The organism is Halomonas litopenaei (genome assembly GCF_017303055.1).
In the GTDB taxonomy this organism is placed as follows: domain Bacteria; phylum Pseudomonadota; class Gammaproteobacteria; order Pseudomonadales; family Halomonadaceae; genus Halomonas; species Halomonas litopenaei_A.
The window spans coordinates 1-52,711 of record NZ_JAEKJT010000013.1 but is presented as its reverse complement, the minus strand read 5'-3'; the positions used below and the strand labels follow the sequence as shown (position 1 = coordinate 52,711).

42 protein-coding genes are annotated in these 52,711 nt (G+C 61.3%); 27 read left to right on the top strand and 15 right to left on the bottom strand.

Annotated elements, in window-relative coordinates; genetic code table 11:
- On the top strand, nt 1–4,155 hold a 4,155-nt coding region (locus tag JF545_RS19735), incomplete at its 5' end, for a beta strand repeat-containing protein (RefSeq protein ID WP_206944862.1).
- 246 nt (nt 4,156–4,401) lie between these two features.
- Here JF545_RS19735 and cobO read toward each other — a convergent pair.
- A complete protein-coding gene (gene cobO, locus JF545_RS19730; RefSeq protein WP_206944861.1) occupies nt 4,402–5,007 on the bottom strand; it encodes a cob(I)yrinic acid a,c-diamide adenosyltransferase in 606 nt (201 codons plus the stop codon).
- A 104-nt stretch (nt 5,008–5,111) separates the two neighbouring features.
- A complete protein-coding gene (locus tag JF545_RS19725; RefSeq protein WP_308126724.1) occupies nt 5,112–6,596 on the bottom strand; it encodes a RimK family protein in 1,485 nt (494 codons plus the stop codon).
- Nucleotides 6,597–6,840: 244 nt separating this feature from the next.
- On the opposite strand from JF545_RS19725, the gene JF545_RS19720 reads away from it, so the two are divergent.
- From JF545_RS19720 to pepN, 4 genes are all read left to right on the top strand, one after another.
- On the top strand, nt 6,841–7,548 hold the full coding sequence (locus JF545_RS19720; protein WP_206944860.1) for a GNAT family N-acetyltransferase: 708 nt from the start codon (nt 6,841–6,843) through the stop codon (nt 7,546–7,548).
- 23 nt (nt 7,549–7,571) lie between these two features.
- Nucleotides 7,572–8,057: a YajQ family cyclic di-GMP-binding protein gene (locus JF545_RS19715; RefSeq protein WP_206944859.1), complete on the top strand. Its 486-nt coding sequence runs from the start codon at nt 7,572–7,574 to the stop codon at nt 8,055–8,057.
- 240 nt (nt 8,058–8,297) lie between these two features.
- Nucleotides 8,298–8,678, top strand: a complete 381-nt coding sequence (locus JF545_RS19710) for a YbaN family protein (protein ID WP_224852175.1) — start codon at nt 8,298–8,300, stop codon at nt 8,676–8,678.
- Nucleotides 8,679–8,763: 85 nt separating this feature from the next.
- Nucleotides 8,764–11,397 (top strand): aminopeptidase N, encoded by a 2,634-nt coding sequence (gene pepN / locus JF545_RS19705; protein WP_206944858.1) that lies wholly within the window; start codon nt 8,764–8,766, stop codon nt 11,395–11,397.
- 82 nt (nt 11,398–11,479) lie between these two features.
- Here the strand turns inward: pepN and JF545_RS19700 are convergent, their stop codons facing one another.
- Nucleotides 11,480–11,767 (bottom strand): hypothetical protein, encoded by a 288-nt coding sequence (locus JF545_RS19700; RefSeq protein WP_224852176.1) that lies wholly within the window; start codon nt 11,765–11,767, stop codon nt 11,480–11,482.
- 136 nt (nt 11,768–11,903) lie between these two features.
- Complete coding sequence (locus JF545_RS19695) at nt 11,904–13,526, bottom strand: cation:proton antiporter family protein (RefSeq protein WP_206944856.1); 1,623 nt, start codon at nt 13,524–13,526, stop codon at nt 11,904–11,906.
- 243 nt (nt 13,527–13,769) lie between these two features.
- Between JF545_RS19695 and yegS the strand changes: the two genes are divergently transcribed.
- The 3 genes from yegS to JF545_RS19680 all read left to right on the top strand — a co-directional run bounded on the left by yegS (nt 13,770) and on the right by JF545_RS19680 (nt 15,795).
- The gene (gene yegS, locus JF545_RS19690) at nt 13,770–14,699 is read left to right on the top strand and encodes a lipid kinase YegS (protein WP_206944855.1); all 930 of its coding nucleotides are present in this window, start codon (nt 13,770–13,772) and stop codon (nt 14,697–14,699) included.
- Nucleotides 14,689–14,829, top strand: a complete 141-nt coding sequence (locus JF545_RS19685) for a hypothetical protein (protein ID WP_206944854.1) — start codon at nt 14,689–14,691, stop codon at nt 14,827–14,829. The genes yegS and JF545_RS19685 overlap by 11 nt, the downstream gene beginning before the upstream one ends.
- Nucleotides 14,830–14,985: 156 nt before the next feature.
- Nucleotides 14,986–15,795, top strand: coding sequence for a hypothetical protein (locus JF545_RS19680; protein ID WP_206944853.1), 810 nt, complete (start codon nt 14,986–14,988; stop codon nt 15,793–15,795).
- 172 nt (nt 15,796–15,967) lie between these two features.
- Here the strand turns inward: JF545_RS19680 and JF545_RS19675 are convergent, their stop codons facing one another.
- Nucleotides 15,968–16,174, bottom strand: coding sequence for a cold-shock protein (locus JF545_RS19675; RefSeq protein WP_206944852.1), 207 nt, complete (start codon nt 16,172–16,174; stop codon nt 15,968–15,970).
- 368 nt (nt 16,175–16,542) lie between these two features.
- Between JF545_RS19675 and JF545_RS19670 the strand changes: the two genes are divergently transcribed.
- Both JF545_RS19670 and JF545_RS19665 read left to right on the top strand, forming a co-directional pair.
- Nucleotides 16,543–16,965 carry an NINE protein gene (locus JF545_RS19670; RefSeq protein ID WP_224852177.1) on the top strand — a complete coding sequence of 141 codons (423 nt, stop codon included), beginning with the start codon at nt 16,543–16,545 and terminating at the stop codon, nt 16,963–16,965.
- On the top strand, nt 16,962–17,621 hold the full coding sequence (locus tag JF545_RS19665) for a LysE family translocator (protein WP_431606270.1): 660 nt from the start codon (nt 16,962–16,964) through the stop codon (nt 17,619–17,621). Before JF545_RS19670 ends, JF545_RS19665 begins: the two co-directional genes overlap by 4 nt.
- A gap of 173 nt (nt 17,622–17,794) precedes the next feature.
- Here the strand turns inward: JF545_RS19665 and JF545_RS19660 are convergent, their stop codons facing one another.
- Entirely contained in the window at nt 17,795–19,738 is a 1,944-nt protein-coding gene (locus tag JF545_RS19660) for a transglycosylase SLT domain-containing protein (protein WP_206944850.1), read from the bottom strand.
- A 68-nt stretch (nt 19,739–19,806) separates the two neighbouring features.
- Here JF545_RS19660 and JF545_RS19655 point away from each other — a divergent pair, with 68 nt between their 5' ends.
- The 5 genes from JF545_RS19655 (at nt 19,807) to pflA (ending at nt 27,204) form a co-directional block, all read left to right on the top strand.
- Nucleotides 19,807–20,343, top strand: a complete 537-nt coding sequence (locus tag JF545_RS19655; RefSeq protein WP_315900009.1) for a YkvA family protein — start codon at nt 19,807–19,809, stop codon at nt 20,341–20,343.
- A gap of 212 nt (nt 20,344–20,555) precedes the next feature.
- Entirely contained in the window at nt 20,556–21,554 is a 999-nt protein-coding gene (locus JF545_RS20030; protein WP_242520979.1) for a PaaI family thioesterase, read from the top strand.
- A gap of 231 nt (nt 21,555–21,785) precedes the next feature.
- Nucleotides 21,786–23,690, top strand: a complete 1,905-nt coding sequence (gene htpG / locus JF545_RS19640) for a molecular chaperone HtpG (protein ID WP_206944849.1) — start codon at nt 21,786–21,788, stop codon at nt 23,688–23,690.
- A 398-nt stretch (nt 23,691–24,088) separates the two neighbouring features.
- Nucleotides 24,089–26,365: a formate C-acetyltransferase gene (gene pflB, locus JF545_RS19635; RefSeq protein ID WP_206944848.1), complete on the top strand. Its 2,277-nt coding sequence runs from the start codon at nt 24,089–24,091 to the stop codon at nt 26,363–26,365.
- 95 nt (nt 26,366–26,460) lie between these two features.
- Nucleotides 26,461–27,204 carry a pyruvate formate-lyase-activating protein gene (pflA, locus tag JF545_RS19630; RefSeq protein ID WP_206944847.1) on the top strand — a complete coding sequence of 248 codons (744 nt, stop codon included), beginning with the start codon at nt 26,461–26,463 and terminating at the stop codon, nt 27,202–27,204.
- 133 nt (nt 27,205–27,337) lie between these two features.
- Here the strand turns inward: pflA and sstT are convergent, their stop codons facing one another.
- The 3 genes from sstT to trpB all read right to left on the bottom strand — a co-directional run bounded on the left by sstT (nt 27,338) and on the right by trpB (nt 30,986).
- The gene (gene sstT, locus JF545_RS19625; protein WP_206944865.1) at nt 27,338–28,567 is read right to left on the bottom strand and encodes a serine/threonine transporter SstT; all 1,230 of its coding nucleotides are present in this window, start codon (nt 28,565–28,567) and stop codon (nt 27,338–27,340) included.
- A gap of 298 nt (nt 28,568–28,865) precedes the next feature.
- Complete coding sequence (gene trpA, locus JF545_RS19620) at nt 28,866–29,711, bottom strand: tryptophan synthase subunit alpha (protein ID WP_242520978.1); 846 nt, start codon at nt 29,709–29,711, stop codon at nt 28,866–28,868.
- A gap of 27 nt (nt 29,712–29,738) precedes the next feature.
- On the bottom strand, nt 29,739–30,986 hold the full coding sequence (gene trpB, locus JF545_RS19615; protein ID WP_206944846.1) for a tryptophan synthase subunit beta: 1,248 nt from the start codon (nt 30,984–30,986) through the stop codon (nt 29,739–29,741).
- Between the two features lie 144 nt (nt 30,987–31,130).
- Here trpB and JF545_RS19610 point away from each other — a divergent pair, with 144 nt between their 5' ends.
- The 5 genes from JF545_RS19610 to JF545_RS19590 all read left to right on the top strand — a co-directional run bounded on the left by JF545_RS19610 (nt 31,131) and on the right by JF545_RS19590 (nt 38,274).
- A complete protein-coding gene (locus tag JF545_RS19610) occupies nt 31,131–32,078 on the top strand; it encodes a LysR family transcriptional regulator (RefSeq protein ID WP_206944845.1) in 948 nt (315 codons plus the stop codon).
- A gap of 211 nt (nt 32,079–32,289) precedes the next feature.
- Entirely contained in the window at nt 32,290–32,787 is a 498-nt protein-coding gene (locus tag JF545_RS19605) for a hypothetical protein (RefSeq protein ID WP_206944844.1), read from the top strand.
- 24 nt (nt 32,788–32,811) lie between these two features.
- Nucleotides 32,812–35,214, top strand: coding sequence for an ATP-binding protein (locus tag JF545_RS19600; RefSeq protein WP_206944843.1), 2,403 nt, complete (start codon nt 32,812–32,814; stop codon nt 35,212–35,214).
- 336 nt (nt 35,215–35,550) lie between these two features.
- Nucleotides 35,551–36,030: a molybdopterin-dependent oxidoreductase gene (locus tag JF545_RS19595; RefSeq protein WP_206944842.1), complete on the top strand. Its 480-nt coding sequence runs from the start codon at nt 35,551–35,553 to the stop codon at nt 36,028–36,030.
- A 6-nt stretch (nt 36,031–36,036) separates the two neighbouring features.
- Complete coding sequence (locus tag JF545_RS19590; protein WP_206944841.1) at nt 36,037–38,274, top strand: ATP-binding protein; 2,238 nt, start codon at nt 36,037–36,039, stop codon at nt 38,272–38,274.
- A 108-nt stretch (nt 38,275–38,382) separates the two neighbouring features.
- Here the strand turns inward: JF545_RS19590 and JF545_RS19585 are convergent, their stop codons facing one another.
- Complete coding sequence (locus JF545_RS19585; RefSeq protein WP_206944840.1) at nt 38,383–39,651, bottom strand: threonine ammonia-lyase; 1,269 nt, start codon at nt 39,649–39,651, stop codon at nt 38,383–38,385.
- 278 nt (nt 39,652–39,929) lie between these two features.
- Nucleotides 39,930–40,616 (bottom strand): gamma-glutamylcyclotransferase, encoded by a 687-nt coding sequence (locus JF545_RS19580; RefSeq protein ID WP_242520977.1) that lies wholly within the window; start codon nt 40,614–40,616, stop codon nt 39,930–39,932.
- 268 nt (nt 40,617–40,884) lie between these two features.
- Between JF545_RS19580 and JF545_RS19575 the strand changes: the two genes are divergently transcribed.
- Complete coding sequence (locus JF545_RS19575; protein WP_206944839.1) at nt 40,885–41,325, top strand: YtoQ family protein; 441 nt, start codon at nt 40,885–40,887, stop codon at nt 41,323–41,325.
- Nucleotides 41,326–41,471: 146 nt separating this feature from the next.
- Here the strand turns inward: JF545_RS19575 and trxA are convergent, their stop codons facing one another.
- Nucleotides 41,472–41,795 carry a thioredoxin gene (gene trxA, locus JF545_RS19570; RefSeq protein WP_206944838.1) on the bottom strand — a complete coding sequence of 108 codons (324 nt, stop codon included), beginning with the start codon at nt 41,793–41,795 and terminating at the stop codon, nt 41,472–41,474.
- A gap of 365 nt (nt 41,796–42,160) precedes the next feature.
- Here trxA and cysB point away from each other — a divergent pair, with 365 nt between their 5' ends.
- On the top strand, nt 42,161–43,132 hold the full coding sequence (gene cysB, locus JF545_RS19565; RefSeq protein WP_206944837.1) for an HTH-type transcriptional regulator CysB: 972 nt from the start codon (nt 42,161–42,163) through the stop codon (nt 43,130–43,132).
- Between the two features lie 91 nt (nt 43,133–43,223).
- On the opposite strand, the gene JF545_RS19560 is transcribed toward cysB, so the two are convergent.
- Both JF545_RS19560 and pabB read right to left on the bottom strand, forming a co-directional pair.
- On the bottom strand, nt 43,224–43,967 hold the full coding sequence (locus tag JF545_RS19560; RefSeq protein ID WP_206944836.1) for a phosphoadenylyl-sulfate reductase: 744 nt from the start codon (nt 43,965–43,967) through the stop codon (nt 43,224–43,226).
- Nucleotides 43,968–44,101: 134 nt separating this feature from the next.
- The gene (gene pabB / locus JF545_RS19555) at nt 44,102–45,472 is read right to left on the bottom strand and encodes an aminodeoxychorismate synthase component I (RefSeq protein ID WP_206944835.1); all 1,371 of its coding nucleotides are present in this window, start codon (nt 45,470–45,472) and stop codon (nt 44,102–44,104) included.
- 220 nt (nt 45,473–45,692) lie between these two features.
- Between pabB and JF545_RS19550 the strand changes: the two genes are divergently transcribed.
- The 5 genes from JF545_RS19550 (at nt 45,693) to prpF (ending at nt 52,495) form a co-directional block, all read left to right on the top strand.
- Entirely contained in the window at nt 45,693–46,430 is a 738-nt protein-coding gene (locus JF545_RS19550; protein ID WP_206944834.1) for a GntR family transcriptional regulator, read from the top strand.
- Between the two features lie 38 nt (nt 46,431–46,468).
- The gene (gene prpB / locus JF545_RS19545; RefSeq protein WP_206944833.1) at nt 46,469–47,362 is read left to right on the top strand and encodes a methylisocitrate lyase; all 894 of its coding nucleotides are present in this window, start codon (nt 46,469–46,471) and stop codon (nt 47,360–47,362) included.
- A 103-nt stretch (nt 47,363–47,465) separates the two neighbouring features.
- Nucleotides 47,466–48,593, top strand: a complete 1,128-nt coding sequence (gene prpC, locus JF545_RS19540) for a bifunctional 2-methylcitrate synthase/citrate synthase (protein WP_206944832.1) — start codon at nt 47,466–47,468, stop codon at nt 48,591–48,593.
- A 111-nt stretch (nt 48,594–48,704) separates the two neighbouring features.
- On the top strand, nt 48,705–51,296 hold the full coding sequence (gene acnD, locus JF545_RS19535; RefSeq protein ID WP_206944831.1) for a Fe/S-dependent 2-methylisocitrate dehydratase AcnD: 2,592 nt from the start codon (nt 48,705–48,707) through the stop codon (nt 51,294–51,296).
- 2 nt (nt 51,297–51,298) lie between these two features.
- Nucleotides 51,299–52,495, top strand: coding sequence for a 2-methylaconitate cis-trans isomerase PrpF (gene prpF / locus JF545_RS19530; protein WP_206944830.1), 1,197 nt, complete (start codon nt 51,299–51,301; stop codon nt 52,493–52,495).
- Between the two features lie 27 nt (nt 52,496–52,522).
- Here the strand turns inward: prpF and JF545_RS19525 are convergent.
- The coding region (locus JF545_RS19525) for a hypothetical protein (protein ID WP_206944829.1) at nt 52,523–52,711 on the bottom strand (189 nt) is incomplete at its 5' end.

Below are 52,711 nucleotides of genomic sequence, written 5' to 3'. Positions count from 1 at the left end.
TACAGCTACACCCTGGACGACAACACCACCGACCATAGCAGCCAGGGCACCGGCAGCGACGGCATCCAGGACGTGTTCAGCCTGGTGGTGACCGACTCCGACGGCGACGTCAGCGATCCGGCCAATCTGACCATCGATATCAAGGATGACGTGCCCGAGGCCACCGACGACGCGGCCGAGACCGACGAGAACGTGGCGATCACCGTCAACGTGCTGGACGGCAGTGCGGGCGGTACCGACGTGGCCGGTGCCGATGGTCCGGTGACCCTGACCAACGCCGCGCTGCAGGATCCGAGCCAGGGCAGCGTGAGCTTCAATGGTGACGGCAGTGTGACCTTCACCCCGGCGACGGGCTTTGAAGGCGACGTGCTGATCGACTACACCATCACCGATGCGGATGGGGATACCGCTAACGCGACCCTGACCATCACCGTGGACGCTACCCCGGTGGTAGAGGTGAACCCCGAGTCGCCCAATGCGTCTGGCAATAACGAGGTGGATGAGGCCGGTCTGGACGACGGCGGCAGCCAGTCGGCCACCGACCTGGAGACCACCAGCGGCACCATCGCCATCGATACCGGCTCCGACAGCGTGGGCTCGGTGGTGATCAGTGGCGTGGACGTGACCAATGGCGGCACCGTGCAGGGCACCTACGGCACCCTGGTCGTCAGCGTGGTGAATGGGGACTACAGCTATACCTATACCCTGGACGACAACACCACCGACCATAGCAGCCAGGGCACCGGCAGCGACGGCATCCAGGACGTGTTCAGCCTGGTGGTGACCGATTCCGACGGCGACGTCAGCGATCCCGCGGCCCTGACCATCGACATCAAGGATGACGTGCCCGAGGCCACCAACGACGCGGCCGAGACCGACGAGAACGTGGCGATCACCGTCAACGTGCTGGACGGCAGTGCCGGAGGCCTGGACGTGGCCGGCGCCGATGGTCCGGTGACCCTGACCAATGCCGCGCTGCAGGACCCGAGCCAGGGCAGCGTGAGCTTCAATGGTGACGGCAGCGTGACCTTTACTCCGGCGACGGGTTTTGAAGGCGACGTGCTGATCGACTACACCATCACCGATGCCGACGGGGATACCGCGAACGCGACCCTGACCATCACCGTGGACGCTACCCCGGTGGTGGAGGTGAACCCCGAGTCGCCCAATGCGTCTGGCAATAACGAGGTGGACGAAGCCGGTCTGGACGACGGCGGCAGTCAGGCAGGCACCGACCTGGAGACCACCAGCGGCACCATCGCCATCGATACCGGCTCCGACAGCGTGGGCTCGGTGGTGATCAGTGGCGTGGACGTGACCAATGGCGGCACCGTGCAGGGCACCTACGGCACCCTGGTCGTCAGCGTGGTGAATGGGGACTACAGCTATACCTACACTCTGGACGACAACACCACCGACCATAGCAGCCAGGGCACCGGCAGCGACGGCATCCAGGACGTGTTCAGCCTGGTGGTGACCGATTCCGACGGCGACGTCAGCGATCCGGCCAACCTGACCATCGATATCAAGGATGACGTACCACAACAGTTCTCGCCGGCGGAGCACGCGCTGGAGGACGGAAGCGGCACCCTAGACTTCGGACCCAATGCAGGGGCAGACGGGGTCAAGGAGATGGTGTTCGACGCCAGTCTGGACGGCCAGCCGGCGACGGATAGCGCAGGCAACGCTCTGAGAGTCGACGGCAAGCCGCTGACCTATCGACTCAGTGCCGATGGCACCACACTTTATGCCGAGTCTGCGAATGGGGCTGAAGATGGCTTTAGCGTGACCCTGGCGCAGACCGGAGATGGCTATACCATCGATGTGGTCGGTGACGTTAGTAATGGCGTCGATGTCGCTGCCGAACTCGAGGACGGTGAGAGCGTGACAGGTGGCTATCTCGCACTGAATCACCTGGACAATGCCAGTGATAACGACCTGCTGGTGTCCAGCAGCAGCGGAGCCGTGGTCGTCGACGATGGCAAGATCGCCGTCGCCACGGGTGCCAGCGTGCGCTTCGATGCCCTGAAGGACCTTGACGCGGGAACTGGCGGCCCGAGCTGGACCGACCATCAAGGCATGGTCAGTTTCTCCCAGCGGGTGCAGGTGGCAGGCGGCGAAGGTGCCACCACGGCACTGGTCATTGCGGCATTGCTCTACTCGCCCGATGGCAGCGCCGGCAGTGGCGATCCCAGCACCGGATCCAGCGGCTATCTTGCCGTGACGCCCGCCGACATCAAGGTCTTCAACGCCATTGGGGTGGATGTGACCAGCCAGGTCAGCGTGACCGCTGACGGCAACGGCCTGCGCGTAACCGGGTTGAAGGACGGCTGGCAGGTGACGCTAGAAACCGCGAGCGACCGGCCCTTTGAAGCGGTGGAAATCACCGCGGCGGATAGCGGCAGCACCAGCAACGATGACCTGCTGCTTGAGGATGCGTCCTATCGTCTGGGCGGCCCCAGCGACGACTTCGATGTCCAGCTTGGACTGATTGGTCGCGATGGTGATGACGACGAGCTATCCGCTAGCCTGACCTTGCACGGAGATGCCAAGGACAAGCTGCTGGTGGGCGGCAACGGAGAGCAGACCCTGACGGGCGGTGGTGGTGACGATGTGATCATCGGCGATGCGGGTGGCACGCTCAATGAGCCCGCTGGCAACTACAACATCACCCTGATCGTCGACAGCTCTGGCAGTATGGGCAACAGCTCTGGGGTCAACGGCAAGTCTCGCATGCAGCTGGCCAAGGAGGCCCTGCAGAACCTGGTCACCCAGCTCAGCGGCCACGAGGGCACCATCAACCTTCAGATTGTCGACTTCGATAGCGCGGTGGGCAACGGCGACACCATCACCTTCACCAATTTCAGCGCGGCAGACCTGCCAGCAGCGATCGCCTTTATCAATGCCATGATCGCGGGAGGGGGGACCAACTATGAGGATGGCTTCGATGCGGCACGGGACTGGTTTGCCAGTCAAGGCAATGGTTTCACCAATATCGGCTTCTTCCTGACCGATGGTGTGCCGACCTACTACCGTGGCTCCAGTGGTGGCCTCGGCGGCAACGGCAGCACCTTTAGCCAGACAGTGATGAACGAGTCGGTCAACGCCTTTGGCGAGTTGGCCTCAGTGGCCCAGGTGGCCGCCATTGGGATCGGCGAGGGCATCAATTCCAATGTGCTGCGCTTCTTTGATAACACCAATACAGTCGGTACGGCATCTACCAACCTTAGCGGCGGTACGAATGATGCCTTTGATGCGCCGGTGGGGCAGCCTCAGATCGTATTGAGTGGTGGCGATCTTGATGCGGCGCTGCAGGAAGCCGCCGCCAGCCTGCTGCCGGTCGGTGCCGATACCCTCAGTGGTGGCGGTGGGAACGACATTCTGGTCGCCGACACCTTGAACAGTGATCATCTCGAATGGGTCAACGCGGCCACCGGCGAAACCTTCACCGCGGGCGACCACGACGGCCTGGGTTATGCAGGCCTGTACGCCTACCTGACCTGGACACAGGAGAACCCAGGCGGCAGCGGTGTGGCGGATCGCATTGCCGATGCGACTGGATCGGCCCCCAGCGATGAGGAGATTCGTGCCTACATTCGTGCCGAGATCGACAATCTTGGGGATGGTCGCGACGACGGTGCGGCCAATACCCTGGACGGTGGAGAAGGTGATGATCTGCTGATCGGAGGTGCGGGAGCCGATACGCTGATTGGCGGTGTCGGCAACGATACGCTGATCGGTGGCAAGGGCAACGACACTTTGCAGGGCGGCAAGGGCAACGACATCATCGACCTGGGAAGCGGCGCCGATATCCTGGCCTGGAGCCAGGGTGATGCCGGCACCAACGGCGCCCCGGCCGTCGACACCGTCACTGGTTTCACCGTGGGTGGCTACGGGGTGGACCCAGAAGCGGATCGTCTGGAAGTGGCGGACCTGCTGGATGGTGCCACTGACGCCAGCGTCAACGACTATCTCTTTGCTCAGGAAGATGGCAACGGGAATACGGTGCTGCACGTCAAGAGCAGTGGAGGCATTGCCGCTAATGGCCACGATGCCGATCAGACCATCGTGCTCAATGGCGTCACTATGGGAGGGCAGGACTCCGCCACCTTCCTGCAGCAGATGATCGCCAACGACCAGCTGCAAGTAGAGTGATGCGAGCCGAGGGACGCGTGGCGACAAGACGTCGCCGAGCCGTCAGTCCTCGTCGTTGCAGCGGCACTTGGTTTCAGCGACGCATAGGTTTCAGCGACGCATAGGTTTCAGCGGCACGTCGTCTCAGAGGTAGGTAGTAGCTTGAGACAACCGGCCCGGGAGCATGCTCCCGGGCCGGTTGTTTTGCTGCGTGACAGGGAATGCGGTCGGTCTGTCGGCAACAGGGCTACACGATCGGCAGCAGGATCAGAAGTCGATCCCGCGGCGTGCCTTGAGGCCTGCCGCAAAGCCGTGCTTGACTTCCTGCATCTCGGTGACGGTATCGGCCATGGCCACCAGCTCCCGATGGGCGTTGCGCCCGGTGATGATCACGGTCTGTTCTGGCGGGCGGTTGGTAATCGCGGTGCGCACCGTATCGATATCCAGGTAGCCAAACTTGAGCATATAGGTGATCTCGTCGAGCACGACCAGATAGACCTCAGGGTCCGCCAGCATGCGACTGGCCTGTTGCCATACCTCCTGACAGGCCTGGGTGTCCGACTCGCGGTTCTGGGTGTCCCAGGTAAAGCCGGTCGCCATGATAGCCACTTCGAGATTGGCATCCTGCTCAAGCCGTTCGCGTTCGCCACACTCCCAAAGACCCTTGATGAACTGGACGACGCCCACCCGATAGCCGTAGCCCAGCGCGCGAGTCACCGTGCCCCAGGCCGCCGTCGTCTTGCCTTTGCCATTGCCCGTGAAAACCAGCATCAGTCCGCGCTCTTCCTCTGCCGCGGCGACCTTGGCATCGACGTGGCTCTTGAGCTTTTCCATGGCCTTCTTGTGGCGCTCGTTGCGTTGCTGATCGCTCATGCTGGCTCCGATTTTCTGGTCGTGAACGCGCAGGGTAGCCGAGTCGCTCGCTGGCGTCAGCCCGAAGGCCGTCACGCTGGGCCATCACGGCGCCATCGTGACGGTCACGGATCCTGCTTGCCAGCTTCCATACGCCGGGCAAACACGTCCAGCAGGCGATCGTAGAGGGCGTCCCCCAGCACGTTGTCCTCGATACCCGCATCAATATTGGGGTTGTCGTTGACCTCGATGACCAGAACTCGCTCGCCGACTTGCTTGAGGTCAACGCCGTAGAGACCGTTGCCGATCAGTCGGCATGCCTTGAGGGCAGTGCGCAGTACCGCCGCAGGCACATCACTGATCGGATGGCTGGTGAAGCCGCCGCTGCGGGTCCGCGGGCCGGAGTGGTCGTAGATCTGCCAATGTCCACGGGCCATGTAGTAGCGACTGGCAAACAGTGGCTGACCATCGAGCACGCCGATGCGCCAGTCGTAGTCGGTGGGAAGCCATTCCTGCAGCAGCAACAGGTCCGAGCTTTCGAACAGAATACTGGCCTCCCGGGCCAGGGCCTCCGCCGACGCCACCTTCACCACGCCCTTGGAGAACGCGCCATCGGGAACCTTCAGCACCCTTGGAAAACTGAGCTCGCGAGCCTGTTCGATCAGCCGCTCAGCACTGGAGCGGCGCAGCAAAAGCCCTTCGGGCGCTGGCACATTGCGAGTGCGCAGCAGCTCATGCAGGTAGACCTTGTTGGTGCAACGCAGAATATCCTGAGGTGCGTCGATTACCACCAGCCCTTCATGTTCTGCACGCCGGGCCATGCGCCAGGTCGGGTGGTCAAGCGACGTGGTTTCGCGCAGGAACAGCCCGTCGAATTCCGCCAGGCGTGCGCTGTCGCGATGGGTGATCAGCGATACATTGATTCCCTGGCGGCGCCCGGCGCGAATGAAGCGCTTGAGCGCACCCTTGTTGCTGGGTGGCAGTCGCTCTTCCGGGTTGACCAGCATGGCCAGGTCAAAACGATAGCGACGCCTGGCCCGTGGGGTGCGCCAGACCTTCAGTGAGTGACGATTCAGGGCGCGGGCAAAGGTGTCCTGCTCGTGCTCCTTGAGTCGCGACAGCGCCAGGGGGCGAAGGCGTGCCAGCCGGTAGCTGTGGCCCTGACGTGTCAGGCGCGCTTCCAGCAGCGGGCAGGGCAGGCGCTCGAAAAGTCGCCTGGCGATCTTTGCCAGCGGGGCGGCATCACACTCGCCAAAAAAGATGGTGACGTCGATCGTGTCGCCAAGCTGCTGGCTGGCTGCCACCTTGCCCAGATCCTCCAGCAGCGGCGCCAGGCCTTCAAGCTGCATGTCGGTGGTGGACTTGCGACGCAGCGTGTTGAGGGTATCTACCGTGGGGATCACCCTCGCTCCACGCGCCTGAGCAAGCAACGAGACATAGTAGCCAGTCCCCAGGTAGCCGAGATCCGCGCACAGGTTGATGACCTGTTCGCTGCCGGACGTTGCCGCCGATGCAAGATAGGTCTCGGCATCGATCACATCGTCGCTGGGGTGATAGGGCTGCCAGTCGCGCTGGCGGTCAACCACGATACGCAGTGCGCACATCGTCATGGGTCCTCGGGCAGGGGGGAAGGGGCGGGGCTCGATCGTTCTGGCAGCCGGCGAGGGAGCAGGAGGAGTGTCTGGTCGAGTGGCGCAAGAATGCACCTGAGCCAGCCGCAAAGCAATATGCTATCTGGGTGAAAAAAATTCATTCATCGACGGCTGACAGCGGGCCTCGGGAGCGACAGAATCGAGCGATATACTCCGTCGTCGCCGACACGGAATTCGTGGCCTTGCATGGAAGTCTTTCTCGATGTCTGTTGTCCTGCGCCCGGCGGTCCCAGCCGATCTCGATGCTCTCGAGTCGCTGGAACGTCGTGGCTTCAGCGGTGATCGTTTCAATCGTCGTCAGCTCAGGTACCTGCTGACCCGCGCCAGGGCAATCACCCTGCTTGCTGTCCCGGCGGAGGCCGGCGACGCTGATGGGGCGGTTCCGCCCGAGGGGAGGTTGCTCGGATACGGCACCCTGTTGCTGCGTAAGGGCAGTCAGACAGCGCGGCTTTACTCGCTTTGCGTGGCGCCAGAGGCCCGCGGTGATGGCGTAGGTCGGGCGCTGCTGCTGGCCTTGCAGCAGCAGGCCCGGGCGTCAGGCTGCTCGGGCATGAGCCTAGAGGTGCGTGCCGATAACCGCGTGGCTCTCGGGCTGTATCGACGTGCCGGGTTCCGCCTGGATGCCTGGCTGGACGAGTACTACGAGGATGGCTGCGCCGCCTGGAAAATGATCCTGACGCTGGGCGAACCGACAGGCGCCCCCACACAGGAGGGGGGAGCAGAAGGGGGACCGGTGGTGAGGCAAAGGACGCCTCGAGCCTTGGCGGCTGCCTCGGCGACGGACTCGGCGACGGACTCGGCGAGCGTCTCTTCACAAGAGCAGACGCAGGATCCGACGGACCCTCAGCACGACGCTGAAGAGGTTGGTCCGCGAGGTGCCTCGCAGGCACCGCTTCCAGTGGTAGACTAGCGCTTTTACCCCTTGGAGTGAGCATGCCCTCTTTCGATATTGTTTCCGAATTTGATCGCCACGAGGCACAGAACGCCGTGGATCAGGCCAACCGAGAGGTCCAGGGGCGCTTCGATTTCCGTGGCGTCGACGCCGGGTTCGAGCTGTCCGACGAGACCGTTGCACTGCATGCCGAGGTGGACTTCCAGCTCCAGCAGATGCTCGACGTTCTGCGCAACAAGCTGATTGCTCGTAGCATCGATCCGCGCACCATGGACGTGCAGGATGCCGAGCTGTCCGGGGTGAAGGCTCGCCAGAACGTCTTGCTCAAGCAAGGCCTGGAGCAGAAGGAAGCCAAGGATATCGTCAAGCGGATCAAGGACTCCAAGCTCAAGGTGCAGGCGCAGATTCAGGGCGACAAGGTGCGCGTCACTGGCAAGAAACGGGATGACCTGCAGAGCGTCATGGCGCTGCTGCGTGGTGATGATGGGCCTGATCTCGCCCTGCAGTTCGATAACTTCCGAGATTGAGCGTAACACCATGGCGAGCAGGGGCGACGGCCTGAGGTCGGCATCCAGGGCATCGGTAGCCTGTCGGGTGTCGATAGCCGCTCAGATGTCGAGAGGCTCTAAGATGTCGATAGCCTCGTGCAATTGGCCCCTGCTCGACCGTTGCGGTTCAATGGGAGTCTCAGCGATCAACGGCCGTGTGCGCGGGGCGGTCAACCGCTTTTTCCATCGCACCCTGTGCCGCACCATCGGAGCTTACCCTTGATAACCACCACGCGCCGTGTGGCGTGGCAAATGCTTGCCTGGATCAGCTTCGCCCTTGGCGTCATCGGGGCCTTCGTCCCCCTTATGCCCAGCACCTGCTTCTTGCTGGTGGCGGTGTGGGCGGCATCCAAGGGGTCGCCACGCTTCGCCCGTTGGATACGGGAACACCCGCGCTTCGGCCCCGCGGTGGTGGCGTGGGAAGAATCGGGTGCGATCCCTCGTCATGCCAAGTGGATGGCCCTGGTGATGCTGTCGCTGTCGGTGATCGTGCTGCTGTTCACGGTATCCCTCTGGTGGTTGAAGCTGGGCCTGGTGACGATGCTGGCCGGTATCGCCATCTGGATCTTCACGCGACCCGAGCCCGCGTCCTCGTCCTGAACCGCTCAATGCGCTGCCGGCGCTTTGAGCCTGGCCCCTCCATGCCCGTACAATGGCGACGACTTTTCTGATTGGAGCATCCCCGATGTCCGACCCCCAGCCGATTCATCTCAGCGACTATCTTCCCCCGGCTTACCGTGTCACGCGCACCGAGTTGTCCTTTGATCTGGCGCCTGGCGCGACCCGCGTCAAGGCCAGGTTGCATCTTGAGCGCCATCCTGAGCGCGAGGCCGGCGAAGCGCTGTGGCTGGATGGGGAGCAGCTGTCACTGGTGTCCATCGCTATCGATGGGCGGCCGCTGTCCAATGACGAATACGAGCTGAGCGACAAGGGGCTGTCCATCGCCAAGGTGCCTGCCTCCTTCGTGCTGGAGACTGACGTCGAGATTGCTCCTGAGGACAACACGGCACTGTCAGGCCTCTATCGCTCCGGGGGCATGTTCTGCACCCAGTGTGAGGCGGAGGGCTTTCGCCGGATCACCTTCTATCCCGATCGCCCAGATGTGATGGCCACCTTCTCCACCACCGTGGTGGGGGATATCACGCGTGAGCCGGTGCTGTTGTCCAACGGCAACCCCGTTGAGCGTGGCGAACTGCCGGATGGGCGTCATTTTGTCACCTGGGAAGACCCGCATCCCAAGCCTGCCTACCTGTTTGCCCTGGTCGCCGGCGACCTCAAGAAGGTGGAAGATCACTTCACCACCATGAGCGGGCGTGACGTCACCCTGCAGATCTGGGTGGAAGAAGAAAACCTCGACAAGACCGAGCACGCCATGGCGTCGTTGAAGCGCTCCATGGCGTGGGACGAGCAGGCCTACGGTCGCGAATATGACCTGGACCTGTTCATGATTGTCGCGGTCAATGATTTCAACATGGGCGCCATGGAGAACAAGGGCCTCAACATCTTCAACTCCGCGGCGGTGCTGACCCATCCGAAGACCGCTACCGACGCCGCTTTCCAGCGCGTCGAGGGTATCGTGGCCCACGAGTACTTCCATAACTGGTCGGGCAACAGGGTGACCTGCCGCGACTGGTTTCAGCTGTCGCTGAAAGAGGGCTTTACCGTCTTCCGTGACCAGTGTTTCTCGGCTGACGTGAACTCTGCGCCGGTCAAGCGTATCGAGGAAGTGTCCTTCTTTCGTACCGCTCAGTTTGCGGAAGATGCGGGTCCCACCGCTCACCCGGTGCGTCCTGAGTCCTACATCGAGATCGGCAACTTCTATACCCTGACCATCTACGAGAAAGGGGCAGAGATTGTGCGGATGCTGTCCAACCTGGTCGGGCCGGAGACCTTCCGCGAGGGATCAGACCTGTACTTCTCCCGGTTTGATGGTCAGGCAGTGACGATCGAAGACTTTGTCGACTGCATGGCGGAAGTGTCCGGTCTGGATCTGGGGCAGTTTATGCGCTGGTACTCCCAGGCGGGCACTCCGGAAATCGATGCCTTTGGCGAGTACGATTACGCCAACTCCCGCTATCGCTTGATCCTGCGTCAGCGTACGCCGTCAACCCCGGGGCAGCCCGACAAGCAGGCGCTGCATATTCCGGTGCGCCTGGGTCTTGTCGGTACCAAGAGCGGCAGAGACCTGAGCATGACGCTTGACGGCGAAACCCTGGGCCGTGACGCCGTCATCCATCTGCGTGAAGACGAACAGGAGTTCATCTTCACCGACATCGAGGAAGCGCCGGTGCCCTCCCTGCTGCGTGGGTTCTCAGCGCCGGTGAAGCTGTCGTTCCCTTACTCGCGGGAGGACCTGGCGTTCCTGATGGCTCATGACAGCGATGGCTTTAATCGCTGGGACGCCGGCCAGCGTCTGACCCTGCTGGCCCTTGACGATCTGATTGCGGCTCATCGCAATGGCGTCGAGAAGGTCATGGACGGGCGCTTGGTCGACGCCTTCCGCGCGCTGATCGAAGAAGGCAACGATGACAAGGCGGTATTGGCGGAGATGCTGCAGCTGCCGAGCGAGGCCTACATTGCGGAGCAGCAGCCGCTGGTGGATGTGGATGCCATCCATGCCGCTCGGATGTTCGTGCAGCAGTCATTGGCTCGGGAGCTTCGCGACGAGCTGATGGCGCTCTACCACGCCAACCAGAGTGATGCTCCCTATGCCCCGACGCCAGAGCAGATCGGGCAGCGGGCGCTCAAGAACGTGGCGTTGTCCTACCTGATGAGCATCGAGGACGAGGCCGCGATCGAGCTTGCCCAGGCACAGTTCGATGCCGACCACAACATGACCGACGTGCGCCACGCACTGACCCTGCTGGTGCACAGCAGTCGTTCGGACATTGCCGACCCGGCCCTCAAGGCCTTTGGCCGTAAGTGGTCCCATGATCCGCTGGTGATGGATCAGTGGTTCAGCCTGCAGGTGACCCGCCCCCAGGCAGACGCTCTGGATCGGGTGCGTTACCTGATGGAGCATCCGGCCTTTTCGCTCAAGAACCCGAACAAGGTGCGAGCGTTGATTGGCGCCTTTGCCGGGCAGAACCGGGTCAACTTCCATCGGCTGGACGGGGAAGGATACCGTCTGCTGGCGGAAGTGGTGATCGAGTTGAATCGCCTGAATCCGGAAATCGCGGCACGCATCATCACGCCGCTGACGCGCTGGCAGCGCTTCGACGAGGCGCGCCAGGAGCTGATGCGCGCTGAACTCGAGCGGATTCGTCAGGAGACATTGTCGCCCAATGTCTACGAGATCGTGGAGAAGGCGCTGGCCTGACCCCGGACTCGGAAAGATGCCGAGAAAGACGCCGCCCTGTGGGCGGCGTCTTGCGTTGGCGACATCTAAACCGTGTCAGCGGTTACGGCAGCAGCATGCCCAGGGTCAACAGGCCTAGCAGGGCCCACAGCAACGCCGCGACAGCTGAGCGTGCGAGAATCGCCCGCAGGGCTCGCCACAGGAAGAACAGACCCAGCACCAGCAAGGCCAGACTGAAGAACGAGGGAGCGATACCGAGGGAGCGAGACAAGCCATCGATGAAGCCTGCTGCCGCATCATCAAGGCCGGTAAAAAAGCCTCCCAGGGTATCGACTACCACCCGTATCAGGGTGCCCAGTGCTTCGCCCAGCCAGGTAAAGAGATCTTCCACCGCCATGCATCCTTGTCATCGATCGTGTACCGCTCCGCAACGCCGGTCGAGGAGGTAAGAGACACGAGTATCCTTGCCATGGGGAGGCGGGGCAACTACCGCTGCAGTGCACCCGCTCCACGCCACCTCGGTTCGGCTAGCCCAGCTGCTGGGTACGCGAGATGATACCGGCTTCCTCGGCGGCACTGTCCGCCAGGGCACGGCCCGCCTCGTCGTAGACATGGTAGACCGCATGGGCGCCAAGCTCGCGGATGGTATCGATCTCTTCCAGGTATTCCACCACCGCGGTGATCTTGCCGGGAAAGTGGCGGCTTCTCAGCTGCTTCAGGGCGAACAGGTTACCCGCATGATGGGGCATGGCCAGCACGACCAGCTCGACCTGCGAAGACATCAGCATCTTGTCCCAGAAATCGGAGTCTACCGCGTCGCCTTCGACAATATTGAAGCCCTTTTCGGCCAGGGTCTTCACGCTTTTCGGGTTGGAGTCCACCCCGAGTACCTTCAGCCCGTATTCCTTTGTCAGACGCCGGTACACGCTGCGACCGATGCGACCCATCCCCAACACCACCGCCTCGGCATCTCCGACTTCGATGGGCCTGTCACTGGGCGACAGCGCCGATTCATCGACCTTGGGCAGGCGCGGTTCGAGCCATTGGTAGAGGCGTTCGCTGAAGGCATTGAGGATGGCTGAAGCGACGAAGCTCAGTGCTACCGCCAGGGACACCACCACCAGCCACTCTGGCGCAAGCCAGCCACTGGACACTGCGATGGCGCCCACGATCAAGCCAAACTCCGAATAGTTGCTGAGGCTCAGCGTCGCCAGTACGGATGTGCGGTGGCGCATGCCAAAGCGCATCAGTATGAGTTGATAGAGCAGACTCTTGAGCGGCAGCAGTACCACCAGCAGCGTCGCCAGCCCCAGCAGAGACCAGCTAGGCAGGGCGGTAAGACCGATGCTCAGGAAGAACCCGACCAGCAGCAGTTCCTTGATGTTGAACATGGACCGCGACAATGTCTGGGCGGCGGGGTGGGGCGCCAGCAGCATGCCGATGATCAGCGCGCCCAGATCGCCCTTGACGCCTACCGCCTCGAACAGGCCGTAACCCAGTACCAGCGCCATGACGACGCCGCACAGCATCTGCATCTCGCCGTGACCCATACGATCCAGCAATTTACGCAGCAGCGGCGCAAGGGGAATCAGAGCGAATAGCCCAAGCGCCCAGGGACTGGGCAACTTGCCGGTGGATGCCGTGAGAAAAATCACCGCAAACAGGTCCTGCATGATCAGGATGCCGATGGCCAGGCGGCCGTAAGCCGCCTGGGTTTCACTGCGTTTCTCCAGCACCTTGACGACGAACACCGTACTGGAAAAAGACATGGCGAAGGCCAGCACCAGCAGCGTCGTCAGATCCAGGCCCGCCAGCAATCCGTTGGGAGATGCCAGCCAGCCCAGGGTGACAATGCCCTTCAGGAGCCCCAAGATGACAACAAAAAGTACCACTGAGGCCAGCATATGCAGGCTGGCTCCGCCCCAGACGTCTGGGCGCAGCAGGGTCCTGACGTTGAGTTTCAGTCCGATGGTGAACAGCATCAAGGTCACCCCCAGGTGCGCCACCAGCGTGAGCACAGGCGTTTCATCGTAGCCGAGCACGTTGAGAAGAAAGCCGCCGGCGAGAAAACCGACCAAGGGTGGTAGTCTGAGGGCCATGGCGGCCAGGCCGGACAAGAAGGCGGTCAGCACAAAAATAGGTTCAATCATGCAGGCACTCGGTCAGAAGGGGCTGATAGTGATGACAATTGTAAGGGATGCGTTGTCAGCATGGTGGCGGATATGTGCGTGTTGATGCCACATTGATGCATGTCCCCCTCTGCGAGCTAAAATGCGACTGCGGTGCCAAGTCAAGATAAACGGTGGCTGGGGCGTTGCCCTGTCCACGTGGAGAGCAAACCGCACCAGGATGTGCGATTTACATGAACCCCTTGTGAAGAAGGAACTGTCAGGATGACCCAGCCGCCGGGCACCAATCGGCTGATCCTTAATGGACAATCATCGCAGCTGCCGGAGGTCCGCAGTGCGGTGTTTGCGTGCCGGCGCGGGGGACTCGATGTGGATGTTCGCGTCACCTGGGAGAAAGGAGACGGCGAGCGTCAGGCCACCCAGGCCGGTCGCGATGGCGTCAAGCGAGTGATCGCAGGGGGCGGCGATGGCACCGTACATGAAGTCGTCAATGGTCTGATGCAGTTACCCCGCAAGGACCGTCCCGAGTTGGCCATCATGCCCTTAGGTAGCGCCAACGACCTGGCCAAGTCATTGGGCTTGCCTTTGGGTCAGGCCGCGTCACTGGATGCGGCATGCCGCTTGCCCAGCCGCTGGATCGATATCCCGCGTCTCAACGACCGTTACTTTATCAACATGGCCACCGGCGGGTTCGGCGCGGAAATTACCACGTCCACCCCCCGGCCGCTGAAAAGGCTGATGGGTGGCGGCGCCTACTCGGTGTTTGGTGCCTTCAAGGCCTGGCGCTATCAGCTCTATCAGGGGCACCTGGCCTGGGACGGTGGCGAGAGTCGTGCGGGCATCTTTCTGCTGGGAATCGGCAATGGCATCCAGGCCGGTGGAGGCCAGCAGCTGACCCCGGCAGCGCGGCTGGACGACGGACTGTTCGATGTGCTGCTGGTGCGGGACTTTCGCTCTCTGCGACAGCTCAAGGCCATGATGAGCGAGCTACGTGCGCGGCCCTACCACGGTCAGTATGTCGATGCCTTTCGCAGTGCCTGGCTGCGCTTCGAGGCGGATGGGGAGGCACGTTTGCCTCTGACGCTGGACGGCGAGGCCTGCTACCAGCAGGCCTTTGAAGCCCAGGTCATGCCATTGGCGCTGCGGCTGACCATGCCGGACAGCTGTCGCATGGCATCACCACGTGGCGAGTAGCCTTGATGTAGTTAGTCTTGATGTAGCTGGTATTGATGTAGCTGGTATTGATGTAGCTGGTATTGATGTAGCTGGTATTGATGTAGCTGGTATTGATGTAGAGAGCCCTGATGTGACCAGCATTCAGTGAGCCGTCCCGCGGCGAGGGGCGGCGGTTGGTCGGTCAGCGTTGCACCTCATCAGCGCCTTTGCTGCAATATTTGTGAACGTTTGCGGTCCAAGGTGACATCGATGGATGTTGCCCGCAGTCGTATCAACAGGAGCCCCATGACATGGAGAGAAGACAATGGCAGTGACCCCGCGAGTGGCGGTGGCCGTGGTGGCCCTCAGCATCCCGCTGTGGTTGAGCGGGTGTGAGGGTGAAGACCCAGAGGCCACGACTCAGACCAGCAGTGCGGAAACTGTGGCTGGTGAGGACTCCTCGTCAGCGCCTGAGGCGGCAACCGATGAAGCGCCAGGCGACACGCTGGCGTCTCAAGGGGACAGTGCCGTGGATACGGCGTCTGAGGGTGATGCATCGCAACGCCCTGAATCGGCAGAAGACGATGCGTCCAGCAATGCTGCTGCAGGCTCCGATATGCCTGAGGGTGCCAGCGTGGAGCTGGGCAGCAGCGCAACCGATACCCTGCAGTCCGAGCAGGCCGTGCCTGGTGAGGCCAGCCGTTCCGACGTTGACGCGATCCTCGAGGAAACCGAGCGCCGGTTTGAAGAGGCCAGCCGCAAGATCGATGAAGCGTATCAGCAAGCGGAGGCGTCGGCCCCGGACAGCTCCGGTACGCAAGCGGCAAGCGTCGATGCTTCGGCGCCTGAGCCGACCAGTGCCGTCGATGACAGCGGCGATGGGGCGGCCAGCGCTTCACCGCTGGCAGATGGTGATGGGCAAGGCGGCGCCAGCAGTGCGCCTGGCAATGACTCCAGCGAGGTCGATGCCATCCTCCAAGAGACCGAGCGGCGTTTCGAAGAGGCCAGCCGCAAGATCGATGAGACGTTTGAAGAGGCCGAACGACAGGTGCCGGAGACGACCCCTGTCGAGACCAGCGGGAGCGGCCCCACCTACAAGGTGGACGTCAACGCTGAAGGCGAGATCGAGCAGTAGTCGCCCGTACCGTAGCCTCCGAGCTCATACGCTCATAAGAAAGGCCCACCTCGCGGTGGGCCTTTCCGTTACGACGCCGGGTCCAATCCATCATGCTGACAGGTTGTTCCGATGTCGCGGTACTGCATCGCGGGAACAGCGTTCCCGCGTCAAGATGTGACTTGCACGAAGCTTAGTCAGCGATCTTGATGTTGGAGGCCTGAAGGCCTTTCTTGCCCTGGGTCACTTCGAAGGAGACCTTCTGGCCGTCCTGCAGGGACTTGAAGCCTTCAGCCTGAATCTCGGAGAAGTGGGCGAACAGGTCGTCACCGCCGTCGTCCGGAGAGATGAAGCCGTAGCCCTTAGTGTCGTTGAACCACTTGACAGTGCCAGTTGCCATTGTCGATTTCCTTAACTCGCTAAATGATGGTGCTGGTGCAGCCACAGGGGAGCTTTTCTCCCATCATGTGGTCTGAACCCTAGTGCGTGGGCATGACAAGAAAGAAGGGCGCATTGCGTGTTTCGACAATAGATTGTTCGAACTACCACTGACGACGTTTCCACTTGCTGTCCTACGCTGCGACTCAATCAGCACATTCTCGACGTGTTTGAGAGACACCGCTGGAACGGTTTCTTCAGACAAGCGAGAATGGCCTACCTCGACCCGCCAAGTTACTGTAGATCGAAAGGTCTGCAGCGTCCAGCGGCACGCGTGTTATGGCGTGACGACGGACCTGACGACAGGGATTCAACGTAAAAGGAATCTGCATGACTGCTCCTGCGATGTACAACGACGACACCCATTCCAAGGTAGTGGGCTACCTGCTGTGGTTGTTCGGTTTTCTCGGTGCGCACCGGTTCTATTACGGCAAGCCGGTGACGGGAACCATCTGGTTCTTGACGCTTGGCCTATTCTTCATTGGGTGGATCATTGATCTGTTCTTGATTCCGAGCATGGATCGGGAGGCGGATCTGCGCTTTCGCGGTGGACCGACCAACTACACGGTTGCCTGGGTGCTGCTGACCTTCCTTGGCGTGTTTGGTCTTCACCGCTTCTACATGGGCAAATGGGTGACCGGAATCATCTATCTGCTGACCGGCGGCCTGTTTCTGGTTGGCATTCTGTATGACTTCTGGACCCTGAACGACCAGATTTCTCTCAAGCACGCCGAGAACCCCGGAGCGCAATGACCATGGCGGAGTGGATGGACGGGCAATTGCTGGCGTTTGTCGTGGCGATCACGCTGCTGAGCGTGACGCCGGGCATCGATACGCTGTTGGTGATTCGAAATACGGCGCGGGGCGGCCTGCGTGATGGTGTGCTTACCAGCATGGGGATCTGCTCTGGTCTGTTTGTCCACGCCACGGTTTCGGCCCTGGGTGTGTCACTGATTCTGCTGCAGTCGGCGTGGGCCTTCTCTGCGCTGAAGCTGGTGGGCGCTGCCTATCTGGCGTGGCTCGGAGTGGCGAGCTTGCGTCAAGCCTGGAAGGGCGGCGGCCTGGAAGTGGCGACGGTCAGCGGCACCTCGCGGCAAGCGGTTCCGATGTGGCGCCCCCTGCGGGAAGGGCTTCTGTCCAATGTGTTGAACCCCAAGACCGTCGTGTTCTACATGGCCTTTCTGCCGCAGTTCATCGCGCCCACGGATCCCGCCTTGCTCAAGTCGCTGTGGCTGGCGGGCATCCACTTCATCATCGCGAACGTCTGGCAGATTCTGGTCGCGGTGCTGGTGGGAAGCGCCAGCCACTGGCTGGCACGGCCCGCGTTCTCCCGGGTGCTCAATGGCTTGACCGGGGGCGTGCTGGTGGCGTTTGGTATCAAGTTGGCGCTGACCAGGGCGCCGGCGTAAGGCCGCGCCGAATAGGCGGCCGCCCGGTCGATTCCTGCGCTGAAGGCGTTCGGCTTGCGCTAGCGCAAGGTGGCAGCGTAGAGAGACATGGCAAACAAACAGGGTAACGAAAAGCCCCGGTCCAATTGGACCGGGGCTTTTCTGTGGGGAGGTAACGGTACGCCTATGCTGGTTCAGCGCCTGACCATGCCAGCATCGTAGCGTGCCGTCTTCTCTGCGGGCGTCAGCACCTGCACGCCCTGGGTCGACCCCTTGGCAAGGCTCTCGAACACCACGCGGTATTCGAGCACGGCGCGCACATAGCGACGCGTTTCCTTGAACGGGATCTCTTCGACGAACAGATCAAACTCGCCAGGCGACCGCGCCAGCCAGTTGTCGACCCGGTGGGGCCCCGCGTTGTAGGCAGCCGCCGCCGCAATGCGGTTGCCCGAGTAGCGAGCGATCATATCCCGGATATAGGTGCTGCCGAGGCGAATATTGGTGGCGGGATCCAGCACCCCATAGGGCCCAGGGTCGCCGATCCCCACCTGCCGTCCGACCAGTGCGGCGGTACCCGGCATCAGCTGCATCAGACCACGGGCGCCTGCCGGCGACAGCGCCTCGGGGTTGTAGGCACTCTCGCGTCGGGCAATGCCCATCAACAGGTAGGGATCCACCGCATTGGCCTGGCCCCAGCGCTGGAAGTCAGCGCGATAGGCTTCCGGAAAACGCCAAGGCAGGGCGTCCAGCATCTTGCCGACGATGGTGGTCTGCACCAGGCGCACGTGCCAGCCCCTGGAGGCGGCATAGTCCGCCAGGCGCCGCGCATCGGCGGGGCTGGCCTTGCGCACCGCGTGGTACCATTCCAGGTTCGCCAGTCCCTCCTGCCCGACGCGCAGCAGGGCTTCCGTGCGGCGCACTGTGGGCCAGTTCGCGACCTGAGAGCGTTCCGCATCGCTGGAGTGATGGCTTTCCATATTGAGGTTGTAGGGCTGCCCCAGGCGGTCTGCTGCGACGAAACCGAAGAAGTCTCGCTGCCCGGCTGCGCGAGTAAAGGCTGCCTGTGCGGCGGTCTGCTGGCCGCGCAGAGTCAGCGCACGTCCAAGCCAGTATTGCCAGCGGGCCTTGCCCTGCACCTCCGCGGGCATGGCGGCGACCGTGCGTTCCAGCGCCCCCCAGTCGCGGTCGCGGATGGCCAGGCGCGCCCGGAGTTCAAATACTTCGGCATCCTGCTGCGTCGGCAAGGCACCATCGATCCAGCCAAGCAGTTCGCGCTGGTCACGCCGTAGGGCGTGATACATGATCTCGCGCTCGAGGGACTGGCGCGCTTGCGGGGACAGGTTCACCCGTGTCGATACCTGTTGCCAGCCGTTGAGCGCAGAGGCCGCCGACGTTTCCGCACCAGCGATGACGGCGGCACGCACAAAGTCCTCTGTGCCGGCACAGTTCGGCCCGACACAGCTGCCTACGCTGGCCAGACGGGAGGGGCTGATATCCACGCTTTGTTGTGCAGCTACTGCACTGCTCCAGGCCGGCCCGAGCTGGCGGCCGAGATAGCTGACCAACCCGTCTTCGCCGTTTTCCCAAGCCAGCATCATGCGCTGGAAGATCTCCAGGTCGCCGATGTCGCCCCTGGCCCGTAGCGTCGAGAATAGCGTGTCGCAGGCATCTGGCTGGGAGCTGCCGACGTTCCACAGCTCGCGTCCCCCTTGTGCGGCCTGGGAGGGATTCTGGCCGAGTTGAGCGGTGTAGTAGTAACACTGCTCTGCCGTGGTCGCCGGAACGCCGTTGGCCACGGCGAGCAGGTCGCCGTAGCGACCGGCACGGCCATAGCGCAGGATGGCCTGTTCGCGCATCCAGTCACCGAGGGGAGCGTCGGCATTGGCGGAGATGTAGCCCAGCACCTCCTGGGGGGAGGCGTTGGGCAGACGGTCACGCAGGCGATAGTACGCCACGTAGCCCTCTAGTTCGTGACCACGTATGGCAGCGTCGTTGATCTGCTGGAAGTTACCGCTGCGAGCAGCTTCCAGGGCACTGCGCATGGCGCCATCGCTGGCCTGGGCAGAGGCCAGCGACGGTGTACAAAGGGCCGTCGCGGCCAGCAGTGGCGCTAGGCGGCGAAACAGGGCGAATGGCATTGAGACCCTCCTGGTCCTGAGGTGAAGACACGATTGCCTGGGCGCGCCTGAGTGCGCCTGGAGGCTCCATGGTGACCGAACATGGGAAGCTTGAACAGTCATGTTATCTGACGCTGAAGCTTGACCCAGAACAGGTCCGCCTCCATGTTGACAGTGTCGAGGCCGAAGCCCAGGACATCGTCCCCAAAGGCCGGCTGCTGTCACCGCTGCAGGCGTTTGACGAGACCTGCATCCAGGAGGTTGTTGAGATGTCCCTGTTTGACCGTGTCCCTGTGATAGGACGTCTTTCCCAGCGTTCGAGAGCCTTCAAGCACATCTTGAGGGCCTTGAAGCTGTTCATTCCGATGCTCCAGGATGTGCTCGGCGGACGTTATCGCCCAGTGCCCTGGTCCGCCTTTGGCTGGATGGCGGCGGCCTTGGCCTACCTGGTGTCTCCGTTGGATCTTGTTCCGGACGTGCTGCTGCTGTTTGGTCTCGTCGATGACGTGGTCATTGTCGGGTGGCTGTTGACCAAGGTGGACGCGAGTCTGGCAGATTATCGGGCCTGGCGCGGCGACGTCGAAGAGGACGCTCAGCGGGAAGAGCGGGATATCAGTGATCTGTAGTCTGCCCGGTTGACCCGTCGGCAGCGCTGAGCGGTGGTGGAATGCCCTGCCGCCGCCAGGCCCACTGTGCTTGGGTAAGTCTTCATAGATACGTCTTCATAGATACGTCGTCACAGGTAAGTAGTCCCATTGTTCATAGGTAAAAAGGCGAATGGTGGACCTGGAGGGTTCTGACTAGGCTGTCAGTCAAACGTTTGACTATGGCGCTCGTCATGTCCGCACAAGAAGATGCTTTCGCTTCACCTTCCTTTTCGCTGTGGCGCCAGGCTCTTCAGCGATTTGTCGATGTCATTCCGCACACCCACATGCTGGAGATGCAGGTCACCTCGGTGGACGAGGAGGGCGTTACGCTGTATCTGCCCTGGCATCCGCTGTTGTCGGGAGATCGCCAACGAGGGCTGGTGCACACGGGTGTCCTCAGCATGCTGCTTGACACCGCCTGTGGCGCGTCCGTGCTGACCGCGTTGCCCCAGCCCGAGGTATGCCCGACCCTGGACCTGCATATCAGCCACCGCCGCCCCGGTATCGAGGAATTGCCGCTGTGGGTCAAGGCCAGAGCCGATGCGGTATCGTCCAGTGTCGTGTTCACCGAGGCTCAGGCATGGCAGCAGGATGGACAGCCACTGGCCCGAGCGAGCGGGCATTTCGCCAGGCTAGGACCCCGCAACACGCCTCCTGGATTTGCCGATGCCATGTTTGCCGGTCTCGCGGAGTCGGATGAATCGCCGGCTGTACCACCGACCCCGGTGATGGCGGCCCGTGGCAGCAGCGTTGCCCTGGATCCACTGCTGTTAGAGGCGGGCATCAACGATGATAACCTCGCCCCCTGGATAGCGCAGATACCTTACGCAGGGCAGCTCGGGGTGTCGGCCTGTCGCGACGATGAGGGGCTCTGTTTTGCGCTGGAGGCGCGGCCTTCCAATATCGGTAACCCCATGCTGCCTGCGCTTCACGGTGGTGTCGTGGCGGCATTCATGGAAACGGCTGCGGCCCTGCATACGCTCAGCCAGTCCCGCCAGCCACGCCTCCCTCGGTTGGTCAATGTGACCGTGGACTACCTGGCACCCGCTGCGGTGAAACCGACCCGTGCCCGCTGTCGCCTGGTACGCGAGGGGCGTCGTATGGTCAATGTGCACACATGGGCGTGGCAGGATGACGAAGCGAGACCCATCGCCCGTGCGCGCATGAGCTATGTGTTAGATCCCGCCTAGCGTGTGCTGAATCCTGAAGCGTATGTGCCGGAACCAGCGCCAAGGGGTGCGCTGCGGGCTTGAAAAGACAGCGTCTAGCCCCATATCGATGATCAATTGAAGATCGTACGGCGTTGAGCGAGCGCCGACAGGGGATGCTCTGACGCCTCGCTACCCGCGTCGCACACTCTGGAACGCCAGTGCCCCGGCACTGGTCCGGAAAACGCTATGTCGAAAGGGGTTCGACCTACCATGACCACCGCTACTCACGAAGAAACCCTGGGCTTTCAGACCGAGGTCAAGCAGCTTCTCAACTTGATGATCCACTCGCTGTATTCCAACCGCGAGATCTTTCTTCGGGAGCTGATTTCCAACGCAGCGGATGCCTGCGACAAGCTCCGTTATGCCGCCCTGGACAACGACGCCCTGTATGAAGGCGACAGCGAACTGCGTGTCGAGATCGAGCACGACAGTGACGCCAAGACGGTGACGATTCGTGACAACGGTATCGGCATGAATCGCGACGATGTGGTCGCCAACCTCGGCACGATCGCCAAGAGCGGCACCGCGGAGTTCCTGAATCAGCTATCCGGCGAGCAGCAGAAGGACGCCAAGCTGATCGGCCAGTTCGGTGTCGGGTTCTACTCGGGCTTTATCGTCGCTGACGAGATCACGGTGCGCACGCGCAAGGCGGGAGATGCAGCGGATGCGGGCGTCGAGTGGCGTTCGAAGGGCGAAGGTGAGTTTGTGGTGGCCGAGCTTGAGCGCGAGAAGCACGGTACCGAGATCATCCTGCACCTGAAGGATGATGCCAGCGAGTTCGCCGATGACTATCGCCTGCAGAGTCTGGTGCGCAAGTACTCCGACCACATCGAAGTGCCGGTGAAAATGCCGCGCACGGAAAAGGCGACCGACGACGAAGGCAATGAGGTCGACGGTAGTGAGGTCACCACCTGGGAGACCATCAACGAGGCGACAGCGCTGTGGGTTCGTCCCAAGGGCGAGGTGTCGGATGATGAGTACAAGGCCTTCTACAAGCATGTGGCTCATGACTTCTCCGACCCACTGGCCTGGAGCCATAACAAGGTCGAAGGCAACCTGGAGTACACCAGCCTGCTGTACGTGCCGGGCCGTGCTCCCTTTGACCTGTACGAGCGTGATGGCGCCCGTGGGGTGAAACTGTATGTGCAGCGTGTGTTCATCATGGACGACGCTGAGCAGTTCCTGCCGCTCTACCTGCGCTTCATCAAGGGCGTGCTGGATACCCGCGACCTGTCGCTGAACGTGTCCCGCGAACTGCTGCAGCAGGATCCCAAGGTCGACAAGATCAAGTCCGCGCTGACCAAGCGTGCGCTGGACATGCTGAAGAAGCTGTCGAAGGACAAGGAGGCCTATCAGAGCTTCTGGAACACCTTTGGCGCCGTGTTGAAGGAAGGCCCGGCGGAAGACTTCGCCAACCGCGACAAGATCAGTGGCCTGCTGCGCTTCTCCAGTACTCACACCGACAGCGCCACCCAGGACCAGTCACTGGCCGACTATGTCGAGCGGATGAAAGAGGGTCAGGACAAGATCTATTACATCGTCGCCGACGGCTTCAATGCGACCAAGAATAGCCCCCATCTGGAGATCTTCCGCAAGAAGGGTATCGAGGTACTGCTGCTGCACGACCGGATCGATGAGTGGCTGATGAGCCACCTTACCGAGTTCGATGGCAAGAAGCTGGTCGATGTGGCCAAGGGCGACCTCGATCTTGGTGATGTCGAGAACGAGGAAGAGAAGAAGGCCCAGGAGGAGACCGCCAAGGCCAAGGAAGACCTGGTCAAGCGGGTGAAAGAGGCACTGGGAGACGAGGTCCAGGAGGTCAAGGTCACCCATCGCCTGACGGATTCTCCTGCCTGTGTGGTCCTGCCTGAGCACGAGATGGGCTTCCAGATGCGCCGCATCATGGAAGCGGCGGGTCAGAGCCTGCCGGAGGTCAAGCCGATCCTCGAACTCAACCCGGAGCATGCGCTCGTCGCGCGTCTCGAAGCGGCCGGCGACGAGGGCTTTGCCGATCTCGCCAGGATTCTGCTTGATCAGGCGATTATCGCCGAGGGCGGCCATCTCGATGATCCCGCTGCCTACGTCAAGCGTCTGAATGCCTTGCTCAGCGCCTGACAACAGGCCGGCAGATTGATCGGCGTACCTCTGGGTACATAGCGCCATCGTTGCGCCAGGGCGGCGCCACCTTCGGGTGGCGTCGCCTTTTTATGGCGCGCTCTGCTCGCTGACCCTCCCGCCTGTTTATCCTCCCTGATGCGCTAAATCGCCAGTTGCGCCGCGACCTTATTGGACGCTGATACGGGTCAAGTCCGGGCTGTCCCTCTACTGCTAAAGTCGAATGGTCCCGCTGGGTCAGAGGTTGTCTCGCCCAGCAAGAGCGCTGCATCCACGTCACCATCGAAGTGACGACCGCGCTGCCACCGATCTTCAAGCTTTGCTGCCCCCTCCGATGGATAGAGGGGCGCAGTGAATCTGCACTAGTTTCGTATTTCCTTTTGTTGAGGGGCAAGTCGATGAAAGAGCAATTCGCACAGGCGTGGGAAGGGTTTGCGGGCACCGCGTGGAAAGAGGGGGTCAACCTACGTGACTTCCTGCTGGCCAACGTGACGCCCTATGAAGGCGACGAGCATTTTCTGGTGGCAGAGCCCGCCACGAGCACCCGCGCACTGTGGGACCGGGTCATGGAGGGCATCAAGCAGGAGAATGCCACCCACGCGCCGCTGGACTTCGACACCTCGCTGGTGTCCTCCATCACCGCCCATGATGCCGGCTACATCGATGCGTCTCTCGAGACCATTGTCGGTCTGCAGACCGAGGCACCCTTGAAGCGGGCCATCATGCCCAATGGTGGGATCAAGATGGTGGAAGGGTCCTGCCAGGCCTACGGCCGCGAGCTGGATCCGCAGGTGAAGAAGATCTTCACCGAGTTTCGCAAGACCCATAACCAGGGCGTGTTCGATGTCTACACCCCGGACATCCTCAAGTGTCGCAAGTCCGGCGTGCTGACAGGACTCCCTGATGCCTACGGGCGCGGCCGCATTATCGGTGACTATCGCCGGGTCGCGCTTTACGGTGTCGACTTCCTGATGGCCGACAAACAGGCCCAGTTTGCTTCTCTGCAGTCACGCTTTGAACAAGGCGATGATCTGGAGGCGGTCATTCAGCTGCGCGAAGAGGTCGCCGAGCAGTATCGTGCGCTGGACCAGCTGAAAGAGATGGCGGCCAAGTACGGCTTCGATATCTCGGTGCCGGCCACCACGGCTCAGGAAGCCATTCAGTGGACCTACTTCGGCTATCTGGCTGCGGTGAAGTCCCAGAATGGCGCGGCCATGTCGCTGGGGCGTACCTCCAGCTTCCTCGACATCTACCTGGAGCGCGATCTGAGCCAGGGAGTGATCGATGAAGTGGGGGCGCAGGAGCTGGTCGACCACTTCATCATGAAGCTGCGCATGGTGCGCTTCCTGCGCACGCCTGAGTACGACGAACTGTTTTCCGGCGACCCCATCTGGGCGACCGAGTGCCTGGGGGGCATGGCCCAGGACGGACGCACGCTGGTCACCCGTACCAGCTTCCGTTTCCTCAATAGTCTGTACACCATGGGCCCAAGTCCTGAGCCCAACCTGACCGTGCTGTGGTCAGAGCAGCTGCCAGAGGGGTTCAAGCGCTACTGCGCCAAGGTGTCTATCGACACCTCGTCGATCCAGTATGAGAACGACGATCTGATGCGCCAGGACTTTGCCTCCGATGACTACGCGATTGCCTGCTGCGTGTCCCCCATGGTGATCGGCAAGCAGATGCAGTTCTTCGGCGCTCGTGCCAACCTGGCCAAGACGCTGCTGTACACGATCAACGGTGGCGTCGATGAGAAGCTCAAGATTCAGGTGGGGCCAAAGAGCGAGCCGATCCGTGATGAGGTGCTGGACTTCGATGACGTCTGGCAGCGTATGGATGGTCTGATGGACTGGCTGGCACGGCAATACGTCACCGCGCTGAATGCCATCCACTACATGCACGACAAGTACAGCTACGAAGCGGCCCTGATGGCGCTGCATGATCTTGACGTCAAGCGCACCATGGCCTGCGGTATCGCCGGGCTATCGGTGGCGGCGGACTCACTGTCCGCGATCAAGTATGCCACCGTGCGCCCAGTGCGCGACGAAGACGGTGTGGCGGTGGACTTCAAGATCGACGGTGACTACCCGTGTTTTGGCAATAACGATGCACGGGTTGATGATATCGCCTGTCAGCTGGTGGAAGTCTTCATGAACAAGATTCGCCAGCTCAAGACCTACCGTGGCGCTGAGCCTACCCAGTCTGTGCTGACCATCACCTCCAATGTGGTCTACGGCAAGAAAACAGGGACTACGCCGGACGGGCGTCGCGCCGGCGAGCCTTTCGCGCCGGGAGCAAACCCGATGCATGGACGTGACACCAAAGGAGCCGTGGCGTCGCTGACGTCGGTGGGCAAGCTGCCCTATGCCCACGCCAAGGATGGTATCTCGTACACCTTCTCGATCGTGCCCAAGGCGCTGGGCAAGGACGAAGGCACGCAGCGTGGCAATCTGGCCGGCTTGATGGACGGCTATTTCCACCACAGTGATCGCCAGGAAGGTGGCCAGCACCTGAACGTCAACGTGCTCAACCGCGAGATGCTGGATGACGCCGTGGTCCATCCCGACAAATACCCGCAGCTGACGATTCGGGTGTCCGGCTACGCGGTGCGCTTCAACTCGCTCACCGCAGAGCAGCAGCGGGACGTGATCAGCCGTACCTTCACCGAGACGCTCTAGGGCGTACTGCCCAAGGCTCGCCCTGAGGCCGCGACAGCGGCCTCCCTCTGGCTCCGGGAATTTTCCCCGGAGCCCTTTTCTTGCGAGGCCACGCCATGTCCCGTATCGGCCGTCTTCATCATCTCGAGAGTTGCGGTGCCGTCGATGGCCCCGGCATCCGCTTTCTGGTCTTTCTTCAGGGCTGCGTGATGCGCTGTCAGTACTGCCATAACCGGGATAGCTGGGATCTGAAAGGAGGACGCGAGGTCAGCGTGGAAGAGGTCATGGCGGAAGCGCGAACCTATCTGCCGTTCATGCGTGCCTCCGGAGGGGGCATCACCTGTAGCGGGGGGGAGGCGCTGCTGCAGCCAGCCTTCGTGCGGGATCTGTTCGTGGCCGCCAAGGCAGAGGGGATGCACACCTGTCTCGATACCAACGGCTACGCCTGCCATTACGACGATGTGCTCGATGCACTGCTTGATGCCACCGACCTGGTGTTATTGGACATCAAGCATATCGACGAAGGGCCCCATCGCGTACTGACGGGGATTTCCTCCCGTCGACCCTTCGCCTTCGCACACCATCTGGCGGCGATCGGCAAGCCGACCTGGATTCGACAGGTGATCGTGCCGGGCCATACCGATAGCGACGAGATGATGCACCGACTCGGCCAGTTGATTCAGACCCTGGATAACATCGAACGGGTCGAGCTACTCCCTTACCATGGTCTGGGCGAGTACAAGTGGGAGGAGCTGGGACAGCACTATCCGCTGGCCGGACTTGAACCTCCGAGTCGCGAGACCATGGAGCGCCTGGTGGCGATTGCCGCTCGCTATCATCCGCAGGTGGTGGCGGGCTGAGTGACGGCGTCATGTGTTTAAACAAGCCTTTCCAGCAAGTCCGCTAAGCAACGCCCATTCAGCAAGCCTACCAAGCAAAGCCCCCGTCACCGCAGGGTGACGGGGGCTTGGTTCGTGCAGCCGCAGGACGGGGTCAGTCGACGGCTGTGCTGCGCTCGGCTCTGCGGCTGGCGGCGGCGGTGAACAGCACATCGGTGGACGAGTTAAGCGCGGTCTCCGTGGAGTCCTGCACCACGCTGATGACAAAGCCGATCGCGACGACCTGCATGGCCACATCGGCGGATATGCCGAACAGGCTGGCCGCCATGGGAATCAGCAGTAGCGATCCACCTGCGACACCCGAGACACCGCAAGCGGCAAGCGCCGAGACGATGCACAGCAGCAGTGCGGTGGCAAAATCGACGCTGATGCCGAGGGTGTGGGCGGCCGCCAGTGTGATCACCGTGATCGTGATGGCAGCACCGGACATGTTGATGGTGGCACCCAAGGGGATCGAGATGGAGTAGGTGTCCTCGTCCAGCTCCAGGCGCTTGCACAACTCCATGTTGACCGGAATGTTGGCGGCGCTTGAGCGTGTGAAGAAGGCGGTGATGGCACTACCGCGAAGGCAGCTGAATACCAGAGGGTAGGGGTTCTTGCGGGTGGTCAGGAAGACGATCAAGGGGTTCGTGACCAGCGCCACGAATACCATGCAGCCGACGATGACGGACAACAGGCGGCCATATTCCATCAGTGCGCCGATGCCGGCTTCGGCCAGGGTGCCGGCGACCAGGCCAAAGATGCCGAGCGGTGCCAGGCGGATCACCCAGCGGACGAGGGTAGAGACCGCGTCGGACAGGTCATTGATCATTCCCTTGGTGGCGGACTGAGCGTTTCTCAGCACCAGGCCGAGGCTGATGGCCCAGACCAGAATAGCCACGAAGTTGGCTTCCATCAGCGCGGCAATCGGGTTGGCGACGGCACTGAGCAACAGGTTACGTAGGATTTCGATCACGCCGCCGGGAGGGTTGCCGCTGGCCTGGGCGGTATCCAGCGTCAATTCTGTGGGAAACAGGAAACTTGCGGTGACGGCCACCAGAGCGGCCACCAGGGTGCCGGCAAGATATAGCATGAGCACGCTGTGGATCTGGGTCTGACGACCTCGCTGGTGGTTGGCGATGGCGGCCATCACCAGCACAAACACCAGCACAGGCGCAACGGCCTTCAGGGCAGAGATAAAGACCTGCCCGAGCAGCGAGACCGAAGCCGCAAGGTCTGGGGACAGGGTGGCGACAATAATACCCAGCAGGATGCCGATCACAATCTGGGGTATCAGCCCCAACCGGTTCAGTGCCTTGAAGGGGACGCTCAGGGTGTTGGACATGACTCTGATCTCGAAGCGTGGTGTGTGCATCGACCGTCTCGCGCAGACGGATGGGGCGGCTTGTGGCCGGAAGGGGCGGGATTCTACCATCGCTGACCCGTATTACGGGTTCGACTTAAGCATGAGAATGGCAGAAAGAATATCGCGGGAGCAGGCGTCAGGCAGAGGACTGGACGTCGATATCGCGGGTTTCTGGCAGGAATCGCCGTGATTGTTACTCTGGACCCATCATGGTGGAGGGCATAAAGACTCGACCACTCCGCGGGAGTGGTCGAGTGATACATGACAAGTGCTCGTGTTAGCGGGAGGGAGCGTGACCTGCCTGGGCCAGCGCGTTGGCAAGCTCGCGCGTCAGCTCCAGCACCGCCTGGGTGCCTGCCTGGGGTGTCTCTCCGCTGGCCTGGGCATCTATCAGAGCGGAGCCAACCACCACGCCATCGGCAAAGGCGCCAATCTCCTTGGCCTGGGCGGCGGTGCGAATGCCAAACCCGACGGCGACGGGAATGTCGCTGTGAGCACGGATGCGATCCAGTTCCTGCTTGACCCGCTCCGCACTGGGCGCTGCACCACCCGTCACGCCATTGCTGGAGACGTAGTAGAGAAAGCCTGACGTGTTGGCGAGCACGCTGGGTAAACGTTCGGCGTCGGTCGTCGGGGTGGCCAGACGAATAAAGTTCAGACCAGCCTTGGCGGCGGGCAGGCACAGCTCGTCATCGTGCTCCGGCGGCAGGTCCACCACGATAAGGCCATCGACCCCGGCGGCCTTGGCCTGATCGAGGAAGCGCTCAACGCCGCGAGCGTAGATGGGGTTGTAGTAGCCCATCAGTACCACCGGCGTGAGAGTGTCGACTCGGCGGAGTTCGCGCACCATCTCCAGGGTGCGGTCCATGGTCTGACCGCCCTCCAGCGCACGCCGAGTAGCGTGCTGAATGGCGGGGCCATCTGCCATGGGGTCGGTGAACGGCATGCCAAGTTCGATCACATCGGCCCCGGCCTCGCCCAGGCCCTTGAGGGTCGCGAGGCTGGTAGCGTAGTCGGGATCACCGGCGGCGATATAGGTCACCAGGGCGGCGCGGCCTTGCTGGCGGGTAGCGGCAAAGCGCTGGGCCAGGCGTCCTTGTGAAGTGGCTGGGGATGTCATCATGTCTCTCCTGAGGATAAGGGGCGCAGGTCAGACCGGGCCATTGGCGGTGTCGAGCCCTAACTCTTCAGCCAAGCATTGCGTCGCGGTGGTCATGTCCTTGTCGCCGCGACCGCTGAGGTTCACCACCATCAGGTGATCCTGGGGGAGGCCGGGCGCACGTTTGATCACTTCTGCCAGGGCATGGGACGACTCCAGCGCAGGAATGATGCCTTCCTTACGGCACAGCAAGGTGAACGCGTCCAGCGCCTCGCGGTCACTGGCGGCCACGTACTCGGCACGCTCAATGGCATGCAGCCACGCATGTTCGGGACCAATGCCGGGGTAGTCGAGGCCGGCGGAAATCGAGTGCGCATCGCTGATCTGTCCCTCCGCATCCTGCAGCAGGAAGGTGCGATTGCCATGCAGCACGCCTGAACGTCCGCCTTTCAGGCTGGCGGCGTGACGAGGAGTGTCGAGCCCCTCGCCAGCAGCCTCTACGCCAATCAATGCCACGTCCGGATCATCTAGGAAGGGATGAAACAGTCCCATGGCGTTGGAGCCGCCGCCGATGCAGGCCACCAGGGAGTCGGGCAAGCGTTGTTCCTTGTCGAACAGCTGCTCGCGAACCTCCTGGCCGATGACCGACTGGAAGTCACGCACCATGGCAGGATAGGGGTGAGGGCCTGCCACCGTGCCGATGATATAGAAGGTGGTATCGACGTGGGTGACCCAGTCTCGCAGGGCCTCGTTCATGGCATCCTTCAGGGTCCCATCGCCGGCGGTCACGGGAATCACCTTGGCGCCAAGCAGCTGCATGCGCTGTACATTGGGTTGCTGGCGGTGGATGTCGGTGCTGCCCATGTAGATGATGCACTCCATGCCGAAGCGTGCCGCCACGGTGGCGGTCGCTACACCGTGCATGCCTGCCCCGGTTTCGGCGATGATGCGACGCTTGCCCATGCGGCGTGCCAGTAGAATCTGGCCAAGGGCGTTGTTGATCTTGTGAGCGCCGGTATGCATCAAGTCCTCGCGCTTGAGGTAGATGCGTGCGCCACCCAGATGCTCGGTCAGACGTTCGGCAAAGTACAACGGACTCTTGCGGCCCACGTAGTCGGCAGAAAGCCGTGCCAGCTCGTCGGCGAACAGTGGATCTTTGCGAGCTGCTTCATATTCCCGCTGCAGGTCAAGAATCAACGGCATCAGTGTCTCGGCGACAAAGCGTCCCCCGAAGTCACCAAAGAACCCTCTTGAGTCGGGCCCCTGGCGGAGGCTCTGTGTCGTGTCGTGTTGGCTCATCGGAAGCTCCAAAGCTGTCGCGGCGCGACCAGCGCCATGGGTGTCGAGGCCAAGAATAACCGCTGACGGACACCTGAAAAATCGATATCGTTGCACTAATCTGTGAGAAAAATTCACATATTTAGCCGTGGCTGGAGGCGCATCATGACAGATCAGGGACGCCGGGGAGCGCCCGTCACCTTGGCAGGGGACAGGCTGCCGTCAATGCGAGCGCTGAGAGCTCTGGAGGCGGTAGCGGAACTGGGCAGCGTGTCCCGGGCCGCGACCGCGTTGCACCTTACCCACGGGGCCGTGAGCCGTCAGATCAAGGGGCTTGAGCAGCAGCTGGGCGTGCACCTGCTGGAAAGGGAGGGCAGAGGAGTGCGCCTGACCGAGGCGGGTCAGGAGCTCGCCGATGCCATCGGCTTCCATCTAGGAGCGTTAGCCAGAGTGTGCAGTGACGTGTCGCAGCGGGGACAGGGGCGCCCCTTTGTGCTGAACTGTCCCGGCTCATTTCTGGCTCGCTGGTTTATCCCGCGCCTGGCGGCGCTGAAGACGGCGCTTCCGACGCTGGAACTGCACCTGAGTGCCAGTGAAGAAGGGGAAGGTGTGCCGCCAGGAGCGGACGGTGTGCTGCGGTTCCAGCGCCTGCCCGATAGCCCCGACGAGCGTGCGCTTATTCGAGTGCTGGGGAAGGAGCGTATCGGCCCTGTCCACAGCCCGCATTATCAGGTCGCGTCCACTCAAGGGGCGGGCCGGCGGCAGCCGCAAGAGCTCCTGGGGCATCCTTTGCTGCATACTCGCTCGCGGCCGTCAGCCTGGAGTGACTGGTGTTCCCAGCAGGGGATGAGCGTTGAAGGCCTCTCCATGGGACAGGGCTTCGAGCATCTTACCTATATGCTCGAGGCGACACTGGTGGGGCTGGGCGTGGGCATCTCCCCGGACTATCTGGTGGAAGACGACGTGCGTGCTGGGCGTTTGCTTGCTCCTTGGGGGTTCGTGACCACGGAGGCCTGTCTGACCCTGCATTTGGCCTCCGGGGCGCACGGCCCGCGTCATCCTCATGCCAATGATCTGGCGGACTGGTTGGCGGCTGAACTTGGCCGATCATAAGGCGCCGCTGGTGCCATGGCAGAGGGCAAGGTGGGCATGTCGTCGGGCCATAGAGCATTGGTGGGAGGCATGGGAGCCCTTGCGTTTCATCACGTGACGAATTGTGTCCTATGATTTACTATTTTAACATTCGGTACGGCTGAATCAGCATACAAGCGAAGACGATAAGCCGGAAACGCCTCCGAGCATCGAGCTCGGCAAAGGGGGAAATGTGCGATATCGCTGGCATTTTGCGGTTCTTGGGCTGACCTTGGTGTCTTCCCTGGCGATGGCGCTTGAGCGGCCTGCTGGCAAACCCTTGCTGAAGGTATCCGGCGATATTGGTATCACCAACGTGGGTGATCAGGCATGGTTTGATCGCGATATGCTACTTGCGCTGGATCAAGGGCGCATCAGCACCCACCTTCCCTGGTACGACGGAGCATCGGTCTACGACGGTCCACTGCTGATGGCCTTGCTGGAGGCAGTAGATGCTCGCGGCATGGAACTGCGGGTTGCGGCACTGAATGATTTTGCGGCGACCATTCCCGTGGAAGACGCGAGAGATTTCGGCATTGTCCTGGCGATGTCTCGCGATGGCAATGTGCTCGAGGTGCGCCATCAAGGCCCTCTGTTTGTCATCTATCCCTTTGATGAGCGGCCCCATCTCTATAACGCGGTGTATCTGACGCGCTCGGTCTGGCAAGTGGAGTCCATCGATGTGCGTTGACGTCTTGCGGCCCAGGGTCCGGACATGCTGAGTTTGCCCTATCGCTCGCGGGTAGCCGCGACGGCCACCGTGATGTTCTTCGTGGCCGCGTTGGTCGCGGGTGGTTTGACCTTTGATCGTCAGCAGGAACTTCAGCATCGAATTCTGGATACTGTCACCTGGAATCTGTATCAATTCGATCGCATGGTGCGAGAAATGCGCATCCTTGTGGCCGAAGCGCCGGCTGATGCCATAGATGAGCTGGCGCTGGACTTCGAGATTCTGCAGGGGCGCAATGACCTGTTACGACAAGGGCAAACCCGCGCCTTCCTGCGTCAGACCCAGGCCTCCCAAGCGCTTTATCTGCAGAGTGAACAGCTGATTGACGAGCTGGCTGTGCGGGTGGGGGATCTCGTGGCCGGGGCGCCGCTGGATAAAACGGCAAGAGCGTCACTGCGGCAGACACTGACGCAGCTGCAGGCCTCAAGTCTCGACATGTTGCTGCAGCATAAGGCTAGCGTGGCTGACATTCGCACCCGTGATACGCAGTCGTTACTGCGCCTCTATGGGGTGGTGCTGGCCTGTATCGTGTTGATCATGGGAGCTGGCACCGTATTGGTACTGGCTCTGATGCGTGAAGGGCGTGCGCACACGCTCAAGGCTGAGCTGTTGCAAGCGCAGTCTCGCGCATTGAAGGATGCGGTGGAGAGAGCCGAGAGCGCAAGCCGCGCCAAGACCGACTTCATGGCGATCATGAGTCACGAGATGCGCACGCCGTTGAGCGGCGTCATGGGTATGGCTGACCTTTTGCGGGACGAAACCCTGAGTGAGCAGGGCAAGCGCCATATCGAGGGCCTCGAGGCCAGTGCGACCGGTCTGAAAAGCGTTATCAACGATGTGCTTGATTTCACTCGTCTGGAAAGCGGGCGCATCGATGTGGAGCAGGAACCCTTTGCCCTGCGGGGAATGCTCGAGCAGGCGACGCTTGGGTATCGTTCACGCCATCAGAGCGACGTACAGTTCTTGATGCGACTGGCCCCTGACCTGCCGGATTGGGTACTTGGCGATCTGCATCGGCTGCGCCAGGTCCTGCAGAACCTGCTCAACAATGCGTTCAAGTTCACGCGCCAGGGCTTCGTGATGCTGCGCGTCAGCCGCGCTCAGGATGAGAGAATTTCGTTTGTGGTCTATGACACGGGATGCGGTATCTCGAAGCAGGATGTGGATCGCGTCTTCGAGCCCTTCGAGCAGTCTGACTCGGTCATGGCCCGACGCCACGATGGTGCCGGCCTGGGGCTTCCCATCGCCCGTAATCTGGTCCGCGCCATGGGCGGAGACCTCAAGCTGGACAGCCAGTTGGGCAGTGGCTCCCGTTTCTGGTTCGAGCTGCCATTACCTGCCTGCGATGAAGCGGCGCTGGAGGAGACCACCCATAGCGCTGCGCTAGAGGCGTTGGCACCGCATCATGTCCTGGTGGTGGATGACAATCCGCTGAATAGCGAGCTGGTGGCCAGTATGCTGGCCCGGCTGGGGCAGTCCTGCGAGCGGGTCGCCAATGGCGAGGAAGCCCTGCAAGTCTTGGCAAAACGCGAGTTTGATCTGGTCTTGATGGACTTGCAGATGCCGGTAATGGATGGATGGGAGACGACCCGAAGGTGGCGTGACAAGGAACGCGCTGGGCGTGGTGTGGATGGCGATGAAGACTACCGTTTGCCGATCATTGCAGTGACGGCCAACGTGCTGCCAGAGCATCGCAGGGCAAGTTTGGAGGCGGGCATGGACGACTTGATCGGCAAGCCCTTCACGCGCCACGACCTTGCCTGCGTGCTGGAGCGCTATCCTTCACGGGTCTACCCCTCCCTGGATGGCAAGGGCGTTATCCAACAGGGTGTTGTTCACAAGCCCGCTGATGGTTCTTTCCAGAAAGCCGCTGGTGGCTCTTTTCACAACCCCGCTGATGGTTCTTTCCACAAACCCGCTGATGGCTCTTTCCACAACCCCGCTGATGGCTCTTTCAATAACCCCGCTGATGGCTCTTTCTACAAACCCGCTGATGGCTCTTTCCACAACCCCGCTGATGGCTCTGTCGACCGCCCAGCAGTGATCGCCTCCACCACCCTTCAGGAGTTGCGTTCGATGGTCTCCGCGGATGCTTTGGAGCGCATGGTGCGTGGCTATCTCGCGCGCTTTCCGGCCCGCATCGCGCGTATGTCTCAAGCCCGTGAGGAAGGTGACCTGTCGGTGCTGGTGTCCGAGGCCAGCGAGTTACAGCATGCATCTCGTACCCTGGGATGTCTTGCGGTGGCCGAGGTTGCGCAGCGACTTCTGGACTGCGTTGGGGAGCAGCGGCTGGAGGCCGTCGCGTCCTTGATCCGCGAACTAGAGGAAATGGGTACCCAGACTGGCCTGGCCTGGCGCCAGGCAGGTGTGTTCGACAGCTTGCGCTAAACCCGTTCTGCCGCGTGCTTGACTGACTGACCCCCAGGGTTCTGCTCTCACCGTTGTTGCTTCGTCTGTGGCTGGCGCAGGCTCTGCGAATGGCGCACGGCTGTGTGATGGGGTCGCTGTCTCCCCATCTCATTGCCGATCTTGAGGACAGTTTACGCTCTTTCGCGGCCGTTGGTGCTGTGATCAGGGTTGACCCAGAGTTTCCCTTGAGGCAGCACTGGCAGTAGCATATTGCTGATACGGCACAGTTTCATAGGAAAGCTCGGTCTTCAGCGGAGAGATTTTATGCAGCGGCAGCAGGGATGGTGCAGCAAAGCAGTACAGACGTGGCGACTCATGGCTCTGGTGATGTTGCTGATGACGACAGGCCCTTCGCTGGCTCTGGAGTCTCCACAGGAGCGTGTCATTCTCACGCTTTCCGGTCAGCTTACGTCTCCCAACGTCGAAGACGAAGCCCACTTCGATGCTCGTATGCTGGAGTCCTTGCCGCAGCATGACGTGATCACCGGTAACCCTTGGATAGACGGTCAGTCGCGGTTCTCTGGTCCTCTCCTGCGCGATGTGCTCGATGCCGCTGGTGCTGAAGGCAGTGAGCTGCGTGTGATCGCGATCAAGGATTACGAGTCGCTGATTCCGATTGAAGATGCCGAGCAGCATGACGTCATTCTGGCCATGCGCCGTGATGGCGAGCCCATGCGCATTCGCGACAAGGGGCCGCTGTTCGTGATCTACCCTTTTGACGAAGAGCCTGACCTCAAGACGAACATCTACTTCAGTCGTTCTGTCTGGCAAGTCGCTCGAATCGAGGTGCGCTGATTGGCCATGCCCCAGCTTCTGCGCATCAAGGCGCCCGCCGTTGCCGCCATCGTCTTCATCGTTGCCGTGGTGATCACGGGCGGCTTGATCTATGACCGCAGTAACTCTCTTCACCACCGTGACATCGATACGGTCACCTGGACGCTCTACCAATATGATCGTGCGTTGAGGGATCTGCGGTTGGCGCTTTGGCAACGGGGCGATACGGAGTTGGATGAAACGTTGCTGGAGTTCGAGCTGCTCTACGGACGCTTCGTGTTCTTGCTCGAAGGACAGGCGGCGAACTTCCTGGCCAATCATGCAGCAGCAGGTGAACTGATTGGCGAGATAGAGGGCATCATGCAGTCCCTGGACGAGCGCTTTGCTGCGCTAGCCAATGGCCAGCTCGCCTATGATGAGGACCTGAGGCGATCGCTGAACAACCGCCTGGCAGACGCCCAGGAGTTAAGTCGTCAATTGATGTTACAGCATGGCCGAGTATCCGCCGAAGAACGTAGCAGGGATATGCATGTGCTGGATCAACTCTACGTCGCCATGCTGATTGCCGTGCTACTGTCCCTGTTGGCCGGCGGTGTACTGATCTGGGCACTGGTCAAGGAGGCACGCCAGCATCGGCAGAAGACGCAGTTGCTGGAAGCTCAGTCTGAGGCGTTGCGCGAAGCCTACCATCGCATGGAGGTGGCAAACCGTGCGAAGTCCGACTTCATGGCGATCATGAGTCATGAAGTACGCACGCCCCTGAACGGAGTGCTGGGAATGGCCGACCTGCTGTGCGATGAAGCCCTCAGTGAGCAGGGGCGTCGGCAAATTGAAGGGTTGCGGGACAGTGCTGCGGGACTGCGATCGGTCATTAACGATGTGTTGGACTATACCCGCATTGAGGCCGGTCACCTGGCCGTCGAGCGCCAGCCCTTCCAATTGCCCAGGATGCTCGACCAATTGGCCACGGGCTATCAAACCCAGAGTCGTAGCAATGTCCAGTTCCTGATGCGGGTCGCTCCTTCTCTTCCTGCCTGGGTGGACGGAGACGTACACCGACTTCGCCAAGTGTTGATGAACTTGCTCAACAATGCCTTCAAGTTTACCGAGAGTGGCTTCGTCATGCTGAGGGTTGCCGGCAAGGGCGATGACGTGTTGACGTTCATGGTCTACGACACCGGGTGTGGAATCGCCGAGGAAGATCAGCGGCGCATTTTCGAACCCTTCGAGCAGACAGACTCTGCATTGTCCCGGCGTCATGAAGGAGCGGGCTTGGGCTTGGCCATTTGCTCTCAGCTAGTGGCGGCCATGGGCGGCGAGCTCAAGGTGGAAAGCCAGCCAGGCTCGGGAAGCCGCTTCTGGTTTGATCTTCGTCTGCCGGTGGTGGAAGGAGTAGAAGAGGCGACCAGCCCCTCCTCACAGGCCTTGTCCTGCCGTCATATCCTGGTGGTCGAGGATAATGCTCTGAATCGAGAACTGGTGGTGGCGATGCTGTCGCGGCTGGGCCAGACCTGCGAGCTGGTGGGCAATGGCCAGCAGGCGTTGGAAGTGCTGATGCAGCGCAACTTCGATCTGGTGCTGATGGATATGCAGATGCCGGTGATGGACGGGCTGGAAACCACTCGCCGCTGGCGAGCCCACGAGCAGGCAATGGCTGATCAGGGCCACCGGGTCAGGCGACTGCCGGTTATTGCCGTCACCGCCAATGTGATGCCCGAGCACCATCGTGCCTGTCTGGATGCAGGGATGGATGATGTCATCGGGAAACCGTTCTCGCGAAGAGAGCTGGCCGAGATGTTGCGTCAGTATGTTCAACGAGACGCGCTGATAGTGAAGTCTGCCGCAGTAGCGGCAGACGGCGAAGAGGTGGCTCCGACGGTCGTGGCCCCGATGCTGGAAACCCAGATCAGTGTGGACGAGACCTTGCTGTCGGGAGACACCGTCGAGGAGCTGCGTCAGGTGCTCTCACCGCAGGCCCTCAGTCGCATGATCGCCAGCTATCTGCAGCGCTATCCGGCGCGACTGGGTGAGATGCGTGATGCACTGTCGCAGCATGACCACGGGCAGCTTGCGCAGCTGGCCCACGATATCAAGGGGATTTCGGCCTCGTTAGGCTGTCAGGCCGTCGAGGCTCAGGCTGCCCGCGTGGAACAACTCGCCCAGGAGAGACAAGTGACAGAGCTTGGTACTCAGCTGAATGTCCTGGCTCAGTTGGGGCCTGCGACAGGCAATGCACTGCGCTCCGCGGGGCTGTTGCGAGAATGATGCTGGCAGAGGGATGTCAGGGGTGCCCCAGTGGCAATTCACCTGGCGATTCACTTCGTGATACCACTGGGGCCATGCGAGTGACTTAGCACTCGCAGTGCTCTGTGCTCAGCGCTGGGATGTCCCCTTTGACTCGTCAGCGCTGGCGTAGCGTTCATCGGGGTGGACTTCGTTGGCGGGCATCACCGGGTCGTAGCCTTCGCGGCGAAGCGCTGCCAGGACGTCGCGGGTGTGCTCACTGCCGAGGGTTTCCAGGGTGGCCTCGACTTCTGTCGCTCGCAGTGAAAGGTCGGTAAAGGTGCGCTGGTGGGTGATGCTGATGACATTGGCGCGCTGCTCAGCCAGCAGCTGCGTGAGCTCGGACAAGGAGCCCGGGACATCCGAGATGCCGACGCGCACGCGCACGATCCGGCCTGACCTGACCAGTCCTCGCTGAATCACGGACGATAGCGCCTGCATGTCGATATTGCCGCCGCACAGTACCAGTCCTACCTTGCGACCACGGAAGCGCTCGGGTTGGCTCAGCACCGCGGCAAGTCCTGCGGCACCAGCGCCTTCAGCCACCGTCTTCTCGATTTCCAGCAGCATCAGGATAGCGCGCTCGATATCCGCTTCATCGACCATCAGGATGTCACCGACGTGCTGGCGGATCAGTTCCCGCGTGATCTGGCCGGGCTGCTTCACCGCAATGCCTTCTGCAATGGTGGCACGCCCGCAGTGAATCGGCTCGCCGGCCAGGGCTTGCTGCATGGCAGGAAACCGTGCGGTCTGCACGCCAAGAAGATCGATGGAGGGGTTAAGTCCCTTGGCCGCGACGGCGTTGCCTGCCATAAGCCCGCCACCGCCGATGGGAATGACCAGCGCCTCGAGCGATGGCTCGTCCTCCAGCATTTCGAGTGCGATAGTGCCCTGGCCTGAAATCACCTTCTCATCGTCGTAGGGATGGACGAAGACGTAGTCATGTTCGGCGGCCAGGCGCGCCGCGTAGGCACCTGCCTCGTCAACGCCATCTCCCTGCAGATGGACCTCGGCCCCCAGAGCACGGGTGTTGCTGACCTTCAGATTTGGGGTGTGACGCGGCATGACGATGACGGCGTGGATGCCCAGCCGCGAAGCGTGATAAGCCACGGCCTGGGCATGATTGCCGGCTGACATGGCGATGACGCCACGTTTGCGCTCCGCTTCGGTCAGGGCGAGCAGGTGGTTGAGCGCACCCCGCTCCTTGAAGGCAGCGGTGAACTGGTGATTCTCGAACTTGATATACAGCTCGCAACCGGTCAGGCGCGACAGGGTGGCAGAGTGCAGCAACGGGGTGCGCACGATGTGGCTACTAATGGCGTCAGCGGCGTGTCTGACGTCTTCAAGAGTGACGCTCATCTGGGGTCTCCAGCGAGTAAAGGGCAGAAGCGACCTGTCGGCTGACAGGGCTCGGGCTGCCGTAAAGCGCAGTGTCGGTCAGATCACCGCGAGCGGTCCATGCGGTCAAGGCACGGTGTACTGCCAACGATCATCGAAAGAAGCCATGTAAGACAGGTCATCGAAGACAGTTAAGCGGCATCCGATCAGCGATAACAGGTCAAGACCTACGCTTCGAGAGCAGTTTTTCGAGAACGGTTTTCGGAGAACAGTGTGCTGAGAACAGGGCAGGGCGGCGCTCACTCAAGACAAGACGACTGAGGGGCCGCCTGGCGCATTCGCTGGCGTAACCGCTGTGCCAGTTGGAAGACGTGGGCATCGTCGCCGCCAAGGCCGCTCAGCGCATCCGCAAGGTTCAGCAGATAATCGCTGTTGGGGCCGCTGGGTCCGTGGGATCGGGCGATCTGCTGGACGATGTGATCGACCGGTGCGTCACCAAGGTATGCCGGGTTGTCACTACTGGCGATATACACCAAGCCCGTTGCTGTCTGAGGTGTGGCCGAGACCTGGTGCTGGTTCCGGGGCTGATCGCCATTCGTCCCATGGTCGACGAAGTGCAGGGTGACACTGGCTCGCAGATAGCCATTCTTCTCGCGCAAATCCAGTGGGCTGAGCGCTTCGGGGCCGATCAGGTAGGCCATGCCCAGGCATGATGCGCCTTCCTCACGCACCAGGGTGGCGACCCTCCCGGGCGCGTCTGGTGTCCCCCGATGATCGTGGGATCCTTGCCAGAAGCGTCGGCTGTAGCCATGAATGAGGGCGGGACGACGCTTGCGATAGGCGATGTCGGCCTTCCAGATGAGCGAACCGTAGCCAAACAGCCAGAAGGTGTCCTGGCTGGCGAAGTGGCCCTGACGACGATTGATCTCGCGCGTATCTGCCGAGGACATCGGTGCTGCGTTGTCAGTGGGGTCCGTGTCTTGCATCTAGGTTCCTTGTCGCCGTCTCTCATCGGTGCTGGCCATGAAGAAGGCAGTGTCAGCGGTCGGCACGTGGTTGTGTGGTTCCGACCACCAGGTATCATGGCTGAGCCAGAGGGCGCTCCATGTCCCGTCATCACCACCCGAATAAAATTAACAGCTGGCCGGCTCAGAGAGAAGAGGGGTTGCGCCGTGCCCGCGAGGCCTGCCTCGGATGAGACGGTGAGTGTGCTTCTTGAAACAGCCGGTCTAACCCTACAAAGGAAACGATGCAATGAGCTTTACCGTCTACCTGTCTGGAGAGATACATACCGATTGGCGTGAGGAGATCAAGCAGGGCGCCCGGGAGGCGGGGCTCGACGTCGTCTTCACCCAGCCGGTGACCGACCATGATGCCAGTGATGCAGCTGGTGATATGCTCGGCGTGCCCGGGGAGGGCTTTTGGCGGGACCATCAGTCATCGCGGGTCAATGCGATTCGCACCAGAACCCTGATCGGCGAGAGCGACCTGGTCATCGTGCGCTTTGGTGACAAGTACAAGCAATGGAATGCGGCCTTCGACGCGGGGTACTGTGCGGCGCTTGGCAAACCCTATGTCACCCTGCACGCAGAAGAGATCGTGCACCCTCTCAAGGAGGTCGACGCTGACGCTCAGGCTTGGGCGACCAGCACTGATCAGGTGGTGGAGATCCTGCGCTACGTGCTGCGCAAGTAAGCGCGCGAGTGGCCTGGCAGCATGCCGAGATGAAGGCCTAAAAGCATCGAACCCGACGCCTGTTCACAGGCGTCGGGTTCGATGTGTCAGCACTGACTCGTCTTATGCAGGCGGTGCCGTGCCGAGCGCTCGTCAGGTCGTGCTGCTCAGGCGTTCTGTTCGATGAACTGGGTCAGCTGAGACTTCGACTGAGCGCCCACCAAGGAAGCAACCTTGGCGCCTGACTTGAACAGCATGACGGTGGGCACACCGCGCACGCCCTGCTCGGCGGCGATCTCAGGGGCGTCGTCCACATTGATGCTGACCACCTTGAGGGCGCCGTCACGCTCTTCGGCGACTTCATCGACCACCGGTGCCATCACCTTGCACGGACCGCACCAGGGAGCCCAGAACTTCAGCAATACCGGGGAATCGGCCTGCAGAACTTCCTGCTCGAAGTTGGCATTGGTGACATCGACATTGTTAGCCATGTGTTTCTCCATATATGTTGCGCTTCATCGAGCGGAATGGGGGACATGTCCGCCATGTCCGGTGGCACGATGGTAGCGGTCGGCCAATACGCTGGCAAATATTGGGTCGATAGTTTCTTAGTCAGCTTACGAACCGCTGCAATCGATCTCATTATGCTATAAAGTAATCACCGCAGGGTTCTTTATGGCGCTTTGGCATGTGCCGGGCGGCGGTGGCCCCTCTTACGAACGAGTCCGTTGCCATGGCAACTATTGTACGTAAAAGGCATTTACGCCATGCCGAACATGGCTGATACCTCCATTGAGCGCCTTGCCGCATCTCTCTTGCACCAATCCGACGACTTCGGACGAGGTAAGCTCCGGCCATGAAATTACAGCAGCTGCGCTACATCTGGGAGGTTTCCCGCCACAACCTCAATGTATCGGCGACCGCCCAGAGTCTGTTCACCTCCCAGCCAGGGATCTCGAAGCAGATCCGCCTGCTCGAGGACGAGCTGGGGGTGGAAATTTTCGCGCGCAGTGGCAAGCACCTTACCCGAGTCACCCCGGCTGGCGAAGCGATCATCGAGCTGGCCGGTCAGGTGCTGCGGTTGACGGCCAATATCAAGGATGTGGCTCAGGAACATTCGGATGAGCGACGTGGAAGCCTGGCCATTGCCACTACGCACACCCAAGCCCGGTATTGTCTGCCTCCCGTGATTCAGTCGTTCACCCAGCGATATCCTGACGTGGCCTTGCACATGCAGCAGGGGACGCCCAAGCAGATCGCTCAGATGGTGAGTGAAGGGCAGTCGGACTTTGCCATCGCCACCGAATCCCTTGAACTCTTCAATGATCTGGTGCTGTTGCCCTGCTACCGCTGGAATCGCTGTGTGCTGGTGCCGCGCGATCATCCGTTGGCGGGGGTAGAGCGACTGGGCCTGGATGAGCTGGCCGAACACCCCCTGGTGACCTACGTTTTTGGCTTTACCGGTCGGTCTCAGCTCGACGATGCCTTCAGGGCTCGGGGCCTGTCGCCCAATGTGGTGCTGACGGCCGCTGATGCCGATGTGATCAAGACCTATGTGCGGCTTGGCCTCGGCGTGGGCATCGTGGCGCACATGGCGGTGGATGAAGAGCTGGATCATGATCTGGTGGCGCTGGATGCCAGCCATCTGTTCGACAGTTCCACCACCAAGATCGGCATTCGTCGAGGAACCTTCATGCGTGGCTACATGTATGACTTCCTGAAACAGTTTGCCGATCACCTTGATCGAGATCTGGTGGATGCGGCGCTTGCGGCAGGGCCCCGGCATGAGCACACCCTGTTCGAGGGTATCGAGCTGCCAGTACGCTGAGGTAAGCAGCAGAAGCGTAGCCGCAGGACACCAAAAAGCGCCCGGAAGGGCGCTTTTTTTGATTCAGCTCGACGCTCGTGCCGGTGGACGCTTAATCCTTGGCGGCCACCGGAGGCAGGTTGAGGACGTGCAGGCCGCACTCCTTACCGCCCTGGTCTTCCCACCACCAGCGCCCTTCACGTTCGTGCTGACCGGGAAGGATGGGCCTGGTGCAGGGTGCGCAACCAATGCTGACGTAGCCCTGCTCATGCAGACGGTTGTACGGCACATCGAATGAGCGGATGTAGTTCCAGACGTCTTCACTGGACCAGTGGGTCAATGGATTGATCTTGTACAGCGGTGATGACTCACTGCCGAAGGTGGTGTCGCGTTCGGCGATCTGCAGCTGGGAGCGGGTGCCTGGGCTTTGATCGCGACGCTGCCCGGTGACCCAGACGGGGAGTCCGGCCAGGCGTTCACGCAATGGCGCTACCTTGCGAATACCGCAGCACTGCTGGTGGCCATCCTGATAGAAGCTGAACAGGCCCTTCTCGCGAACCAGGTCCTGAACTGCCTGCTGATCAGGAAAGCGGATGTCTATCTCGATGGCGTAGTGCTCGCGCACCCGCTCGATAAACTCGTAGGTTTCCGCATGCAGCCGTCCGGTATCCAGGCAGAAGACGTGCACCTTATCCTTGGGCGCTACCTTGAGGGCCAGGTCGATCAGTACCACGTCTTCGGCACCGGAGAAGGAGACTGTCAGCTGGCCGAAGGCCTCATAGGCGGCTTTCAGGATGTTCTTGGGCGTCGCCTGGTCATGTTCCAGGACGAAGGCATTGGGGTCAAAGGGCGTCACGGCGACCTCCAGTGTGTGTTTTGCCGCTACCCTACCAAAAGGCGCTAGTCCGGCCCCAATATCGATTGGTTCGGTTCTTATATAGCGTTTATCGATTAGCGATAAGGGTTCTTATTCCCATTGGTTTGGGCGGGTCAGTCCTGATGGCTGCTATCTCCCAGGGCTGACATCAGGTGGCGAATCTTGTCTCGGGTCTCAGTGTACTCAGCGTCTGCCTCGGAATCGGCCACTAAACCACCGCCTCCCCAGATATGCAGGTGCTTGTCATCGGCCACCACCGTGCGAATCGCGATGGACGTATCCATATGGCCACGAACATCGACATAGCCGAGGCTGCCGCAGTAGGCACTGCGTCTGTCTGGCTCCAGTTCGTCGATGATCTGCATGGCGCGAATCTTGGGCGCCCCGGTGATGGATCCCCCAGGGAACGCTGCCTCCATCAGGGTCAGCGGTGGCGTGTGTGGCGGCAGCTTTCCACTCACGATGCTGACCAGGTGATGCACGTTGGCGTAGCTTTCCAGACCGCACAGCTGGGGAACGTTCACACTGCCGGTTTCGCAGACTCGCCCCAGGTCATTGCGTAGCAGGTCCACGATCATGACGTTCTCGGCTTGGTCCTTGACGCTTTGCCGTAGTTCTTCAGCGAGGGCCAAGTCTTCGGCCGGCGACTGTCCACGAGGACGAGTGCCCTTGATGGGCCGTGCTTCCACAGTGCCTTCCCGGCATTCGATAAAGCGCTCTGGAGACACCGACAGGAGACCTTGTTCAGCGTGACGGCCTTGCCACGACATGAATCCGGAAAAGGGCGTTGGGGTCGCCGCTCGAAGGCGCCGGTAGGCTCCCCATAGATCGCCCTGGTAGCGTGCCGAGTAGCGCTGGGCAAGATTGATCTGGTAGCAGTCTCCTGCCCGAATGTAGTGCTGAACACGCTCAAAGCGGTCGCGGTAGGACGCTTCGTCGAGGTTGGAGGTGAAGCGGGATGTCAGTGTGAAGTGACTGTCTTCGGCAGGCTCGAGCAGCCAGGCGAGGACCTGCTGACGTCGCGCCGCGTCGGCAACGAGATAGCTGCGTTGTTGCTCGTGGTCCTGAATCAGGGCCCAGTCGTAAAGGCCCAGTCGTGCCAGGGGAAGTCGGGTGCTCGCGCGTGCCGGGCCTTTGACTCCGGCGATAAGACGACCCAGGTCATAGCTCCAATAGCCGATCAAGCCTCCGAGAAAGGGCAGCTCGGAGACCAGGTCTGTCTTCGGCAATCGGTTCAGCAGGCGTTGCTGAGCGGCGAAGGGAGAGCCCGTCACAAGGTTGCCTTCCGCATCCCACGCCTTGCCCAGCGGATCGATCTCCAGTTGATCGAGCGGATCACTGGTCAAGATATCGAACCTCCCGCCGGGAGCCTTAGGCCTGCCGCTGTCCAGCAGCACAGCACCAGGTCTCGCGCGGAGTGACTCGAAATAGCCGAGTGGCGTGGGCTGATAGGGCATTGGCGTGATGTCTAGCTGGGCGTTCATGCGGGGCCTCGGGTAGTGCAGGCTGCGTATTCTACGGCCAACGCAAACACTTGTCGTTGTTGCCGCGGGCGTTGCCTCAACGCTGCATTTGTCACCGTGCTGACACCTTGGGTTGTATTGTCTACAACCAATGGCTAAGGTTGTGGTCCTTGCCGGGCATTGACCCAGTCTTTGGCCTGTCTTACATTCCTGTTATCCATTTATTGTCGACAATCAAGCCATGACCAGCGCTGAACACGAGATAGTGGTACCCCCCGAAGTCAGGACCCTGGCAGAGCGTGTTTTCCACCAGCTGCAGGACGCCATCGTCCGTGGTGAGCTGGCGCCTGGCAGCAAGATCACCGAGCCGGGCCTGTCGAAGGCCTATGGCATATCCCGTGGCCCACTGCGAGAAGCCATGCGCCGCCTTGAAGCGCACCGCTTGATCGAGCGCGTGCCCCACGTCGGGGCGCGGGTGGTCAAGCTGTCGATGAAGGAGCTGATGGAGCTTTTCGATGTACGCGAGGCGCTCGAGAGCATGGCGGCGAGAATCGCGGCCGAGCACATGACGGCCAGCGAGATAGCCGGGCTGAGAGAGGTCCTGGCCGTGCACGAGAAACAGGCGGACCTGGCCAGCGGTGAAGCCTATTACCAGCGCGAGGGCGATCTGGATTTTCACTACCGCATCGTGCTCGGTAGCCACAATCGGATGCTCATGGCGTTGCTGTGTGATGACCTCTACTACCTGGTGCGCATGTATCGCACTCAGTTCAGTGCCAGCGGTGCCAGACCGCAGAAGGCGTTTGTCGAACACCACCGTATCGTCGACGCCATTGAGGCAGGGGACGCCGAGCTTGCCGAGCTGCTGATGCGACGCCATGTCAGCGCTTCCCGCGAGAACGTCATGGCCCGCTATGCCGCCTCTCTCGAAGGCCGTGATGAGCCCGATGTGGTCATCGGTGCTGATCTCGGTAGCTGATGGCCTATTTTTCGACCCCACCATGATTGGAGACTTGCATGACATCCCCTAGCTCAATGACGCCGGGCGCTCGCTTCCGCGCAGCCCTTGCCGCCCATACGCCGTTACCCATCGTCGGCACCATCAATGCCTACACCGCGATGCTGGCCGAACGTGCAGGCCACCAGGCGATTTACCTGTCCGGCGGGGGGGTTGCCAATGCGTCCTTCGGTCTGCCTGATCTGGGCATGACCACCATGAATGATGTGGTGGAAGATGCCCACCGCATCTGCGGTGCCAGTGACCTGCCACTGCTGGTGGATATCGATACTGGCTGGGGTGGGGCCTTCAACATCGCGCGCACGGTCAAGGAAATGCAGCGTGCAGGCGTGGCGGCCGTGCATCTGGAAGACCAGGTGGCGCAGAAGCGCTGTGGCCACCGTCCCAACAAGGCCATCGTATCCCAGCAGGAGATGGTGGATCGCGTCAAGGCGGCGGCGGACGCCCGCATCGATCCGGATTTCTACTTGATCGCGCGTACCGATGCCTTTCAGAAAGAGGGGCTGGATGCTGCCATCGAGCGCGCCAATGCGTGCATCGAGGCTGGCGCTGACGCCATCTTCGCTGAAGCCGTGCATACCCTGGATGACTACCGCGCGTTTTGTGCTCGGGTTGATGCACCGATTCTCGCCAATATCACAGAGTTCGGAGCGACCCCGCTGTTCAGTCAGCAGGAGTTGGCCGAAGTGGGCTGTCGTCTGGTCCTGTATCCGCTTTCAGCCTTCCGGGCGATGAACGCAGCAGCGCTTCAGGTGTATCAGAGTATTCAAAGCAACGGCCATCAGCGCGATGTGGTGGACATGATGCAGACCCGTGAAGAGCTCTACGACGTGCTGGGCTACCACGAGTTCGAACGCAAGCTGGATGCGCTGTTCGCCGAGGGCAAGGACTGACATCACATCGGCTCGCCAGATGATGCGGTGACGCGCTTTCGCGCTCAATCACGCTTGATCATTTTTTATAACAACGTCCAACGATGACATAAGGAGCTACGCCATGGCTGACAAACCGATCGGAGGCGCTGGGTTGCGCGGTCAAAGTGCCGGTGCCACGGCATTGTGCACGGTGGGACAGAGTGGGTCGGGGCTGACCTATCGCGGCTACGATATCAAGGAGCTGGCAGACAAGGCCCGCTTCGAGGAGGTCGCTTACCTGCTGTTGAAGGGAAAGTTGCCCAACCAGCGTGAACTTGACGACTACATTGCCAAGCTCAAGAGCTTGCGGGGTCTGCCCGATGCCTTGAAGACCGTACTGGAGCAGATCCCGGCGGATGCCCACCCCATGGACGTCATGCGTACCGGCGCATCCATGCTCGGCAATCTCGAGACGGAAGCCGATTTCGGCCAGCAGCAGGATGTCGCCGACCGTCTGCTGGCGGCGCTGCCATCCATCATCTGCTACTGGTACCGCTTCAGCCATGATGGAGTGCGTATCGAGACCGAGACAGACGATGCGTCTATCGGCGGTCACTTCCTGCACTTGCTGCGCGATGCGCCCGCGTCAGAGCTGCATGCCAGAGTGATGAACGTCTCGCTGATCCTTTACGCAGAGCACGAGTTCAACGCCTCCACCTTTACTGCGCGGGTCTGTGCCTCGACCTTGTCCGACATGCACTCCTGCGTGACCGGGGCGATTGGTTCGTTGCGCGGTCCCTTGCATGGCGGTGCCAACGAGGCAGCCATGGCGATGATCGAGAACTGGCGGAGCCCGGAAGAGGCCGAGCAGGAAATCCTCGGCATGCTGGAGCGCAAGGAAAAGATCATGGGGTTCGGCCACGCCATCTACCGCGAGTCCGATCCCCGCAATGCCATCATCAAGGAGTGGTCCAAGAAGCTCTCGGAGGACGTGGGTGACAGCTTCCTGTATCCGGTGTCGGAGCGGGTTGAAGCGGTCATGTGGCGTGAGAAGAAGCTGTTCTGCAACGCCGATTTTTTCCATGCCAGCGCCTACCACTTCATGGACATTCCGACCAAGCTGTTTACACCGATCTTCGTGTGCTCGCGGGTGACCGGCTGGTGCGCTCACGTGTTTGAACAGCGTGACAATAACCGCATCATTCGTCCCAGCGCCGACTACACCGGGCCTGCACACTCTGACTGGGTGCCGATCGAGCAGCGCGATTGACGCAACACTCGCATATCGGCCAGCAGCGGCAGGCACTCTGCCTGCCGCTTCTTCTAACAACATGTGTCATCGAGCCGCATTCGATGGTGCAAGCGACCGTGAACTCCTGCCATGAATACCGATTTCCGAAAGCCGCTCCCCGGCACTGAGCTGGACTACTTTGACACCCGGGAAGCGGTGAATGCCATCGCCGACGGCGCCTATGAGCGTTTGCCTTACACCTCCCGAGTGCTGGCGGAAAACCTGGTCAGGCGCTGTCCTCCGGAGGATCTCAGGGCATCTCTGTCACAGCTCATCGAACGCAAGCGAGATCTGGACTTCCCCTGGTTCCCGGCGCGTGTCGTGTGTCATGACATCCTGGGACAGACTGCCCTGGTCGACCTGGCAGGGTTGCGCGACGCCATCGCCGAAAAGGGCGGTGACCCGGCGAAGGTCAACCCTGTGGTGCCGACCCAACTGATCGTCGATCACTCGCTGGCGGTGGAGCATCCGGGGTTCGAGGAGGGTGCCTTCGAAAAGAACCGCGCCGTCGAGGATCGGCGCAACGAGGACCGCTTCCACTTTATCAACTGGACCCGTGAAGCCTTCGAGAACGTCGACGTCATTCCCCCGGGCAACGGCATCATGCACCAGATCAATCTGGAGAAGATGTCGCCGGTGATTCAGGCGCGGGAGGGCGTTGCCTTCCCGGATACGCTGGTCGGCACCGACAGTCATACGCCCCATGTAGACGCACTGGGCGTCATTGCCGTCGGCGTGGGCGGCCTGGAGGCCGAGAGCGTGATGCTGGGTCGAGCCTCTTACATGCGTCTACCGGATATCGTCGGGGTAGAGCTTAGCGGCAAGCCACAGCCGGGTATCACGGCGACAGACATTGTGCTGGCCCTGACCGAATACCTGCGGTCGGAGCGGGTGGTATCCAGCTATCTGGAATTTTTCGGTGAAGGCGCCGCGCACCTGACCTTGGGTGACCGGGCTACGATCTCCAACATGACACCGGAATATGGTGCCACCGCGGCCATGTTCTACATCGATGACCAGACGCTGGACTATCTGAGGTTGACCGGACGGGAGCCTGAACAGGTCGCCCTGGTCGAAACCTATGCCAAGGAAGCGGGGCTGTGGGCGGACAGTCTGGTCGATGCCCAGTACGAACGCGTGCTGCACTTTGACCTGTCCACGGTCGAGCGCACTCTGGCCGGTCCGTCGAGTCCCCATAACCGGGTGTCCACCCGTGAGCTGGAAGCGCGGGGGATTGTGGCGCCCTATGAAGAGACGCCTGGCCAAATGCCGGATGGGGCGGTCATCATTGCCGCGATCACGAGCTGTACCAACACCTCGAACCCACGCAACGTGATCGCGGCGGGTCTGCTCGCCAAGCGCGCCAATGAGCTGGGCCTGACGCGTAAGCCATGGGTCAAGACATCGCTGGCGCCTGGATCCAAGGCCGTACAGCTCTATCTGGAAGAATCCAGTCTGCTGAGTGAGCTGGAGCAGCTTGGTTTCGGCATCGTCGGCTTTGCCTGTACCACCTGCAACGGCATGAGCGGTGCACTGGATCCCGAGATTCAGCGAGAAGTGGTCGAGCGTGACCTGTACGCAACGGCCGTGCTGTCAGGCAATCGTAACTTCGATGGCAGGATACATCCCTATGCCAAGCAGGCATTCCTTGCCTCGCCGCCTCTTGTGGTCGCCTACGCCATCGCGGGCAGTGTGCGCTTTGATATTGAAAAAGGCGTGCTGGGTCATGACCCCGAGGGCAACCCCATCACCCTGAAGGAGCTGTGGCCAGCGGATGAAGAGATCGACGCGATCATTGCCGAGAGCGTCAAGCCGGAACACTTCCGCGATGTCTACATTCCGATGTTCGACACCACGTTTGACAGGTCCAAGGAGATCAGCCCGCTGTATGACTGGCGTGAGATGAGTACCTACATTCGCCGTCCTCCTTATTGGGAAGGCGCGCTGGCAGCCGAGCGGTCCCTGACGGGGCTGAGGGCGCTTGCAGTATTGGGTGACAACATCACGACCGATCACCTGTCGCCGTCAAACGCCATCCTGCCGACCAGTGCCGCTGGCGAATACCTCGCCAAGATGGGCTTGCCGGAAGAAGACTTCAACTCCTATGCGACCCATCGAGGAGACCATCTCACCGCCCAGCGCGCGACCTTTGCCAACCCCAAGCTGGTAAACGAGATGGCGGTGGTAGACGGTGAGGTCAAGCAGGGATCGCTGACTCGGCTCGAGCCTGAAGGTGAGGTGATGCGGATGTGGGAAGCGATCGAGACCTACATGTCGAGAAAGCAGCCGCTGATCGTGATTGCTGGCGCCGACTATGGGCAGGGGTCCTCTCGAGACTGGGCAGCCAAAGGGGTGAGGCTGGCCGGCGTCGAGGTGATCGTGGCAGAAGGGTTCGAGCGTATTCACCGTACCAACTTGATCGGCATGGGAGTGCTCCCCCTGGAGTTCCTGCCGGGAACGACGCGCAAGACGCTGGGAATCGATGGCAGCGAGACCTTTGATGTCAGCGGTGATATCCAGCCCGGTGCCCGCTTGACGCTCAAGATTCAGCGAGGGAATGGAGAGGTCGAGGACGTTGCTGTCACCTGCCGCATCGATACCTTTGAAGAGCTGTCGATCTACAGTGCTGGCGGTGTCTTGCAGCGGTTTGCTCAGGATTTTCTTGAGTCGGAGGTAGCGTGACCATGGCGAACCTGCCGCAGCTTCGTATTCCCGCTGTTTACATGCGTGGTGGTACCAGCAAAGGAACGTTTTTCCGCCAGGACGACCTTCCTGAATCTGCACGTCGCCCTGGGCCAAGCCGAGACGCTTTGTTGATGCGGGTGGTGGGTAGCCCGGATCCCTACGGCAAGCACACTGATGGCATGGGGGGCGCCACCTCAAGCACCAGCAAGGTTGTCATCGTCAGTACCAGCGAATCACCAGATCACGACGTCGACTACCTGTTCGGCCAGGTGTCCATCGACAAGCCGTTCGTCGACTGGAGCGGCAATTGTGGCAACCTTTCGTCAGCCGTCGGCCCCTTCGCCATCGAGAGTGGAATGATTGCGCCCGAGCGCATTCCCCATGATGGTGAGGTCGAGGTGCGAATCTGGCAGGCCAACATCGGCAAGACGATCGTCTCCCGTGTGCCGGTGCGCAACGGCCGGGCACAGGAAACCGGCGAGTTCGTGCTGGACGGCGTCGCCTTTCCCGCCGCTGAGATTCACCTCGCCTTCAAGGATCCCGCCGATGGGGAGGGCAGCATGTTTCCCACGGGGCACGTCGTCGACGAGCTCAGCGTGCCCGACGATATCGTGGCCGGAGGGAGGATCGACGCTACCCTGATCAACGCAGGCATCCCGACGATCTTTGTCGATGCTGCGGATCTCGGTTACCGGGGAGACGAGCTCCAGGAAGACATCAATGAGGATCCTGCTGCGCTAGCCCGGCTTGAAGCGTTGCGTGCGCATGGTGCGCTCAAGATGGGGCTTATCAACCGGCTAGAGGACGCGGCAAGTCGCCAGCACACGCCTAAGCTTGCGTTCGTTGCCCCTCCCAGGAGCTACGCGGCGTCCAGCGGTAAGTCGATAGAGGCCGGCGATATCGACCTTCTGGTCAGGGCGATGTCGATGGGTAAGCTGCACCACGCCATGATGGGAACCGCTGCTGTCGCTATTGGTGTGGCTGCCGCCGTGCCTGGCACCTTGGTCAACCGCGCTGCCGGAGGCGGCAAGGAGCGAGTCTCGGTTGTCTTTGGTCATCCCTCCGGCACGCTGCGGGTAGGGGCAGGCGTCAGGCAGCAGGAGAATGAGTGGGTCGCCGAGGAGGCCACCATGAGTCGTAGCGCACGCATCCTGATGGAGGGTCTGGTGCGTGTGCCTCAGGACGGCATCGAGTAGGTTGTAGCGGCTAGTCTTCGCCTGCGTTCAGCCATCGTGAAGAAGGCTCGGACAGCGCCTGACATTTTTTAAAAATATCCCTTGCCAAGCCGGCAGTAGATCCGTAAAGTACGCATCCGCTGCCGGCGACGAGCAAACGTCACAGGCGGTGAAGAGTGGTAAAAGTAGTTGATTTGAAAAGGCTTTTTTAAGCTTCTCGGAAAAATCACTGCTTGA

What these genes read in the sequence shown, in the direction of transcription:
- cobO (WP_206944861.1), bottom strand. Translation starts at nt 5,007, where the DNA reads ATGAGCGATCAGCAACGCAACGAGCGCCACAAGAAGGCCATGGAAAAG.
- JF545_RS19725 (WP_308126724.1), bottom strand. Translation starts at nt 6,596, where the DNA reads ATGACGATGTGCGCACTGCGTATCGTGGTTGACCGCCAGCGCGACTGG.
- JF545_RS19720 (WP_206944860.1), top strand. Translation starts at nt 6,841, where the DNA reads ATGTCTGTTGTCCTGCGCCCGGCGGTCCCAGCCGATCTCGATGCTCTC.
- JF545_RS19715 (WP_206944859.1), top strand. Translation starts at nt 7,572, where the DNA reads ATGCCCTCTTTCGATATTGTTTCCGAATTTGATCGCCACGAGGCACAG.
- pepN (WP_206944858.1), top strand. Translation starts at nt 8,764, where the DNA reads ATGTCCGACCCCCAGCCGATTCATCTCAGCGACTATCTTCCCCCGGCT.
- JF545_RS19695 (WP_206944856.1), bottom strand. Translation starts at nt 13,526, where the DNA reads ATGATTGAACCTATTTTTGTGCTGACCGCCTTCTTGTCCGGCCTGGCC.
- yegS (WP_206944855.1), top strand. Translation starts at nt 13,770, where the DNA reads ATGACCCAGCCGCCGGGCACCAATCGGCTGATCCTTAATGGACAATCA.
- JF545_RS19680 (WP_206944853.1), top strand. Translation starts at nt 14,986, where the DNA reads ATGGCAGTGACCCCGCGAGTGGCGGTGGCCGTGGTGGCCCTCAGCATC.
- JF545_RS19675 (WP_206944852.1), bottom strand. Translation starts at nt 16,174, where the DNA reads ATGGCAACTGGCACTGTCAAGTGGTTCAACGACACTAAGGGCTACGGC.
- JF545_RS19670 (WP_224852177.1), top strand. Translation starts at nt 16,543, where the DNA reads ATGACTGCTCCTGCGATGTACAACGACGACACCCATTCCAAGGTAGTG.
- JF545_RS19665 (WP_431606270.1), top strand. Translation starts at nt 16,962, where the DNA reads ATGACCATGGCGGAGTGGATGGACGGGCAATTGCTGGCGTTTGTCGTG.
- JF545_RS19660 (WP_206944850.1), bottom strand. Translation starts at nt 19,738, where the DNA reads ATGCCATTCGCCCTGTTTCGCCGCCTAGCGCCACTGCTGGCCGCGACG.
- JF545_RS19655 (WP_315900009.1), top strand. Translation starts at nt 19,807, where the DNA reads ATGGTGACCGAACATGGGAAGCTTGAACAGTCATGTTATCTGACGCTG.
- JF545_RS20030 (WP_242520979.1), top strand. Translation starts at nt 20,556, where the DNA reads ATGTCCGCACAAGAAGATGCTTTCGCTTCACCTTCCTTTTCGCTGTGG.
- htpG (WP_206944849.1), top strand. Translation starts at nt 21,786, where the DNA reads ATGACCACCGCTACTCACGAAGAAACCCTGGGCTTTCAGACCGAGGTC.
- pflB (WP_206944848.1), top strand. Translation starts at nt 24,089, where the DNA reads ATGAAAGAGCAATTCGCACAGGCGTGGGAAGGGTTTGCGGGCACCGCG.
- pflA (WP_206944847.1), top strand. Translation starts at nt 26,461, where the DNA reads ATGTCCCGTATCGGCCGTCTTCATCATCTCGAGAGTTGCGGTGCCGTC.
- sstT (WP_206944865.1), bottom strand. Translation starts at nt 28,567, where the DNA reads ATGTCCAACACCCTGAGCGTCCCCTTCAAGGCACTGAACCGGTTGGGG.
- trpA (WP_242520978.1), bottom strand. Translation starts at nt 29,711, where the DNA reads ATGATGACATCCCCAGCCACTTCACAAGGACGCCTGGCCCAGCGCTTT.
- trpB (WP_206944846.1), bottom strand. Translation starts at nt 30,986, where the DNA reads ATGAGCCAACACGACACGACACAGAGCCTCCGCCAGGGGCCCGACTCA.
- JF545_RS19610 (WP_206944845.1), top strand. Translation starts at nt 31,131, where the DNA reads ATGACAGATCAGGGACGCCGGGGAGCGCCCGTCACCTTGGCAGGGGAC.
- JF545_RS19600 (WP_206944843.1), top strand. Translation starts at nt 32,812, where the DNA reads ATGCTGAGTTTGCCCTATCGCTCGCGGGTAGCCGCGACGGCCACCGTG.
- JF545_RS19595 (WP_206944842.1), top strand. Translation starts at nt 35,551, where the DNA reads ATGGCTCTGGTGATGTTGCTGATGACGACAGGCCCTTCGCTGGCTCTG.
- JF545_RS19590 (WP_206944841.1), top strand. Translation starts at nt 36,037, where the DNA reads ATGCCCCAGCTTCTGCGCATCAAGGCGCCCGCCGTTGCCGCCATCGTC.
- JF545_RS19585 (WP_206944840.1), bottom strand. Translation starts at nt 39,651, where the DNA reads ATGAGCGTCACTCTTGAAGACGTCAGACACGCCGCTGACGCCATTAGT.
- JF545_RS19580 (WP_242520977.1), bottom strand. Translation starts at nt 40,616, where the DNA reads ATGCAAGACACGGACCCCACTGACAACGCAGCACCGATGTCCTCGGCA.
- JF545_RS19575 (WP_206944839.1), top strand. Translation starts at nt 40,885, where the DNA reads ATGAGCTTTACCGTCTACCTGTCTGGAGAGATACATACCGATTGGCGT.
- trxA (WP_206944838.1), bottom strand. Translation starts at nt 41,795, where the DNA reads ATGGCTAACAATGTCGATGTCACCAATGCCAACTTCGAGCAGGAAGTT.
- cysB (WP_206944837.1), top strand. Translation starts at nt 42,161, where the DNA reads ATGAAATTACAGCAGCTGCGCTACATCTGGGAGGTTTCCCGCCACAAC.
- pabB (WP_206944835.1), bottom strand. Translation starts at nt 45,472, where the DNA reads ATGAACGCCCAGCTAGACATCACGCCAATGCCCTATCAGCCCACGCCA.
- JF545_RS19550 (WP_206944834.1), top strand. Translation starts at nt 45,693, where the DNA reads ATGACCAGCGCTGAACACGAGATAGTGGTACCCCCCGAAGTCAGGACC.
- prpB (WP_206944833.1), top strand. Translation starts at nt 46,469, where the DNA reads ATGACATCCCCTAGCTCAATGACGCCGGGCGCTCGCTTCCGCGCAGCC.
- prpC (WP_206944832.1), top strand. Translation starts at nt 47,466, where the DNA reads ATGGCTGACAAACCGATCGGAGGCGCTGGGTTGCGCGGTCAAAGTGCC.
- acnD (WP_206944831.1), top strand. Translation starts at nt 48,705, where the DNA reads ATGAATACCGATTTCCGAAAGCCGCTCCCCGGCACTGAGCTGGACTAC.
- prpF (WP_206944830.1), top strand. Translation starts at nt 51,299, where the DNA reads ATGGCGAACCTGCCGCAGCTTCGTATTCCCGCTGTTTACATGCGTGGT.